The organism is Thermoactinospora rubra (genome assembly GCF_002093975.1).
GTDB lineage: Bacteria > Actinomycetota > Actinomycetes > Streptosporangiales > Streptosporangiaceae > Nonomuraea > Nonomuraea rubra_A.
In genome coordinates this window covers 1-45,613 of sequence record NZ_MSZZ01000067.1, presented here as the reverse complement: position 1 = coordinate 45,613, position 45,613 = coordinate 1, and the positions used below count along the sequence as shown (strand labels likewise).

At 70.7% G+C, this 45,613-nt stretch carries 52 protein-coding genes and 5 pseudogenes; 36 read left to right on the top strand and 21 right to left on the bottom strand.

Annotated elements, in window-relative coordinates; genetic code table 11:
• Together BSB02_RS35725 and BSB02_RS42740 are read left to right on the top strand one after the other, a co-directional pair.
• Nucleotides 1–408: CHAP domain-containing protein (locus tag BSB02_RS35725; RefSeq protein WP_143591607.1), on the top strand; the 408-nt coding region annotated here is incomplete at its 5' end.
• 165 nt (nt 409–573) lie between these two features.
• Nucleotides 574–753, top strand: a complete 180-nt coding sequence (locus BSB02_RS42740) for a hypothetical protein (RefSeq protein ID WP_240506953.1) — start codon at nt 574–576, stop codon at nt 751–753.
• A 23-nt stretch (nt 754–776) separates the two neighbouring features.
• Here BSB02_RS42740 and BSB02_RS43770 read toward each other — a convergent pair.
• The 8 genes and pseudogenes from BSB02_RS43770 to BSB02_RS35685 all read right to left on the bottom strand — a co-directional run.
• A pseudogene (locus BSB02_RS43770) lies at nt 777–1,049 on the bottom strand (class I SAM-dependent methyltransferase); the annotation flags it as partial.
• 59 nt (nt 1,050–1,108) lie between these two features.
• Complete coding sequence (locus BSB02_RS35715; protein ID WP_143591606.1) at nt 1,109–2,062, bottom strand: M56 family metallopeptidase; 954 nt, start codon at nt 2,060–2,062, stop codon at nt 1,109–1,111.
• Nucleotides 2,059–2,466, bottom strand: coding sequence for a BlaI/MecI/CopY family transcriptional regulator (locus BSB02_RS35710; RefSeq protein ID WP_240506952.1), 408 nt, complete (start codon nt 2,464–2,466; stop codon nt 2,059–2,061). Before BSB02_RS35710 ends, BSB02_RS35715 begins: the two co-directional genes overlap by 4 nt.
• A gap of 64 nt (nt 2,467–2,530) precedes the next feature.
• Nucleotides 2,531–3,142 carry a TetR/AcrR family transcriptional regulator gene (locus BSB02_RS35705; protein WP_084965423.1) on the bottom strand — a complete coding sequence of 204 codons (612 nt, stop codon included), beginning with the start codon at nt 3,140–3,142 and terminating at the stop codon, nt 2,531–2,533.
• Between the two features lie 25 nt (nt 3,143–3,167).
• Nucleotides 3,168–4,637 (bottom strand): MFS transporter, encoded by a 1,470-nt coding sequence (locus BSB02_RS35700; protein WP_084965422.1) that lies wholly within the window; start codon nt 4,635–4,637, stop codon nt 3,168–3,170.
• Between the two features lie 267 nt (nt 4,638–4,904).
• Complete coding sequence (locus BSB02_RS35695; protein WP_084965421.1) at nt 4,905–5,144, bottom strand: hypothetical protein; 240 nt, start codon at nt 5,142–5,144, stop codon at nt 4,905–4,907.
• Between the two features lie 304 nt (nt 5,145–5,448).
• The gene (locus BSB02_RS35690) at nt 5,449–8,151 is read right to left on the bottom strand and encodes a heavy metal translocating P-type ATPase (RefSeq protein WP_084965420.1); all 2,703 of its coding nucleotides are present in this window, start codon (nt 8,149–8,151) and stop codon (nt 5,449–5,451) included.
• Nucleotides 8,148–8,381, bottom strand: coding sequence for a DUF2933 domain-containing protein (locus BSB02_RS35685; RefSeq protein ID WP_084965419.1), 234 nt, complete (start codon nt 8,379–8,381; stop codon nt 8,148–8,150). Before BSB02_RS35685 ends, BSB02_RS35690 begins: the two co-directional genes overlap by 4 nt.
• Nucleotides 8,382–8,614: 233 nt before the next feature.
• On the opposite strand from BSB02_RS35685, the gene BSB02_RS35680 reads away from it, so the two are divergent.
• From BSB02_RS35680 to BSB02_RS35660, 6 genes and pseudogenes are all read left to right on the top strand, one after another.
• Nucleotides 8,615–8,908: a hypothetical protein gene (locus BSB02_RS35680; protein WP_206185070.1), complete on the top strand. Its 294-nt coding sequence runs from the start codon at nt 8,615–8,617 to the stop codon at nt 8,906–8,908.
• Nucleotides 8,905–9,369 (top strand): hypothetical protein, encoded by a 465-nt coding sequence (locus BSB02_RS40260; protein WP_143591604.1) that lies wholly within the window; start codon nt 8,905–8,907, stop codon nt 9,367–9,369. The genes BSB02_RS35680 and BSB02_RS40260 overlap by 4 nt, the downstream gene beginning before the upstream one ends.
• Nucleotides 9,354–9,788, top strand: coding sequence for a hypothetical protein (locus BSB02_RS35670; RefSeq protein WP_084965417.1), 435 nt, complete (start codon nt 9,354–9,356; stop codon nt 9,786–9,788). Before BSB02_RS40260 ends, BSB02_RS35670 begins: the two co-directional genes overlap by 16 nt.
• A 25-nt stretch (nt 9,789–9,813) precedes the next feature.
• Nucleotides 9,814–9,990: a hypothetical protein gene (locus tag BSB02_RS40900; RefSeq protein WP_158088838.1), complete on the top strand. Its 177-nt coding sequence runs from the start codon at nt 9,814–9,816 to the stop codon at nt 9,988–9,990.
• A 156-nt stretch (nt 9,991–10,146) separates the two neighbouring features.
• Nucleotides 10,147–10,375: pseudogene (locus BSB02_RS43765) on the top strand (multicopper oxidase domain-containing protein).
• 410 nt (nt 10,376–10,785) lie between these two features.
• Nucleotides 10,786–11,562, top strand: a complete 777-nt coding sequence (locus BSB02_RS35660; protein WP_084965416.1) for a (2Fe-2S)-binding protein — start codon at nt 10,786–10,788, stop codon at nt 11,560–11,562.
• On the opposite strand, the gene BSB02_RS35655 is transcribed toward BSB02_RS35660, so the two are convergent.
• Nucleotides 11,556–12,146: a TetR/AcrR family transcriptional regulator gene (locus tag BSB02_RS35655; protein ID WP_084965415.1), complete on the bottom strand. Its 591-nt coding sequence runs from the start codon at nt 12,144–12,146 to the stop codon at nt 11,556–11,558. The genes BSB02_RS35660 and BSB02_RS35655 overlap by 7 nt on opposite strands.
• Before the next feature lie 102 nt (nt 12,147–12,248).
• On the opposite strand from BSB02_RS35655, the gene BSB02_RS41185 reads away from it, so the two are divergent.
• The 8 genes from BSB02_RS41185 to BSB02_RS35620 all read left to right on the top strand — a co-directional run bounded on the left by BSB02_RS41185 (nt 12,249) and on the right by BSB02_RS35620 (nt 17,291).
• A complete protein-coding gene (locus BSB02_RS41185; RefSeq protein WP_169729471.1) occupies nt 12,249–12,392 on the top strand; it encodes a hypothetical protein in 144 nt (47 codons plus the stop codon).
• Nucleotides 12,389–12,910, top strand: coding sequence for a DUF2269 domain-containing protein (locus BSB02_RS35650; protein WP_084965414.1), 522 nt, complete (start codon nt 12,389–12,391; stop codon nt 12,908–12,910). Before BSB02_RS41185 ends, BSB02_RS35650 begins: the two co-directional genes overlap by 4 nt.
• Nucleotides 12,911–12,933: 23 nt before the next feature.
• Nucleotides 12,934–13,461, top strand: coding sequence for a carboxymuconolactone decarboxylase family protein (locus tag BSB02_RS35645; protein WP_084965413.1), 528 nt, complete (start codon nt 12,934–12,936; stop codon nt 13,459–13,461).
• Nucleotides 13,462–13,522: 61 nt separating this feature from the next.
• A complete protein-coding gene (locus BSB02_RS35640) occupies nt 13,523–14,497 on the top strand; it encodes a nucleotidyltransferase domain-containing protein (protein WP_158088837.1) in 975 nt (324 codons plus the stop codon).
• Between the two features lie 178 nt (nt 14,498–14,675).
• Nucleotides 14,676–15,287 carry a MarC family protein gene (locus BSB02_RS35635; protein ID WP_084965411.1) on the top strand — a complete coding sequence of 204 codons (612 nt, stop codon included), beginning with the start codon at nt 14,676–14,678 and terminating at the stop codon, nt 15,285–15,287.
• Between the two features lie 92 nt (nt 15,288–15,379).
• On the top strand, nt 15,380–15,781 hold the full coding sequence (locus tag BSB02_RS35630; protein ID WP_084965427.1) for a four-helix bundle copper-binding protein: 402 nt from the start codon (nt 15,380–15,382) through the stop codon (nt 15,779–15,781).
• A gap of 386 nt (nt 15,782–16,167) precedes the next feature.
• Complete coding sequence (locus tag BSB02_RS35625) at nt 16,168–16,587, top strand: hypothetical protein (RefSeq protein WP_084965410.1); 420 nt, start codon at nt 16,168–16,170, stop codon at nt 16,585–16,587.
• An 83-nt stretch (nt 16,588–16,670) separates the two neighbouring features.
• The gene (locus BSB02_RS35620; protein ID WP_084965409.1) at nt 16,671–17,291 is read left to right on the top strand and encodes a DUF305 domain-containing protein; all 621 of its coding nucleotides are present in this window, start codon (nt 16,671–16,673) and stop codon (nt 17,289–17,291) included.
• 164 nt (nt 17,292–17,455) lie between these two features.
• Here the strand turns inward: BSB02_RS35620 and BSB02_RS35615 are convergent, their stop codons facing one another.
• The 3 genes from BSB02_RS35615 to BSB02_RS35605 form a co-directional block, all read right to left on the bottom strand.
• The gene (locus BSB02_RS35615; RefSeq protein WP_084965408.1) at nt 17,456–17,818 is read right to left on the bottom strand and encodes a WD40/YVTN/BNR-like repeat-containing protein; all 363 of its coding nucleotides are present in this window, start codon (nt 17,816–17,818) and stop codon (nt 17,456–17,458) included.
• Nucleotides 17,819–17,824: 6 nt separating this feature from the next.
• A complete protein-coding gene (locus BSB02_RS35610) occupies nt 17,825–18,310 on the bottom strand; it encodes a beta propeller repeat protein (RefSeq protein WP_143591602.1) in 486 nt (161 codons plus the stop codon).
• 352 nt (nt 18,311–18,662) lie between these two features.
• Nucleotides 18,663–18,872, bottom strand: coding sequence for a heavy-metal-associated domain-containing protein (locus BSB02_RS35605; RefSeq protein WP_084965406.1), 210 nt, complete (start codon nt 18,870–18,872; stop codon nt 18,663–18,665).
• 143 nt (nt 18,873–19,015) lie between these two features.
• Between BSB02_RS35605 and BSB02_RS43230 the strand changes: the two genes are divergently transcribed.
• The 8 genes and pseudogenes from BSB02_RS43230 to BSB02_RS43760 all read left to right on the top strand — a co-directional run.
• The gene (locus tag BSB02_RS43230) at nt 19,016–19,261 is read left to right on the top strand and encodes an FAD-dependent oxidoreductase (protein WP_206185067.1); all 246 of its coding nucleotides are present in this window, start codon (nt 19,016–19,018) and stop codon (nt 19,259–19,261) included.
• An 8-nt stretch (nt 19,262–19,269) separates the two neighbouring features.
• Nucleotides 19,270–20,196 carry an NAD(P)/FAD-dependent oxidoreductase gene (locus BSB02_RS43225; RefSeq protein ID WP_206185066.1) on the top strand — a complete coding sequence of 309 codons (927 nt, stop codon included), beginning with the start codon at nt 19,270–19,272 and terminating at the stop codon, nt 20,194–20,196.
• Between the two features lie 78 nt (nt 20,197–20,274).
• Nucleotides 20,275–21,669, top strand: a complete 1,395-nt coding sequence (locus tag BSB02_RS35595) for an MFS transporter (protein ID WP_143591600.1) — start codon at nt 20,275–20,277, stop codon at nt 21,667–21,669.
• A 94-nt stretch (nt 21,670–21,763) separates the two neighbouring features.
• A complete protein-coding gene (locus BSB02_RS35590) occupies nt 21,764–22,045 on the top strand; it encodes a metal-sensitive transcriptional regulator (protein WP_084965405.1) in 282 nt (93 codons plus the stop codon).
• A 33-nt stretch (nt 22,046–22,078) separates the two neighbouring features.
• On the top strand, nt 22,079–22,291 hold the full coding sequence (locus BSB02_RS35585) for a heavy-metal-associated domain-containing protein (RefSeq protein WP_084965404.1): 213 nt from the start codon (nt 22,079–22,081) through the stop codon (nt 22,289–22,291).
• A gap of 245 nt (nt 22,292–22,536) precedes the next feature.
• Nucleotides 22,537–23,319 (top strand): hypothetical protein, encoded by a 783-nt coding sequence (locus BSB02_RS35580; protein WP_338064373.1) that lies wholly within the window; start codon nt 22,537–22,539, stop codon nt 23,317–23,319.
• Between the two features lie 28 nt (nt 23,320–23,347).
• Nucleotides 23,348–25,594 (top strand): heavy metal translocating P-type ATPase, encoded by a 2,247-nt coding sequence (locus BSB02_RS35575; protein WP_084965402.1) that lies wholly within the window; start codon nt 23,348–23,350, stop codon nt 25,592–25,594.
• A gap of 295 nt (nt 25,595–25,889) precedes the next feature.
• Nucleotides 25,890–26,165 (top strand): annotated as a pseudogene (locus tag BSB02_RS43760) (recombinase zinc ribbon domain-containing protein); the annotation flags it as partial.
• A gap of 349 nt (nt 26,166–26,514) precedes the next feature.
• Here the strand turns inward: BSB02_RS43760 and BSB02_RS35565 are convergent.
• Complete coding sequence (locus BSB02_RS35565; RefSeq protein WP_276206387.1) at nt 26,515–27,381, bottom strand: ABC transporter ATP-binding protein; 867 nt, start codon at nt 27,379–27,381, stop codon at nt 26,515–26,517.
• A 110-nt stretch (nt 27,382–27,491) separates the two neighbouring features.
• Here BSB02_RS35565 and BSB02_RS35560 point away from each other — a divergent pair, with 110 nt between their 5' ends.
• A complete protein-coding gene (locus BSB02_RS35560) occupies nt 27,492–28,238 on the top strand; it encodes an HAD family hydrolase (protein WP_084965400.1) in 747 nt (248 codons plus the stop codon).
• Nucleotides 28,235–30,445: a glycoside hydrolase family 65 protein gene (locus BSB02_RS35555; RefSeq protein WP_084965399.1), complete on the top strand. Its 2,211-nt coding sequence runs from the start codon at nt 28,235–28,237 to the stop codon at nt 30,443–30,445. The genes BSB02_RS35560 and BSB02_RS35555 overlap by 4 nt, the downstream gene beginning before the upstream one ends.
• 5 nt (nt 30,446–30,450) lie before the next feature.
• On the opposite strand, the gene BSB02_RS35550 is transcribed toward BSB02_RS35555, so the two are convergent.
• Nucleotides 30,451–31,161: a L,D-transpeptidase family protein gene (locus tag BSB02_RS35550; protein ID WP_084965398.1), complete on the bottom strand. Its 711-nt coding sequence runs from the start codon at nt 31,159–31,161 to the stop codon at nt 30,451–30,453.
• Between the two features lie 242 nt (nt 31,162–31,403).
• Here BSB02_RS35550 and BSB02_RS35545 point away from each other — a divergent pair, with 242 nt between their 5' ends.
• Nucleotides 31,404–31,697, top strand: a complete 294-nt coding sequence (locus tag BSB02_RS35545) for a hypothetical protein (RefSeq protein WP_143591598.1) — start codon at nt 31,404–31,406, stop codon at nt 31,695–31,697.
• Nucleotides 31,698–31,963: 266 nt separating this feature from the next.
• Here BSB02_RS35545 and BSB02_RS35540 read toward each other — a convergent pair whose 3' ends face one another.
• From BSB02_RS35540 to BSB02_RS40890, 5 genes are all read right to left on the bottom strand, one after another.
• Nucleotides 31,964–32,797: a universal stress protein gene (locus BSB02_RS35540; protein WP_084965396.1), complete on the bottom strand. Its 834-nt coding sequence runs from the start codon at nt 32,795–32,797 to the stop codon at nt 31,964–31,966.
• Nucleotides 32,794–34,155: a DUF4389 domain-containing protein gene (locus BSB02_RS43345; RefSeq protein ID WP_084965395.1), complete on the bottom strand. Its 1,362-nt coding sequence runs from the start codon at nt 34,153–34,155 to the stop codon at nt 32,794–32,796. Before BSB02_RS43345 ends, BSB02_RS35540 begins: the two co-directional genes overlap by 4 nt.
• Nucleotides 34,156–34,247: 92 nt before the next feature.
• Entirely contained in the window at nt 34,248–34,523 is a 276-nt protein-coding gene (locus BSB02_RS35530) for an SHOCT domain-containing protein (protein ID WP_084965394.1), read from the bottom strand.
• Between the two features lie 105 nt (nt 34,524–34,628).
• Nucleotides 34,629–35,018 carry a sigma factor-like helix-turn-helix DNA-binding protein gene (locus BSB02_RS40895; protein WP_158088836.1) on the bottom strand — a complete coding sequence of 130 codons (390 nt, stop codon included), beginning with the start codon at nt 35,016–35,018 and terminating at the stop codon, nt 34,629–34,631.
• 36 nt (nt 35,019–35,054) lie between these two features.
• Nucleotides 35,055–35,381 (bottom strand): sigma factor, encoded by a 327-nt coding sequence (locus tag BSB02_RS40890; RefSeq protein ID WP_158088835.1) that lies wholly within the window; start codon nt 35,379–35,381, stop codon nt 35,055–35,057.
• Between the two features lie 65 nt (nt 35,382–35,446).
• Here BSB02_RS40890 and BSB02_RS43220 point away from each other — a divergent pair.
• From BSB02_RS43220 to BSB02_RS35495, 6 genes and pseudogenes are all read left to right on the top strand, one after another.
• A pseudogene (locus BSB02_RS43220) lies at nt 35,447–36,166 on the top strand (amino acid permease); the annotation flags it as partial.
• A gap of 38 nt (nt 36,167–36,204) precedes the next feature.
• A complete protein-coding gene (locus BSB02_RS43215) occupies nt 36,205–36,744 on the top strand; it encodes an amino acid permease (protein ID WP_158088834.1) in 540 nt (179 codons plus the stop codon).
• Nucleotides 36,741–37,907 carry an arginine deiminase gene (locus BSB02_RS35510; RefSeq protein WP_084965391.1) on the top strand — a complete coding sequence of 389 codons (1,167 nt, stop codon included), beginning with the start codon at nt 36,741–36,743 and terminating at the stop codon, nt 37,905–37,907. The genes BSB02_RS43215 and BSB02_RS35510 overlap by 4 nt, the downstream gene beginning before the upstream one ends.
• Entirely contained in the window at nt 37,904–38,791 is an 888-nt protein-coding gene (gene argF / locus BSB02_RS35505; RefSeq protein ID WP_143591596.1) for an ornithine carbamoyltransferase, read from the top strand. The genes BSB02_RS35510 and argF overlap by 4 nt, the downstream gene beginning before the upstream one ends.
• Before the next feature lie 7 nt (nt 38,792–38,798).
• Entirely contained in the window at nt 38,799–39,683 is an 885-nt protein-coding gene (locus tag BSB02_RS35500; RefSeq protein ID WP_084965390.1) for a carbamate kinase, read from the top strand.
• Between the two features lie 75 nt (nt 39,684–39,758).
• Nucleotides 39,759–41,087, top strand: a complete 1,329-nt coding sequence (locus BSB02_RS35495) for a wax ester/triacylglycerol synthase domain-containing protein (protein WP_084965389.1) — start codon at nt 39,759–39,761, stop codon at nt 41,085–41,087.
• An 84-nt stretch (nt 41,088–41,171) separates the two neighbouring features.
• On the opposite strand, the gene BSB02_RS41180 is transcribed toward BSB02_RS35495, so the two are convergent.
• Together BSB02_RS41180 and BSB02_RS41725 are read right to left on the bottom strand one after the other, a co-directional pair.
• Nucleotides 41,172–41,714, bottom strand: a complete 543-nt coding sequence (locus BSB02_RS41180; protein ID WP_206185064.1) for a MarC family protein — start codon at nt 41,712–41,714, stop codon at nt 41,172–41,174.
• Between the two features lie 17 nt (nt 41,715–41,731).
• Nucleotides 41,732–41,899, bottom strand: coding sequence for a hypothetical protein (locus BSB02_RS41725; protein WP_206185063.1), 168 nt, complete (start codon nt 41,897–41,899; stop codon nt 41,732–41,734).
• Between the two features lie 719 nt (nt 41,900–42,618).
• On the opposite strand from BSB02_RS41725, the gene ltrA reads away from it, so the two are divergent.
• From ltrA to BSB02_RS40235, 3 genes and pseudogenes are all read left to right on the top strand, one after another.
• Nucleotides 42,619–43,851: a group II intron reverse transcriptase/maturase gene (ltrA, locus tag BSB02_RS35485; RefSeq protein ID WP_206185062.1), complete on the top strand. Its 1,233-nt coding sequence runs from the start codon at nt 42,619–42,621 to the stop codon at nt 43,849–43,851.
• Nucleotides 43,852–44,142: 291 nt separating this feature from the next.
• A pseudogene (locus BSB02_RS35480) lies at nt 44,143–44,912 on the top strand (transposase family protein).
• Between the two features lie 115 nt (nt 44,913–45,027).
• Nucleotides 45,028–45,612: a hypothetical protein gene (locus BSB02_RS40235; RefSeq protein ID WP_143591594.1), complete on the top strand. Its 585-nt coding sequence runs from the start codon at nt 45,028–45,030 to the stop codon at nt 45,610–45,612.
• Nucleotide 45,613: the final 1 nt, after the last annotated feature.

Below are 45,613 nucleotides of genomic sequence, written 5' to 3'. Positions count from 1 at the left end.
AACTTGACACAAACGTCCAGAACTTCACGACCAAAGATCGCTAGGGCGTATGCCAACGCCCCGTGGTGCGCCATGTTCGTCTCCTGGGTCGGGGAGCAGGCCGGCATCCGGCCTACCGTCGGCTGGGACGCCTACACCGTCGCCTGGGCCCGGTGGTTCAAGGCCAACAAGCGCTGGGGGCAGAAGCCCAAGCCGGGCGCGGTCGTGTACTACGACTGGAAGGGCGGCAAGAGCATCGGCGGCATCGACCACATGGGCATCGTGAAGAAGGTCAACCGCGACGGCACGATCACGACCATCGAGGGCAACACCGGGAACGGCAGGGTCGAGCGGAGGGTGCGGCCCACATCGCAGGTCGTCGGCTACGGCTACCCCGTATACGCCGACGAGCTGCCGAACACGGCCTGACGCGAGAATCCCATGACCTCGTGAGCGGGGACGGCACGACGTCCCCGCTCACGGTGGCTCGTCAGCCCGCATGGCTTCGTCGATCGCCTCTCACCGCCGATGCCTCGCAATACCCGGCGATCAAGCTTTGTCGCCTGCACGCTCGCATATGGTGACGGCGAAGGCGTGTCCGTCATGCTCGGCTACATGCTCGTCCACCTGGCGGAAAGCGGGGATCATCGTGAAGGGCCGGTGGAGCGTCCGCGCGTCCGGCCAGGGGTGCACGAGCACGACAAGCCCGCCGGGTTCCAGGATGCCTGCCAGCTGCTCACCTCTTGCCGCAAACGGCTTTCCCGTCCCCAGTAGTAGAGAACCTCGGAGCAGAAGACGAGGTCGAAGAGACCGGCAGGCGCCTGGGTCAGCATGTCCAGCAGGAGGAACCGTGGGGCCGGCCTGAGGTGTCCGCTGCGGACCCGGGCTCTGTGCAGGGCCCGCTCGGAGGTGTCCACCCCGATGACCTCGGCATCGGGATACGCCCGAGCTGCGAGATACGTGAACGTCCCTTTGCTGCATCCGACGTCCAAGATCCTGCGGAACCGACGGGCCGGCAGACGGTTCAGCGTCGCCGCGTACTTGTGTTGCTCGTAGGGATCGACAGTCATGCACAGGGTTCCGGGCGAACGTGGGGCGCCGGCTGGGCGTCGCAGGGCCAACGGCGCAGCTAGAAGACGAACAAGTCGTGGCAGTGGTGGGCGATGAGGGCGGTCAGCCCGGGAAACAGCATCACCACTGCGGGACCCGCCAGCAGTACGCCGACCGCGGTGACACCCGCCAGCTTCTCGCGCTGACCCAGCGGTACGGCGGGGCGGAGCATGCGACGCACCCGGGTAAGAGCGTTCTCTCCTCCGGCACCGAGCGCGAAGGCCGGTGCTCGACCGGTGGCAAGGCTCACCAGCGCCGCCGCGATGTGGACGCGCGGATGGCGGTGGGCCGCGACGTCGTCCGCACGCAGCTCCACCAGACGGACGACCTCCTCCTTGGCCCTGGAGAACAGCGGCACTCCCGGGAATGCGCGGTCGAGGCCATCGGCCAACGCCAGCACGAGGTGGTGCCGTCCCCGAAGGTGCGCACGCTCGTGGGCGAGGACCGCGGCGAGGTGTTCGGGAGTCAACGCCTGCAACGCGGCGGTGGTGACCACGGTCTTGGCCTGGCGGCCAGGCAGACAGTAAGCCAGCGGCTCGCCGTACTCCAGAACGATCGCATCGAGCTCGTGGTCACGACGACCGAGGATGCGCAACATCTCGGCATGCCGCCGGCGCTCCCGCCAGGCGGTGAACATGACCGCTCCCACGCCGTATGCGGCACGCGCCACGACAAGGCCTCCACTGAGGAGAACCAGCCAAGATCCCGCGGACATCGTCCCGAGATCAACCCCGTCGTCGAGCATGGCGAAGCAGGCCTCGATGAGGCTGGCCAGGCTGTGGCCGATCGCGTCGGGTGGTATGGCCGCCGCCACCGCCGACAGGGCCGCGGAGGCGATGGCAGAGGTGCAGGCCGCCAGCCACAGAGTGATCGCGAGCCGGGGAGCGCGGTCCGCCCAACGTGCCCTGATCAGCAGTCGCGGCAGCAGCGTCGTCGCGAGGACGGCGTACACCGCCAGCACCCCGGCGATCACGAGCCGAGACCCCGCGGCGGGTAGACCCTGAGCGCGGCCTCCAAAGCCGCCGACTCCTCGGGAGTGAGCCGCTCCAGGAAATGCACCAACGTGGCGGCCTGGTTACCGCTATTGGCCAGCGTCTCGCGCATCTGCTGGGCGGTGAACGCCTCTTTCGTGAGCACGGGTTCATAGATGTAGGCCTTGCCCAGTGCCTGCCTTCTGAGGAGGCCTTTCTTGTGGAGCTTGTCCATGACGGTCATCACGGTCGTGTAGGCGATCTCCCGATCGCGGCGCAGGTCCTCAAGAACGTCCCGGACCGACGCGGGCCGACGGTAGGACCACATGCGATCCATAATCGTGGATTCCAGGTCTCCCAAAACGCGCACCGCGCGGCCCCTCCTCTCACCGGGCATCGAGTTCATGCTACCCGTCATCGTAGAAGCGACTCGAATACGCGAGCGGCTCGATGCCGTGCCGCAAAAGCGCTCAAGGAGTGCGCGCGTCCGGTCCGGCGCCGGTGAGCACCGACAGCAGGGTCGCGGTGAGCACGGGCGCCGCGTCCTGTCGCCGCAGGCGCCCGGCCTCGATCTCCTGCGCGGCGCTGTGCAGGATGCTGTAGAACGTCGTCACCAGCCAGGACACCGGCAGGTCGGTGCGGAAGTCGCCGCTGTCCCGCCCGCGCACGATCAGCTCCTCCACGCGCTGCAGCGTGCGGTCGTGGTGGGCGCGGATGCGCTCGCCGGGCAGCACCCGGTCCGCGGCGGTGAACAGGCGGCGATGCCGGTCGAGGATCTCCCAGGAGGACTCGATGAGCCGCGTCATCGCCTCGGGCGCGGGCAGGCCGGCGAGCCGCTCGTCGTCCAGGATCGCGTCGGCCAGCTCGATCGCGTGGCCGAGCACGGCCTCCACCAGGGCCTCGCGGGAGGGGAAGTGGCCGTAGAGGGTGACCCGGCCCACCCCGGCAGCCTGGGCGATGTCGGCCACGCTGACGTTGGGATCGGCGCTGAGCAGGCGCAGCCCCGCCGACACGATCGCGGCGATGTTGCGCTCGGCGTCCGCGCGGCGGGGCGAACGTCGCGTCGACGTCCTGCTGGTCATAAGAGCGAGCTTACGGCCCTTCCCCTCAGTGGACGTGGGGGCCCTCGAGCTCGGGGAGCCTGCCGGGCGGCACCAGCACCAGGGCGAGGAGCGCCGCGATGCCGGCGATGCCGGTGACCGCCCAGAAGGCGCTGGTGAAGCCGGTGATGACGCCGTTTTGGGCGAGGCCGGCGGCCGCGATCGTGGAGATCGCCGCGACGCCGACGGCGCCGCCCAGCTCGTGGAAGGTGTTCACCAGGCCCGAGGCGAGCCCCGCCTCGCCGTGGGGCACCAGGGCCAGCGCCGTCGTGGTGGCGGAGACGAACACCGCGCCCAGCCCGGCCGAGGCGAGCACCAGGCCGGGCAGCAGGGCCGTGTAGACGTCGGCGTCGGGCGTCAGCCCGGTCAGCAGCCAGCCGCCCCCGGCGGCCAGGAGCAGGCCGAGCACCGCGGGCGGCCGGCCACCCAGGCGGGTGACGAGGCGGCCGGCCACGTGGGCGCCGACGCCGGTGCCGATCGCGACCGGCAGGAACAGCAGTCCCGTGGTCAGCGCGCTGTGGCCGCGCAGGTGCTGCAGGTAGAACGAGCCGACGAAGAACAGCCCGATGAGCAGGCCGGTGGCCACCAGCATGAGGAACGCGCCGGCGAGCACGGGGCGGCGGGTGAGCGTCCGCGGGTGCATCAGCGGCGCGCTCACCGCGCGCTCCACCAGGGCGAAGGCGCCGTACAGCACGGCCGCCGCCGCGAGCGGGACCAGCGTGGCCGCACCGGTCCAGCCGGTCTCGCCCGCGCTGACCAGGCCGTAGACGAGCGATCCGGTGGCCGCGGTGACCAGCAGCGCGCCCGGCAGGTCGATCCGCCGTGCCGTCGTGTGCTGGGCCGTCGTGTGCTGGGCCGTCGTGTGCTGGGCGGTACGGCCCGCGGTACCGCCGCGCAGCACGGCGGGGAGGGCGGCCAGGACGGCGATGCCGACGGGGACGTTGACGAAGAACACCCAGCGCCATCCGGGCCCGGCGGTCAGGGCGCCGCCGAGCAGCACGCCCACGGCCGAGCCGGCGCCGCCCAGCGCGGCCCACACGCCCAGGGCCCTGTTGCGCTCCGGGCCGTGGAAGATCGTGGTGACGGTGGCCAGCGCGGCGGGGGACAGCAGCGCGGCGCCGACGCCCTGGGCGGCGCGGCCCCCGATGAGCAGGGCGGCGTTGGAGGCCAGCCCCGTGGCGAGCGAGGCGAGCGTGAACAGGGCGAGCCCGGCGAGCATCAGGCGCCGGGCGCCGAAGGTGTCGGCCAGCTTGCCGCCGAGCAGCATCAGGCCCCCGAACAGCAGCGTGTAGGCGGTGACCGCCCAGGTGAGGGTGGTACGGCCGAGGCCGAGGTCGGTGCCGATGTCGGGCAGGGCGACGTTGATGACGGTGACGTCGAGGATCAGCATGAACTGGGCGACGCTGATCAGCGCCAGCGCCTGCCAGCGGCGCGGGTCCGGCGGGGCGTGATGGGCGGAGAGGGCGGGGTGGGTCATGACATCCTCGCTAAGTTGAACACTGGTGTACGAGATAATGCCATAGCCCCGTAGGGTATTCCTCCGTCGCGTCACGGTGAGGCTCCCCGAACCGCCTGCTTCCGCGTGACGTCAGGGGAACCCGGGACGCAAGTCGCCAGTGCTCGTCCCGCCGTCGCCACTCGGCGACCTCTCGGGGGTGAGGAGCCGCTCTCGCACGGCTGGCGATTGTTTCCGACGGGCTCTTGGACGCGGCCAGCTCGGCCTGGTCGATCACCAACAGGTCCTTTATCGGAGCGCGGCGGCCGTGGCGTCCGGCCGGTCCGTGCCGGCCAGGACGAATGCCGTGGTGCCGGGTGCCGGCAGAAGGGCGTCGGCGGTGGCGCGGACGGTTGTCACCGTCGATTTGGGCAGGGTCGCATCCGAGACCAGGGTCCGGGTGCCGGGCGAGACGACGAGCAGCCGGCCGCCGGAGGAGTCCTCGCAACGGGTGATTTGCCCGAGCAGGCCGCTCCACAGCCCGCTCACCAGGGCGATCAGCGTGATGGAGACCGCGACCGCGCCGGCTGCGCCCAGGAAACGTCCCGGGTGCGCTTGGATCGTCCGCCGGGCCAGGGTACCTGGCGCATGTCCTCCTCTTCCGGGGCGACCGTGTCCCGACACGGTCAGCCGCTCGCCGGTCTCGCAGTGGTGGTCCGGGCGGTAACGCGTCCGTGGCGTCCGCCGCCGATCATTGAGAAGAACGCCGCCCAGCCGATCGATGCGATCATCTCGAACATCCCCTTCGCGGGTGGTCCATCACGTCCAGGCATACGGCCGGGGGTATGGTGGGTCAGGGGCTTTGAGCTCTGGTTTCGCCGCCATGGGTCCCAGCCCGGGTATGGGCGGTCCCGGCGGCAAAGGCGTCGCGGCACCCGGTGGAGCAGAACCAGTAGGTGACGCCGTCCCGCTCGGCCGAGGCGGCGGTCTGCGGATCGACCCGCATCCCGCATACCGGATCGATGGCCGGCGTCGGCTCGGCGGGGGTTTCGACGGTGACCGGCAGGTCCGCCGGGATCCGGGGTGCGGGTGGGAGGGGCGGCGGGGTGAAGCGGCGCAGCCGGTTGGCGTTGCCCACCACCGACAGGGAGGACAGGGCCATGGCCGCGGCGGCGATGATGGGGCTCAGCCGTATTCCGAGGAAGGGGTACAGGACCCCGGCCGCGACGGGGATGCCGACCACGTTGTAGACGAAGGCCAGGAACAGGTTCTGGCGGATGTTGCGCATGGTCGCCCGCGACAGCCGTACCGCCGTCACCACCCCGCCCAGCGCGCCGGAGATGAGCGTGATGTCGGAGGCCTCGATGGCCACGTCCGTGCCGGTGCCGATGGCGAACCCGACGTCGGCCTGGGCCAGCGCCGGGGCGTCGTTGATCCCGTCACCGACCATGCCGGTCCGCAGACCCTGGTCCTGGAGGCGGGCGACCTCGGCGGCCTTGCGGTCGGGGAGCACCTCGGCCAGTGCCTGCGTGATGCCGACCTGGCGGGCGATGGCCTCGGCGGTGCGCCGATTGTCCCCGGTGATCATGATGACCCGCAGGCCCAACGACTGGAGGGCGGCGACCGCGGCGGCCGAGTCCTCCTTGACGGTATCCGCGACGCCCAGCACCCCGGCAGGCTCCCCGTCGACGGCGACCATGATCGGAGTACGGCCCGCGCGGGCCAGCCGATCGACGGATTCCGCGAGATCCCGGGTGTCGATCCCGTGCGCGTTGAGCAGGCGCGTGCCGCCGACCAGCACGCGACGGCCCTCCACGGCCGCGATGATCCCTTGTCCGGTGACTGAGTCGAAGTCCTCCGGATCGGCCAGTGCCAGCTTCCGCTCTCCGGCCCCCTCCACCACCGCCTGGCCGAGCGGGTGCTCGGAGACGCGCTCGGCTCCCGCCGCCAGACGGAGAACCTCGTCGGCTGTCCAGAGGCCGTGCGGTTCGACGTCGGTGAGCGTGGGCTGCCCGCGGGTGATCGTGCCGGTCTTGTCCAGGACGATCGCCTCCAGCTTGTGGGCGGTCTCCAGCGCCTGCGCGTCGCGGATCAGGATGCCGGCCTGGGCGCCCTTGCCGGTGCCGACCATGATGGACAACGGGGTGGCCAGGCCCAGCGCGCACGGGCAGGCGATGATCAGTACGGCTACCGCCGCCACCAGCGCGAGCGTCAGCGCGGGCGCGGGGCCGGCCACGAACCACACGGCGAAGGTGACGACCGCGATGGCGATGACCGCCGGGACGAAGTAGCCGGAGACCAGGTCGGCCAGCCGCTGGATCGGCGCGCGGGAGGCCTGCGCGGCCTGCACCAGGCGGATGATCTGGGCGAGCACCGTCTCCGCGCCGACCTTCTCTGCGCGGAAGGTGAACGACCCGGTCTGGTTCACGGTCGCGCCGACCACCGGGTCGCCCGGACCCTTGTCCACCGGGATCGACTCCCCGGTCACCATGGACTCGTCCAGCGTCGAGCGCCCCTGCAGGATCGTGCCGTCGACCGGGACCTTCTCGCCGGGCCGCACGACGACCACGTCGCCGGGCCGTACCTGGTCGACCGGGATCTCGGCCTCGTCGCCGTCGCGGACGACGCGTGCGGTTCTGGCCTGCAGGCCGATCAGCTTGCGTATCGCCTCGCCGGTGCCCGCCTTGGCGCGCGCCTCCAGCAACCGGCCGAGCAGGATCAAGGTCAGGATGACCCCGACCGCCTCGTAGTAGACGTCACGCGCCTGCTCGGGCACCATGCCGGGGGCGAGGGTGACCAGCAGGCTGTAGCCGTAGGCGGCGGTCGTGCCCAGCGTGATCAGGCTGTTCATCTCCGCCGAGCGGTGCCGCAGGGCCAGCCAGCCGACTCTGTGGATCGGCCGGCCGGTGTAGACCATCACCGGTGTGATCAGGGCCAGCTGCAGCCACCGGTTCAGCAGTGCCTCCGGCAGCCAGGTGGCGCCGAACAGTTCATGGGCCATGACCGCGAAGGCCACCGGCAGGGTCAGCACCGCCCCCACGAGCACCCGCCACGACAAGTCCCTGATCTCGGTACGCCGCTCGGCTGCCTCGCTGTCCCGCAGCAGCTCGGTGTCCTGCGGCGGCTCGGCGAGCCGGGGTGCCGACGGCGCGGGCGTGGGGCTGCCGGCTCCGTCGTGCTCGGCCGGCTCGACGACCAGCCGGCCGTGGATCATGTTCATCCCGCAGGCGAAGCCGTACTCTCCGGCGCGCTGGGGGTCCAGCTCGACGACGCTTTTGGCGAAGGCGGGCAGCGGCCGGCTGATGCCGAAGTCGGGGAAGACGACCCGGGAGGTGCACTCCCCGCTCTCGCGCCGGTCGAAGATCAGCCGCACCGGAACGCCCTGCCGTACCCGGATCACGTCCGGCGCGTAACCTCCGCGAACGACGATCTCGGCCTCCTGCGTGCCCTGGCGCACCTCGGCCGGGCGGCTACGGCGCGGCCCGAAGAAGTACCAGGCCAGGGCCGCCAGCATGCTCGCGGAAAGCGCGATGACGACCCAGTCGCCGGTGCTCATGACTCATCGGTCCGCTTGGTGATGCGCTGGGCCGCCTCGTCGGCCTCGTCTGACTCGTCTGACGGGCCGGTACCGTGACCGCCCATGCCGCGCATCATCATCAGCATCATCAGCGGGCAGCCGAGCAGGAGGACCACCAGCAGAACGGTGCCGAAAGGAGCTCCGGCCGCGACCGCCACCCCTGCGATCACGACGGCCACGGCTGCCAGGGCCATATGTTGCTTCACCATCTCGGCCTCCTTGCCGCTGTCCTGTGGACGATTCCGGCGCGCGCCAACCTACGATGACACGTAGGTTCTATGACCTAGCGTGCTCCGATTCCCCCTGGGGGTTTACGGCACAACGGCCTCCATAGACGGTACGAAAGTCCCAAAGACCATGTCCTATGGACCATAGGAGAAAGTGTGGTGGCCTGTGCAGTATCAAGGGAGGTGACGGAGCTTCGCCGAGAGGGTGACGGGCAATGGCTGACGCGGCACACGGCCTGTGGCCGCTGGTGATCCTCAACACCGCGCTGTTCGCCCTCGGCGCCACGATTCCCGGCACTCACGAGGGCGGGCACCTGTGGAACGACCTCATCGGATGGAGCGGCGACCCCCGTCTCGGCCCATTCCACCTGGCCGGCTACATGCTGATCGGTGCGGGTTTCCGGCTGATCGCAGCCCGCTGCGACGAGCAGTGGCGTGCCCGCATCCTCGCCTTCATCCCCAGGCGCCGCGCCCACCACGAGCTCACCCGATCGGGGGAGAAACCATGAACCGCCTGAGCCGTACCAGCGTGCGCGCCGGGGCTGTCGCCGCCGGGCTGCTTGCCGCCTTCTACGCCGTGGTCGTGGGCATCGCCGGCGGCCTGGAGCATCTAGCGGACCAGACCGCGACCGACTGGCCCTGGCTTACGCTGATCATCGGCGGCTTCGGCACCCAGGTCGCCCTGTTGGCCGAGCTGCGCCGCCGCCACAGGCTGCTGGCCGCCGCGGGCGGCGTGGCCGGGACCGGCGCCGGCGCCTCCGCCGCCGGCATGGTGGCCTGCTGCGCCCATCACCTCGCGGATCTGGCGCCCATCGCCGCCGCTTCCGGCGCCGCGGTCTTCCTCACCGAGTTCCGCCTGCCGATCATGATCATCGGCATCCTCGTCAACGCTCTGGGCGTCGCGGTGGCCTTCCGCCGCCTGCGGCGTACCCCGATTCCCGCGGACGGTCTCGCATGCGTACATTCCTGACCCACCGTTATGGCCTGCCGGCGCTCGCGCTGGTCATCATCGTGGCCGCGGGCTGGTGGTGGCTGGCGAGCCGCGACAGCGCCGATCCGGCGCCCAGAGCCCTGGCCACCCGCACCGTGCAAGCGGGCGAGGTCGAGGTGAGGATGACCCCGCTGTCCCTGGACAGCACCGGCGCCCGGTTCCAGATCACGCTCGACACCCACACCGTCGAGCTGAACTCCGACCCGGCCGCCGCCCGGCTCCTCGTCAACGGAGCCCCTGCCGGCGGCGCGACCTGGACCGGATCGGCCCCCGGCGGCCATCACCGGACGGGCACCCTGGCCTACGCCACCCCGATCCCCTCCGGCGCCACGGTCGAGCTGCGTATCGGCGGGCTGCCGCGCGAGGCGGTCGGCACGTGGATCGCGCCGTCGCCGTGACTGAAGTGACTGAGGTAAGGACGACGTGAAGACCGGATGGCTCCTGATGGGAGTGCTCGCCGCGGGGGCGGGCCTGCTCAGCAAGGCCTCGGCCGGCCCCGGCGACCACTTCATGCTCATCCTCAGCACGATCCTCCTCGTGATCGGCGCCCCACTGATCGTTTACGGACTCGTCGGCGAGGACATGGCGAGACACCGGTGAACGGGGCGGACCAGCCGCGCAGCGCCACCTCGATTCGGCCGGTCCGGACCCGCCGGCCGTGTCCCGTCGTCACCCGTCCATGGCATTCGTCAGCTCAACCGGCAGGAAGTACGACCGGAGGCCATCTCTGCGGTGCGGGAAGGGGAACGGGTCGGCATGTCCCTCGTCAATCGCACCATGATGTGGCATCCTATGCACCCGCGCGGCCACACCTTCGCCCTAACCCGAAACCGGCATCTGCAAGGACACCGCGATCGTGCTGCCGCATACCACGCTGGAGACGGAGTTCCACGCCGACAACCCGGGGCTGCGGAGGATCCACTGCCACAACGTCTACCACGCGGAGTCCGGCATGATGACCCTGCTCGGGTACGGGAAGACGTGAGATGCGCCGCTGACACTGACCGTGTCCCGCCACCAGGCGAGGTGATCACGTGGCGAGGTCGCCGGCAGACGCCTGCTGAATGCACAACTGTTCACGACAGGCACTCAAGATCGGCTCAGCGAGACCACGCTCGCCCGACCTGGCAGGGAGTCCGATCATGTGGCCGATAAGGCTACCGACGATGGTGGCCCGCCAGGGGCCACACAGGCCCCGCGCTAAGTCGAGGCGTCGTGTAGTTCGTCTGTTACGTTCCGCTTGAGGCCTCCCGAACTCGCGCAAGGGACACGTCCGTCAGCCTCACGCCGTCAGAGCGCCGTGGCCGGGAAAGCCGCTCTCGGGTGTGAGTTACTCTGCAGGGGTATGCTCCTGCGGCGGTCCCCGAGCCGTTTCCCATCCCCGGAGGAGCCAGCGTGCCGGACGTCTGCCTTGACGCCGAGAGCCTGTTGCGACGTCTGGAGTCCTATGGTGAGCGGTTCCGCCTGGAGCGGGAGCTGGATCCCCGGCTGGACTGGATCGCGTGCGAGCGTCTGCTCGACCCCGCGTCTGAGGACCTGGGCCGGGTGCTGGAGGCCGAGCGTGTCGCCAGCGGTCACGTGTCCGCCCATGCGACCGCCCTGACCGTCATGGCGGTCTACGCGGGTACGGTCACCGCCTCGGCCGTGCTGGCGTGGGCGCTGGAGGGGGTCGTCCTCGACATGCGGCCTGCCAACGTGGCCATCCGGCTGTCACCCCGCCACGGTTTCGAGGCCGTGGGCCTGCGCCAGCCGGCCGTCGTGCGTGAACCGGTGGACACCCTGGTGGCCTGGATCCTGGAGGAGCACCTGTTCCCGCTGGCGCGGGCCATGCGGGTGCGGACCCGCGCCGGGATGCGGCAGCTGGGCGGCGGCATCGCGCAGGGCTGCGCGGCCGCCTTCAGCATCGCCAGCCGGCGCGGCGGCGACGTGGACCGGCTCGAGCACGCCTACCAGGAGTTCCTGGCCGCCTCCACCGGCGGGCTGGATCGGCTCGGCGACATGGTGCGGTTGCGCGAAGGCGATCGGGAAGGCCTGTTCTACCTCCGCAAGACCTGCTGCCTGTACTACACCTCCGCTGAGGCGATCACGTGCGCCAGCTGCTGCCTCGACAGCGTGGAGGACCGCATCGCCGCCTACCGCCGCACGTTGGCCGGCGGCGCCGCTTCTCACTGACCGGACTGAGCGGGTGGAAGCAGCCCTGCCCACGTGACCCTGACCAGCCGCTGGACGGCGTCCTGCGATGCCAGGCCGCCGGCGGCTGCGAGGGCGTTGAGGCAGTACGCGGTCAGCTCCTCCGGCGGCACGTCGTCCCGCAGCTCGCCGGCCTCGGCACCCGCGGCGATCAGGTCCCGGACCAGGTCGTGTAGCCGGTGCCGGGCGCGGGCGACCTGCTCGTCGTGGTGGAGGAAGGCGACCAGATCCGTGTCGTGGTGGCCGCGCGTCTCGCGGGCGATGAGGGCATAGGCGTGCAGCACCGCCTTGAGTCGCTCGCCTGCCCCGCCCGGCTGGTCCTTCAACCGCGTCAGATGCTCCAGATGACCGGCGATCTGCCGCTCGTGCCAGGCCAGCAGGATGGACTCGACGTCGGAGAAGTACCTGTAGAGCGTCGCGCGGCCGATGCCGGTGCGTTCGGCGATGCGCGACATCGTCACCGACCGCAGCCCGCCCTCGGCCACGAGCGCCGCCGCACTGTCGATGATCGCATCACGCACCTCACGGCGGTGAGCCTCGATCGACGCGGTCCACAGCTTCGGCACCCTCCCGAGGCTACACCGTGTCGATAGAGAGACACACTGCCCATTGACGTAGACATGATGTATTGAAAAAGTGGCCTCATGAACGATCGAGTCACTGATGGCATGCCTCGATGGGTGAAGGTCGCGATCGTCGTCGCGCTACTGGTCGTGGCGGCGGCCGTGGCCGTCATGCTTCTCAGTGGTGGCGAGCACGGGCCCGGCCGCCACATGTCCCTCGGCGTTCCTACGACGGTCCTGTCCAGATGACCGTCGGGCCCAGCGTCCGCAAGCTGCTGCTCACCGCGCACATCACGGTGACGGTCGGCTGGATGGGCGCGATCGGCTGCGTCCTCGGCCTCGCCGTCCTGGGGCTCGCGGCCGAGGACGCGGGCACGGTCCGCGGGGCATACCTGGCGATGGAGCCGTTGGCCTGGTGGGTTCTGATGCCGCTGGCGCTCGCCTCGCTGCTGACCGGGATCCTCCAATCACTGCTGACGACCTGGGGGCTGTTGCGGCACTACTGGGTGGTGCTCAAGCTGCTGATCACCCTCTTCGCCACCGTCGTCCTGCTCATGTACACCAGAACCTTCGCCGCCATGGCAGAGGTGGCCGCCGACCCGGCCTCCGATCTGGGTGCCGTGCGCAACCCCTCTCCCGGACTGCATGCGGTCCTCGCCCTCCTGCTCCTGCTCGCCGCAACGGTGCTGGCCGTCTACAAGCCGAAAGGCCTGACCGGGTACGGCAGGCTCCGGCGAGGGAATATACGGAAGGGGGGTATGGTATAAAAGGCATGGATGAAGGAGGACACATGCGACGCCTGGCCGCCCTAGACCCCGCCGACGCACCCGAGAAGTCCCGCGCGCTGCTGGAGGACATCATCGAGCGGAGGGGCAGCGTCGGCGACATGGTCGCCACCATGGCCCACTCCCCGGCGCTGCTCCAGGGCTACCTGGACTTCTCGCGGGCGATGAAGCGGATCAAGCTCCCCCGCGCCGTCAGCGAGAAGGTCTCACTGGCCGTTCAGGAGTGGATCGGCTGCGGGTACTGCCTGCAGGCGCACGCCAGGGCCGCCCGCGCGGCCGGGCTGAGCGAGAGCGACATCGCCCTGGCCCGTCAGGGGACGTCCACCGACGCGCGCGAAGCGGCTCTCATCGGGGTGGCCGTGCGGGTCCTCGCCGAACCGTCCTCGATCACCGATGAAGACGTCGCGGAACTGCGGGCCCACGGGTGGAGCGACCGGGTCATCGCCGAGATCGTCGGGCTGGTCGCGCTCAACCTGCTGACCGGTGCCTTCAACCTCCTCGTGGGCCTGGAACCGGCCGAGAAGGCCGCATAGCGGCATGGGCCTCCCAGAATCGCGTGACTGGGAGGCCCGTGGCATGGCATCGTCTTCAGCCATGGCGGTTCCGGGCACGGTGCAGGGTATCGTCGACAGCTATCTGCACCTGGTCGACGCCGAGGCATCCGGGCTGGTCGAGGGGCTGTACCTGGAAGGCTCCGTGGCTCTGGGCGACTTCCGGCCACGCACCAGCGACATCGACTTCGTCGCCGTCGCCGGTGGACCGCTCGACGAGGCGGCGACGGCTGCGTTGGAGCGTGCGCATACGCGCTTGTCGCGGCAGTGGCCGAAGCCCTTCTTCGACGGCGTCTACGTCACCTGGGACGATCTTCACAGAGATCCCGCCGCCGCTGGTTCTCGACCCGGCTGCCATGAGCACCGCTTCACCGCGGAAGGGAGCGGCCCGCCGAACCCCGTGACCTGGCACACGCTCGCGTGGCATGGAGTGGCGTGCCGAGGGCCCCAGCCAACGGACCTGGACATCTGGATCGACGTGGAAGCCCTGAAGAGCTGGTGTGATCGGAATCTCGACCAGTACTGGCGTCGGCTCCTCGACCGGGCGTCGCAGTCTCGCAGCATGTGGGGCCTGGCGACCATGACGCCCTACGGGGCGCTCTGGATCGTTTCGGGGGTCTGCCGCATCCACTACACCCTGGCAACCGGAGGCATCACCTCCAAGGAAGGGGCCTGCCGCCATGCGCTTGGTGCCTTTCCTGAGCCGTGGCACCGCATCATCAACGAGTGCCTGCGCGTCCGGCAACAAGACCGTGCCTGCCCGACGCTGTCGGGCGCAACGGCCGGGCTGATGGGAGCACCTCAGCAGGCAGTCGTTGTACCGGACACCGCAGGCTCGGCGGCGCGATGTCCTGGAGTTCGCCGAAGCCGTGATCGCGAAAGCCCGTCGCCTGTGCTCCGGGCGATGAGAGGCGAGCGAGGGCCCGGCACCTCAGGGGCGGATGCCGGCCCTCTCGCCGAGTCGAGGCGACTCTGGCCGCGTTCGCCTAACCAACTACGCTCCATAGTAGCTTGTTGAGTTCGGGAATAGTGAGGACAGCGGAGGAGTTGGCGCGGGCATGAACGAGCAGGGGCGTGGCTTCACGGTGTGGCTGCGCTGGACCGTGCCTTGCGGGACCGCGGCGTCCCGGTCCAGCCCGTCCGCCTAGCTGCGTGCCGGCGGGCGGGATCCTCCATCCGCCCGTGAGGTTCGAGTCATGTCCATCGCCCTGTTCACGCAGGCCTTCGTCACGCTTCTCGTCATCTTCGATCCCCTCGCCGCGATTCCCGTCTTCCTCACGCTCACCCGCCACCAGAGCCCGGCCGCGCGCCGCCGTACCGCCCGGGTGTCGGTGCTGGTCGCGGCGGGCATCGTGGCGGTGTTCGCGGTGCTCGGCAACCAGCTGCTCGATGCCCTGGGCATCTCGCTCCAGGCCCTCCAGGTCGCCGGAGGGGCGCTGCTCGCGCTGATCGCGCTGGACCTGCTCAAGGCCGACTGCGCGCGGAACCGCGCGGACGCCGAGAGCGGCGCGGTGGCGTTCGTTCCGCTCGGCACGCCGATGCTCGCGGGGCCCGGCGCGATCGCGGCGACCATGCTGTACATGGAGAAGGCCGACGACGGCGCGGAGATCGCCGCCGTCGCGCTCGCCATGGCCGCCGCGCTGCTGGTCACCTGGCTGACGCTGCGCTTCTCGGCGGGGATCGGCCGGCTGCTCAAGGACAACGGCCTCAACCTGGTCACTCGCGTGATGGGGTTGCTCGGCGCCGCCATCGCCGTGCAACTCGTCGCGGGAGCGCTCCAGCACTGGCTGCGATGGGGTGTCGCCTGACTCTTACTACGGACATTCGTTACTGCCCACCCCGGCGGGGTAGGGCGGTCGAGGTCCGCTGACACCCGCGGAAGCGAGGAGGCGACATGACGCTGCAAGTCGCGGAGATGCTCTCCGCGTACCCGAAGGATCTCGGCCGCGTCGACCAGGCCAAGCTCACCAAGTGCATCGAGGAATGCCTGCGATGTGCCCAGGCGTGTACGGCCTGCGCCGACGCCTGCCTGAGCGAGGACATGGTCGCCGACCTGGTCAAGTGCATCCGCACCGACCTCGACTGCGCCGACATCTGCCAGACCACCGCCCGCCTGCTGTCGCGGCACACCGGCTACGACGCCAACCTCACCCGCGCGATGCTGGAGGCGTGCGCCCAGGCCTGCAAGTCGTGCGCGGAGGAGTGCGAGCGGCACACCAAGCACCACCACTGCGCGATCTGCGCCCAGGCCTGCCGCGACTGCGAGCGCGCCTGCCGCGACCTGATCAGCGCGTTGGGCTGATGTGGCAGAGCGGAGGCCGGGACCAGGTCCCGGCCTCCGCTCGTACGCCTCGACTCGACGGATCATGACTCGTCGAGGAACGGCATGAGCAGGTCGTAGGCTTCTTGCGCCCGGTCGTCGCGGAGGGAATGGCCGGCGTTCAGCGTGGTGTGTTCTCGCGGTGGGCAGTGCGGCGGTAGTGGATGTAGCTCAGCCGGCCGTACGGCGAAGCCGCCCCAGGAGTGCCCGATGTGAGTCCCTGTCCGGTGGGTCGAGCGTGCAGGCCGATTACCTGGGACCGCGTAGCGGGCGTCCAGAAACGATGAATCTTCGTAGGGCATACCGGCGCCAGCAACGCACAGAGAGGCAGATCCGCAACGTGTGAGTGGGGCAGCCGGTCAGGCGCGGTGACGACCTACTACATTGGGCAGGAGGAGTGGTGGTCGAGGGAGGTGACCGGAGGGGTGCACGCGAAGGTGTCGCGCTGGTTCGTCGTGGTCGTACTCGCCTTCGGCATCGCGTGCATGCACTCTCTCGGGCACGTCCGCGGCGATCACAGCATCGGCGGACATGGCATGCCGCAGCACGCCCAGACCTCCCACACCGTTCCGCCCGGTAGTGACACGCCCATGCTCGACCCTACGGATGTCTGCGTGGCGATCATGGCATCATTCCTGGTGTTGTGGCTCATCGCCGTCGCAGGGCGCATCCGGCGCCATCTGCTGCTCGCGCCATTCTCCGGCTTCCCCCGGTCAGACCGGACGGCCAGACCGCCGCCGAAGAAGGTGGCGGCACGGCTGGCTGAGCTCTCGGTTCTGCGCATATAGGCCGATTCCCTCCGCGGGCAGCCGTCGAAGCGTTGTCCGCGGCACAGCCCTAGCCGGAAATCGAGAGAAAGCAAGCAATCGACATGGTTGACAAGGGATTCGGCATCCGCAGGCTCGCGCTGACCGTGGCTGCGGGGGCAGGAGCCGTCGTGCTCCTGGCCGCCTGCGGTGGTGGGGACTCCACGGCCGGGAGTGACATGAGCGCGACCGGCGCCCCGGCTGCCACGGCGACCACCGAGCAGCCCGGCGCGGCGTTCAACGACGCCGACGTGACGTTCGCGCAGATGATGATCCCGCATCACGAGCAGGCGGTCGAGATGGCCGAGCTGGCCGAGACCCGTGCCGCCGACGCGGAGATCAAGGACCTCGCCGCCAGGATCAAGGCCGCGCAGGACCCCGAGATCGCGACGCTGCGCGGCTGGCTCAAGGCCTGGGGCAAGCCGGAGATGGCCGACCACATGGGTCACGACATGCCCGGGATGATGGGCGAGGGCGACATGCACAACCTGGGGGCGGCCAAGGGGACGGAGTTCGACCGGCTGTTCGCCCGGCTGATGATCGCCCACCACAACGGGGCGATCGAGATGGCCAGGACCGAACAGGCGCAGGGGGCCAACCCGGAGGCCAAGGCGCTGGCCAAGACCATCGAGACGACGCAGCAGGCCGAGGTCGAGCAGCTGCAGAAGATCCTCGACCGGCTCTGATCCGGAGGAGTGGTGGTGCCGGACATCCTGGCGCCACCACTCGTTCCTGAGGGTGTGGTCACGGGCGGGATGCTCCCGTCTCCGGCACGGCCAATCGCCGGGTGCCCCGCACGACGAGCTCGGGACCGATCGGAAGCCAGGCTCATCACGTCCTGGCTTCGGTTTCACCCGGTGGCGGGACGGTAGGCGACGGAGAAGTCGGTGCCGCCGTTCTTCGACTCCATGACGGTGCCGTCCTCGAGCGCCACCAGCAGCGTCGCGCTGTCGACGGCCGTGAAGGCTGCGGCCGGTCCCGGCAGCTTTGCCACGGCCAGCCACGACTTCCCGGCGTCCCTGCTGACATGGACCTGGCCCTCGGCGCCGACTCCGATCAGCATGTCCTTCACCGGCGAGTCCACGTGGGACATCAGCGGTGCTCCGGGAACCGTCTTGAAGCTCACGCCACCGTCGTCGCTGACCTGCAGGCCATCGGGCGTGGTGGCGTAGACGCGATCAGGTTGGCCGGCGTTGCCTGCCAGGTCGATCACTCGGGCCTAGGCGCCCTGGATCCAGGTACGTCCCTCGTCGGTGCTGCGCCGTACGCGAGAGGTCTGGCTGTCGTAGGCGTACAGGACGGTTCCGGCGGGTTGGAGAGCGTGGAAGTCGGCGGTCCCCGACTCCGACACGGTGGTCCAGGTGACGCCGGCATCGGTGGTGCGGATCAGCCCCAGGTGGGGAGCGCCGCCGGCGGCCATGTCGTGCGCTCCGGGATGGCCGCTGGCCAGAAAGGTGTTGGGACCGATCACGGTGAAGCCCATGTGGTCCTGGATCCGGTCGGCGACCCTGGTGGCCGTCGAAGTCGAACGGACCTGGAACAAGCCGTAGTGCCCGGCGATGTACAGCGTTCCGTCGGCGGGATCGATGCCGAGCCCATGGATGTGCCCTATGCCCGGGTCGTCCGGACTGGGGGTGGCATTCTGCGGCTGCCCTGAGCAGGCCGTGGCGAGGAACGCCACAGCCGCCGCCACGACAGCTCTCACGCAAGACCGCTGGAGCCCTCTCACGGCTGTCAGCCTACTAAGGGTAGTCGTAGGAGTGGTGCTCGGCTGATCACCGTCGGGCGGAGGCCGGTGTCGCCCGGCCGGTGGGCAGGACATGGCGGAGCCGTACCACCGCGAATGCAGTGGCAATGGCGGCGGTGCCACCACACGCCGAAGGCCGGCCGACCAGGATGGCCGACCAGCGGCGCCATGGGCGCCTCGCTCTTGGACAACTCTTTGACGCCGTAGACGGCTGCATCGTATGGGTAAGGATCCCTACCCCCGTATCGCATCCGGATAGGCCGCTCCCTGTCTTGCATGAGGGAGCGGCCTATCGGAGCGCCCATCAAGATCAGCTGCGCGTGAGCTCGTAGCCCGCGTTCTCGACGGCGTTCTGGATCAGGGTGTCGTCGACGGGCCCAGTGCCTGTGACGGTCACTTTGCCGGTAGCGAGGTCCACGTCTACAGCGGTGACGCCGGCAACCTTGCCGATCTCGGACTTCACGGTGCCAACGCAGTGGCCACACGTCATGCCCGACACCGTGTAGCTGCTCGTGCTCATGATTCCTCCTCATACCCCTACGGGGTTCTCCTGGGAGGAGACTCTAGGTTCCTCATCAGCCCCCATCAAGATATACCTCATGGGGGTATATGTGAGATAAATCACGTAGACGAATATACCCCCTATGGGTATCTTCCTGGGCCATGAGAGAGCTGAACCGGATCGCCGTCGTCGGCGCCTCCCTCGCCGGCCTGCGAGCCGTCCAGGCCCTGCGGGGCGAAGGATTCGCCGGCGACGTCACGCTGATCGGGGCCGAGGCGCGCCTGCCGTACAGCCGTCCACCCCTGTCCAAGAGCGTGCTGGACGGTGACGACGACGTGTCGCTGCCCGGATCGGAGGACCTCGGCGAGGGATGGCTGCGTGGCAGGCGAGCCGCGGCCCTGCGCTAGCCGATCAGGTGATCGTCCTGGACGACGGCGCGGAGATCGCCTTCGACGGGCTCGTCATCGCGACGGGTGCCCGGCCACGGAGGCTCGACCGGCAGCCCGCAGGAGTCCACACCCTCCGCACCCTCGACGACGCGCTCGCTCTACGCGCCGACCTCCGCGCGGGGCACGAGCGGCTGGTGGTGGTCGGCGGCGGATTCATCGGCGGCGAGGTGGCCTCCACCGCTCGCCGGCTGGGACTGGCGGTGACCTTGGTGGACGCCGGGCCGTACCCGATGCTCGGCACGCTGGGCCGGCACGCGGCGCGCTGGCTCGCGGCCCACCACGCCAAGCACGGCGTCGAGCTGCTCTCCGGGGTGCGTGTTGCCGCCTTCGAGGGCGGAGATCGCGTCACCGCGGTACGGCTGGCCGACGGACGGTCGCTACCGGCGGACCTCGTCGTGGCCGCCATGGGCGTCGTGCCGAACACCGAATGGCTGCAGGACAGCGGCCTCAAGCTCGATGACGGCGTGGTGTGCACCGGCACGCTGTTCGCCGAGGGGATGGCTGCCGTGGTCGCCGCGGGCGACGTCGCTCGCTGGTCACACGGCCTGTACGGCGGGGCGCTGGTGCGTATCGAGCACTGGTCCAACGCCAACGACCAGGGCGGTGTCGCCGCGCGCAATCTCCTCGCCGGCCCTGACGACGCCCGGCCCTACGCCGAGGTGCCGTCGTTCTCCACCCACGTGCACGGCGCGCGCATCCAGACCGCCGGCCTGCCGTACCTCGCGGATGAGGAGCGGGTCGTGGCCGGCTCGCCCGGCGAGGACCGCTTCGCCGTGGCCTTCCTCAAGGGCGGTGTGCTGGTGGGAGCCGTCGCGGTCAACGCTCCCAAGGAGTTGATCCGCCTCAAGCGCGGCATCGCCGCGCGCGACGCCCTCGAGGCGGTCACCACCTGAGTTCGCCATCTGGGTTCCTCATTCACCCCGACATCGCATCCTCGCCGCAGTGGCGGATGCGAGGACAAGGAGGACGGCATGAACGCCGCAAACCCGCGCCGCTGGTGGGCACTCATCGTGCTCGCCGCCGCGCAGTTCATGGTCATCATGGACACGTCCATCATCGGCGTCGCGTTGCCCGACATGCAGCGCGACCTCGGCTTCACGCCCGGCGGCCTGCAGTGGGTCTTCAACGCCTACGTCGTCGCCTTCGGAGGCCTGCTCCTGCTGGGCGGCCGGTTGTCCGACCTGCTCGGCGCCCGCAAGGTCTTCGCCGCCGGCTGGGGCATCCTCGTCGCCGGCTCGGTCGTCGCCGCCGTGGCGAGCGCCGCGTGGGTGGAGATCCTGGGCCGGGGCATCCAGGGCGTGGGCGGCGCGCTCATCGCCCCCGCGGCGATGACGTTGCTGATGATGCTCTTCGGCCATGACCAGCGGGAGCTGGGCAAGGCGATGTCCCTGTACGGCGCGGCCGCTCCGGCGGGCGGCACCGCCGGGGTCTTCCTCGGTGGCGTCATCACCGAGTACCTGAGCTGGCCGTGGGTGTTCATCGTCTACATCCCGATCGGCGTGCTTACCCTGCTGGCCGTACCGGCTCTGCTACCGGCCACGCAAGCCAGGCGTGGCTCGGTGGATGTGCTGGGCGCCATCGCGGTCACCGCGGGCGTGGCCCTGATCGTCTACGCCATCGTCGACCTGAACTGGATCGCCGCCCTCGCCGGCGCGGCCCTGCTGGGGCTGTTCCTCATCGTCCAGCGCACGGTCCGCCAGCCGCTGATGCCGCTGTCGATCTGGCGTGCTCCCGGCCTGGCGGCGTCGAACCTGGCGATGGCGCTGCTGGGCGCGGCGTGGATCCCGATGTGGTACTTCCTCAACCTCTACCTGCAGCAGGTCCTCGGCTACGGCGCCTTCGCCAGCGGCGCGGCGCTGCTCCCGATGACTGTGGCGATCATGATCTTCATGGTCGGCATCACCGCTCGGCTGCTCGGCCGCTTCGGCGCCAAGCCGCTCATCGTGCTCGGCCTGCTGGTCCTCGCGGCCGGTGTCGCGGGGCTGTCGTTCGCCCGGCCCGACGGCTCGTTCGCCGTGGACGTGCTGCCCGCCAGCCTGATCGCCGCGGTGGGCATGTCGCTGGCCTACATCCCGGCCATGATGTCGGCCATGTCCGGCGCCCGGCCGGAGGAGGCCGGGCTGGCCTCCGGCATCGTCAACACCACCTACAACGTGGGATCGGCGCTGGGGCTGGCGGTCATGACCGCCGTGGCCATGTCCCAGGGAGCCGCCGAGCTGGGCAACCCGACCGAGCTCACCGACGGCTTCGGCGCGGCGTTCGTGGGTGCTGCCCTCGTGGCCGTCGCCGGTGCCGCGCTGGCGCTGCTGTTCATGCGCAAGCCGAGGGCGGTCGCACAGGAAGAGCCGGAGCCCGCCCGGGCGTAGAGACATTCCCGGGACAGGGCCGATCCCTGTCCTGGGAATACTATAGGGGGGTATGGTGTTATAGTGGGCACCAGCACCGAGGGGAACCGGGGACATGGCCGGATACAGCAACAGCACACAAGACCACCTCCGGCGGCTGCGCCGGATCGAAGGGCAGGTTCGCGGCCTGCAGCGGATGGTCGAGGACGACAAGTACTGCATCGACATCCTGACCCAGGTGTCGGCGGCCACCAGTGCCCTGCGGTCCTTCGCGCTCTCGCTGCTGGAGGAGCACCTGGCCCACTGCGTCGCCGAGGCCACCCTCAAGGGCGGCCCGGAGGCCGAGGCCAAGGTCAAGGAGGCCTCCGACGCCATCGCGCGACTCGTCCGTTCCTGAACAATGCCGAGATTTTCCGAAGGAGAGATTGATATGGCCACCGCGACCTACACCGTGAAGGGCATGACCTGCGGCCACTGCGTCAGCTCGGTGAAGGAGGAGGTCGGCGAGGTGCCCGGCGTCACCGGCGTCGAGGTCGACCTGGCCAGCGGGCTGCTGACCGTCGACAGCGAGAGCCCGGTCGACCCGGCGAAGATCGCCGCCGCGGTCGAGGAGGCCGGGTATGAGGTGGTGAGCTCGGCGTGAACACGGCGGCCAAGCTCGGCGCCTACGCCCTCGGACTCGCCGTGATCTTCGGCGGTGCCTTCGGCATCGGCACCGCTGCGGGCGAAGTCGGCCCGGCCCCCGCCAAACCGGGCCATGCCGCCCAGTCCAGCAGCGGCCATGCCGCTCAGGCAACCGGCGGCCACGCCGCTCAGGCAACCGACGGCCATGTCCAGCACACGGAGCCGGCACAACAAGGCTCCGGCGATACCCCCGGAGGGCTTCAGGTGTCCCAGAACGGCTACACCCTCACCCCGCTCACCGGCGCACTCAAGCCCGGCGAGCCGACCGACTTCCGGTTCACCGTGACCGGGCCCGACGGCGAGCCGGTCACCGACTACCAGGTCCAGCACGACAAGAAGCTCCACTTCATCGTGGTCTCCCGGGACCTGGCCGGCTTCTGGCACCTGCACCCGGACGAGGCCGGTGGCGGGGTGTGGAGCGTCAGGCTCACCCTGCCGAAGCCGGGCGCCTACCGGGCCTTCGCCGACTTCGCCCCCACCGGCGGCAGCCCGCTGACGCTGGGCGCCGACCTGCTCGTGGCGGGCGACTACAAGCCGAAGGCGCTGCCCGCGGCCGGCCGTACCGCCAAGGTGGACGGTTATGAGGTCAAGCTCGACGGCGAGCTGACGCCGGGCCGCTCCAGCACGCTCACCCTCACCGTGACCAAGGACGGCAAGCCGGTCACCGACCTCGAGCCCTACCTCGGGGCCTACGGCCACCTGGTGGCCCTGCGCGCCGGCGACCTGGCCTACCTGCACGTCCACCCCGAGGAGAGCGCGACCGCCGGGCCACAGATCGTCTTCCACACCGAGGTGCCCAGCCGGGGCGCCTACCGGCTGTTCCTGGACTTCCAGCACGAGGGCGAGGTGCGCACCGCCGACTTCACCGTGACGGCCGGCGGCGTGACCCTCCCCGAGCAGCCGGGCCCGGACAAGCCCGGCGAGACGCCGGACGGCGACGGCCACGGCGACGGGCACGGCGACGGGCACGGCGACCACACCCACTGACCGCGGGACGCGAGCGAAAGGAGAGGTGATGTCCCCCATCACCGACGAGCGGCCACAGGGCAGCCCCCGGGGCAGCGTCGAGCTGTCGATCGGCGGCATGACCTGCGCGTCCTGCGCCAACCGCATCGAGCGCCAGCTCAACAAGCTCGCCGGGGTGCCCGCGACGGTCAACTACGCCACCGAGAAGGCAAAGGTCCCCTTCCCCGCCGATCTGGACCCGGGGCGGCTGATCGCCACCGTGGAGGCGGCCGGCTACACCGCCGCGCTGCCCGAGCCGCCCAAGCCCGAGACCGGGCCGGAGACCGGGCAGACCGGGCCGGACGACGAGCTTCGCCCGCTCCGCCACCGGCTCATCACGTCACTGGTGCTGAGCATTCCAGTCGTCGCGATGGCGATGATCCCGGCGCTGCAGTTCACCAACTGGCAGTGGCTGTCGCTGACGCTGGCCGCGCCGGTCGTGGTGTACGCGGGCTGGCCCTTCCACAAGGCCGCGTGGACCAATCTGCGCCACGGCGCCGCCACCATGGACACGCTGGTCTCGCTCGGCACCCTCGCCGCGCTGGGCTGGTCGCTGTGGGCGCTGTTCTTCGGCACGGCCGGCACGCCCGGGATGACCCATCCGTTCGAGCTGACGATCGAGCCGACCGACGGCTCGGGCAACATCTACCTGGAGGCGGCGGCCGGGGTGACGGCCTTCATCCTGGCCGGGCGCTACTTCGAGGCCCGCTCCAAGCGCCGCGCGGGCGCGGCGTTGCGGGCGCTGCTGGAGCTCGGCGCCAAGGACGTGGAGCTGGCCGACGGCAGGCGCGTGCCGGTCGAGCAGCTGAAAGCAGGCGACCGTTTCCTGGTGCGGCCCGGCGAGAAGATCGCCACCGACGGCGTGGTGGAGGAGGGCACCTCGGCCATCGACGCCTCGATGCTGACCGGCGAGTCGGTCCCGGTGGAGGTACGGCCCGGCGACGCGGTCACCGGCGCCACCGTCAACGCGGGCGGCCGGCTGGTCGTGCGCGCCACCCGCGTCGGCGCCGACACCCAGCTGGCCCAGATGGCCAGACTGGTGGAGCAGGCCCAGACCGGCAAGGCCGAGGTGCAGCGCCTGGCCGACCGCATCTCGGGCGTCTTCGTGCCCATCGTGATCGCCCTGTCGGCCGGCACGCTGGGCTTCTGGCTCGGCACCGGCGCGGGCGCGGCGGCGGCCTTCACCGCGGCGGTGGCCGTGCTGATCATCGCCTGCCCGTGCGCGCTGGGCCTGGCCACCCCCACCGCGCTGCTGGTCGGTACCGGGCGCGGGGCCCAGCTCGGCATCCTCATCAAGGGCCCGGAGGTGCTGGAGTCGACCCGCAGGATCGACACGATCGTGCTGGACAAGACCGGCACGGTCACCGAGGGCCGCATGAGCCTGGTCGAGGTCCACGTGGCCGAGGGCGAGGCCGAGCAGGAGGTGCTGCGCCTGGCCGGAGCGCTGGAGCACGCCTCCGAGCACCCGATCGCGCGGGCCGTCGCGCGGGCCGCGCAGTCCACCGCCGCCGTGGAGGACTTCGCCAACGTCGAGGGGCTGGGCGTCCAAGGCATCGTCGAGGGGCACGCGGTGCTGGTCGGCCGGCCCAAGCTGCTGGCCGAGTGGTCGCAGCACCTGCCCGCGGACCTGGAGCGCGTCGTGGAGGAGGCGCAGGCGGCCGGCCGTACGGCGGTCGCGGTCGGCTGGGACGGCAAGGCCCGCGGCGTGCTGGTCGTGGCCGACGTGATCAAGCCGACCTCCGCCGAGGCGATCGCCCAGCTGCGTGCCCTGGGGCTGACCCCGGTGCTGCTCACCGGCGACCACCAGGCCGTGGCCCACTCGGTGGCGGAGCAGGTCGGCATCGCCCCCGAGAACGTGATCGCCGAGGTGCTGCCGGCCGACAAGGTGGCCGTGGTCAAGAGGCTGCAGGCCGAGGGGAAGAGTGTGGCCATGGTCGGCGACGGCGTCAACGACGCCGCGGCGCTGGCCCAGGCCGACCTGGGGCTGGCCATGGGCACCGGCACCGACGTGGCGATCGAGGCCTCCGACCTGACGCTGGTGCGCGGCGACCTGCGGGTGGCGGCCGACGCGATCCGGCTGGCGCGGCGCACGCTGCGCACCATCAAGGGCAACCTGTTCTGGGCGTTCGCCTACAACGTGGCGGCCCTGCCGCTGGCGGCCATGGGGCTGCTCAACCCGATGATCGCCGGGGCGGCGATGGCGTTCTCCAGCGTGTTCGTGGTGAGCAACAGCCTCAGGTTGCGGCGGTTCAGGTAGGAGAGCTCAGGTGGCCGGAGGAGGTGCGCCCCCTCCGGCCACCTGTTCCAAGCACGAGCGCCCGAGGCAGTCAGCCCTCGCATGCTGCCGTAAGTCCTATGTCGCGCCAAATCTACGGGCACAGACAGCTGCTCCCGGGAGCCTGATGCTGCTTCGATGCGCGACCGCCTCAAGCGGCCGGTTGGCGGCGATGTGATCCGCCGAACGTGTCGCCAACAGTTGCCGCCAGCATCAGATACGCGTCCCGTGTCTCCTTCGCGAGCCGGTCGAGATCGAGCTCCGAGTCTTCTTCAAGATGTGGATCGTAGGGAATGCTCACGACTGCACGGCATCGGTCCCTGAAATAGCCGCTGAGCTCGTCGAGATCCACGGTGGACTTGCTTCGAGGCCGTACGCTGGACAGAACGACGGTCGCGCCCAGGACAGACGCGCCCAGGAAAGTCGCAAGCCCCGCCGGACGCCTCGGCCGTACATCTTCCGCGGCCTGCTGTTCTGCGGTGTCTGCGAGCGGCGCATGCAGGGCAGCTGGAACAACGGCAAGCCGCACTACCGGTGCGTCTTCCCCAGCCAGTACGCGCAGGCCAACAAGCTCGACCACCCGCGCTCGGTCTACGTCCGGGAAGAGCTGATCGTCGAGCCGCTGGATGCGTGGCTGGCCACGGTGTTCGATCCCGCGCATCTCCCGGACACGATCCGCGCCATGACGGAGGCACAGCTGGCCGATGACCATCGCCTGGTGGCGGTCGAGGCTGCTCGCCAGGCGGTGGCCGCGTGCGAACGCAAGCTCGCCGCCTATCGAGCCCTCGTGGATGCGGGGAGCGATCCGGCGGTGGTCGCCGGGTGGATCGCCGAGACGGAAGCCAAGCGGAAGGTCGAGCAGATGCGCCTGGATCAGCTGATCAGTGCCATCCCCAAACGGCTCACGGAGGAGGAGATCGCCGCCATGACGGCCATGCTCGGAGACGTACGCAGAGCCCTGCACAGCGCCGATCCGATGGACAAGGCCGAGGTCTACGGCCAGCTCGGGCTGCAGCTGACGTACGAACCCGTCCGGAAAGAAGTAATCGCCCGAGCTCAGCTCGGGCGATCATGTAGCAAAGCGTGTCCGAGGTCCGTACGGCTACCGCCGCCCCATGCGCCTCGATCTCGCCGGTCAGCGCGGGCAGGTCGGCCAGGACGGCGCCGTCGGGCAGGCGGAAGGACAGCACGCTGCCGCGCTGCGCCCCGCCCAGCGTGTCGGGCGTGCCGATGGCGGCCAGCCGTCCGTCACGCAGCACCGCCACGCGGTCGGCCAGGTGCTGCGCCTCGTCCATGTAGTGGGTGGTCAGCAGGATCGTGGTGCCGAGGGCGCGCAGGCCGTCGATGAGCTCCCAGGCGTGGTGCCGCGCGGAGGGGTCGAAGCCGGTGGTGGGCTCGTCGAGGAACAGCAGCTCGGGCCGTCCGACCAGGCCGAGCGCCAGGTCCAGGCGCCGCCGCTGCCCGCCGGACAGCGTGCGGACCCGGGCGGTCCGCTTGCCGGACAGGCCGACCTGGTCGATCACCTCGTCGGGGTCGCGGTGGCGGGGGTAGAAGCCGGCGTACAGCCGCACCAGCTCCGCGACGGAGAACTCCTCCTCGAACCCCGCCTCCTGCAGGACGATCCCGATGCGCTCCCGGTAGGCCCGCCCGCCGGTGGCCGGGTCGAAACCCAGCACCGACACGCTGCCGCCGTCGCGGTCACGATGTCCTTCCATGATCACCGCGGACATGGCTGCTCCTCTACCTGTGGGGCCTTCACCGTCCCTCAGCGGGGCGACGCGCGGCAGAGCCGTTCGGGGCAGGCCCGCCGGGACCTTCGTCCTTCCTCCCGGGACGAACGGCCGTGGCCCGCCAGTGCCGCCGGTTCTAGCGTCGAGGCATGCCCTCCCTCGACCTGACGCGGATCCACGGAGTCGTCTTCGACACCGACGGCGTGGTCACCGACACCGCACGGGTACACGCGGCGGCGTGGAAGCAGACGTTCGACGCCTTCCTGCGCGCCCGTGACCTGCCGCCCTTCGACATCCGCGCCGACTACCTCCGCTACGTCGACGGCCGCTCCCGCTTGGACGGCGTGCGCACGTTCCTGGCCTCGCGCGGCATCACCCTGCCCGAGGGCGGCCCGGACGACGCGCCCGGCACGCCGACCGTGCACGGGCTGGGCCGGGCCAAGGACGCCCTGTTCATGGAACAGGTCAGCCGGTACGGCGTGGCCGCCTTCCCCTCCACCGTGGCGCTGCTGCGCGAGCTGCGGCGGCGCGGCAGCCGTACCGCGGTCGTCTCGGCCAGCCGCCACTGCGGCGCGATCATCGCCTCGGCGGGGCTGGCGCACCTGTTCGACGCTCTCGTGGACGGCAACGACAGCGCCAGGCTCGCCCTGCCCGGCAAGCCGGACCCCGCCCTGTTCCTGGAGGCGGCACGCCGGCTCGGCCTGCCACCGGGCCGGGTCGCGGTCGTGGAGGACGCGCTCGCCGGCGTCCAGGCGGGACGCCGCGGCGGCTTCGGGCTCGTGGTGGGCGTCGACCGCGGCGGCACGGGCCTGCTGGCATCGGCCGCCGCGGACATCGTCGTGCGTGACCTGGACGAGCTCACGGTGACCGGCCGCGTGCCGGTGATGGCGCGATGAACCCCTGGACGCTGCTGTACGAGGGCTACGACCCCGCCTCCGAGGGGCTGCGCGAGGCGCTGTGCACGCTGGGCAACGGGGTGTTCGCCACGCGCGGCGCCACCCCCGAGGGTGCCCTGCGCACGCCCGGCACCTACGCCGCGGGCTGCTACGACCGGCTGGACTCGGTGGTCGCCGGCCGTACGGTGACCAACGAGGACATGGTCAACCTGCCCGACTGGCTGCCCTTCACCTGCGCCACACCGGGGTCGGACTGGTTCGCCCCCGAGCGGGAGGAGCTGCTGGACTACCGGCAGGAGCTCGACATGCGCGAGGGCGTGCTGCACCGGCTGGTCCGCTGGCGCGACCGCGAGGGCAGGATCACCTCCTTGCGGCAGCGCCGCCTGGTGTCCATGGCCGACCCGCGCCTGGCCGCGCTGGCGACCACCGTCACCGCGGAGAACTGGTCGGGGCCGCTTCGCGTGCGCTCGGCCCTGGACGGCACGGTGACCAACAGCGGCGTCGCCCGCTACCGCGAGCTGCGCGGCGACCACCTGACCGGCCAGGAGTCCGGCGAGGAGGACGACCTCGTCTGGCTCACCGCCCGCACCCGCGCTTCGGGGATCACGGTGGCGCTGGCGGCGCGGCTCGACGGCGGCCCGCGCGGACGCCGGGTGTCACAGGAACCGGCGTGGATCGCCGACGAGCGCACCATCGATATCGCCCAGGGCGTGCCGGTGACGACGGCCAAGGTGGCGGCCCTGATCACCTCTCGCCACCACGCCGTCCACGACCCCCTCACCGCCGCCTGGCGAGCCGTACGGCTGGCACCCGGCTTCGGAACGCTGCTGGAGGCACATCGAGCGGCATGGAAGCGGCTGTGGGAGCGGACCGGCATCGAGCTGGACGACCCGGAGCTCGCCCAGATCGTCCACCTGCACATCTTCCACCTGCTGCAGACGCTGTCCCCGCACACCGCCGACCTCGACGTCGGCGTGCCGGCGCGGGGCCTGCACGGCGAGGCCTACCGTGGGCACGTCTTCTGGGACGAGGTCTTCGTCCTGCCGTGGCTCGACCTGCGCCTCCCCGAGGTGGCTCTCGGCCTGCTGCGCTATCGCTGGCGAAGGCTGCCCGAAGCCAGGGCCGCGGCCCGCGCCGCCGGGCTGGAGGGCGCGCTGTTCCCCTGGCAGAGCGCCAGCGACGGGCGGGAACAGACCCAGACCTTCCACCTCAACCCCGCTTCGGGGCGCTGGCTGCCCGACCACTCCCACCTGCAACGCCACGTCGGCCTGGCCATCGCCTACAACGTCTGGCACCACTACCTGGCGACCGGCGAGCTGCCCGGCTTCGCCGCCGAGCTGCTGATCGAGATCGCCCGCTGCTTCGCCTCCCTGGCCCGGCTGGAGCCGGACTCGGGCCGCTACGAGATCCACGGCGTGATGGGCCCCGACGAGTACCACACGGGCGCTCCCGGCCTGGACAACAACGCCTACACCAACGTCATGACCGTGTGGCTGCTCATGCGCGCCCGCGAGGTCGCCGAGATGACGCCCGATCTCGGGGTGTCCGCCGAGGAGCTGACCCGCTGGGAGGACATCACCCGCCGCATGCGCGTCGACTTCCACGACGGCGTCATCAGCCAGTTCACCGGCTACGCCGAGCTGCCCGAACTGGACTGGGAGCGGTACCGGGGCGTGCGCCGCCTGGACCGGGCGATGGAGGCCGACGGCGACGACGTCAACCACTACCGCGCGTCCAAGCAGGCCGACGTGCTCATGCTGTTCTACCTGCTGACCGCCGAGGAACTGCTGGCCATCCTGCGCCGGCTCGGTTACCCGGCCGAACCCGGCCTGATCCCGCGCACCGTCCACTACTACCTGGAGCGCACCAGCCACGGGTCCACGCTGAGCGCGGTCGTCCACTCCTGGGTGCTGTCCCGATCGGACCGGGCCGCATCCTGGCGCTTCTTCGTCGAGGCGCTCGCCGGCGACATCAAGGACGTCCAGGACGGCACCACGGCCGAGGGCATCCACCTGGGCGCCATGGGCGGCACGCTGGACCTGCTGCAGCGCTGCTATGCCGGGATCGAGCCGGAGCGGGACGGCATCCGCCTCAACCCCCTGGTGCCGGACCGGCTGGGCCGGATCCGGCTGCCGATCCTGCACCGCGGGACCTGGCTGGCCGTCACGGCGAAGGACGGGCACGCCACGTGCCGCCCCCTGGCCTGAACGCGTCAGTGCACCACGACGACGTGGCCCACCTTGAGCCACGAACTCGCCCAGATCCAGTCCATCGCGGCGATGCTCACCCGCACGCAGCCGTGGGAGGCCGGATAGGGCGGCACGGAGCCGTAGCCGTGGACGGCGATGCCGCCGTTGAAGTACCGGGGCCGGTACAGCGAGCCGAGCGGCCCTTTGTCCCAGCCGTCGACCTGCCGGTAGACCTTGTAGGTCCCGCGTGGGGTGACCGCTCGCTTGACCACCCCGCCGACGCTGTAGGTGGCCCCGTTGCCGGTGGAGGTGTTGAACACCGTCCGCACTTTCCCGTCCTCGGCCAGGATCAGGAGCTGCCTGCGGAGGTCCACCTCCAGCCGCTTGCCCGCGGTGGTGTACGCCGGGGGCCGGACGCCGCGGTCGATGGCGCTCCACGTCCTGGGGCCGGCGATCCCGTCGTGGGCCAGCCCGGCGGCCTTCTGCACCGCGTACACCGCCTGCTTGGTGAGCGGCCCGAAGCGCCCGTCCGCCGGGCCCGTCCAGTAGCCCAGCGTGGCCAGCCGCCGCTGGAGCGCCAGCACATCCGCGCCGCTGTCGCCCTGCCGTAAGGTCGCCCGAGCCTGGCCGGCGTCCACGGTGGCCGGTGCGGCGAGCGGGCTCTCCGCGACCGGCGTCGCCGGGATGCAGGGTGACAGGCCGATGATCCATGCGCTCGCCAGTGCCAGGTTCATGGTTCTCGCCTCCGGCTCCACGGTCTCGCCTGGCGATCCCGGGCGGCAGGGCCGTCCCTCCTCCAGTCGCGGGTCGTTGGTCCTCGCGCCGTCAGCGCGGTTCGGCGTCTCAGAGGACCTGGTTCGCAGGCGAGGTGGAGGTCATCGAGACCGGGGACCTTCTGCTCCCGCCGGCGGTCCTTCGGCCCTGCCCGGGAGGAGCCCGGCGAGAGACGCTCGAAGGGAGAAAGGAGGTGGAGACGATGAGACTGACATGGAAGGACGCCGTGGCGGCGGCGGTCACGGGCACCATCGTCGCGCTCTACGTCGCATTCCTCCAGGGCGCCCAGCTGCCGCTGCTCGGAAGCGTGCGCGGCACGGCCGGCGCCGTCCTGCTCCTTGGGATCGTCGGCGGATGTGCCATGAGCAGGGGCGACGCTTTGACCGAGCCCCGCTCGACGGAGAGGCACGTCTACGTGGTCCTGACCGGCACGCTGGGGGTCGTCGCGCTGGGGGCTGCGGTGTCGCGCTGGTCACAGGGCTTGAGATCGCCCTGACCGTGCTGGTCGTGACCGTGATCCTCCTCTGGCTGGCCGCGACGGTACGGCATGCGGTCACCCCGGTCGAGGAGCGGGCCGGCAGGCGGCCCGAGCGCGACCTGCACGAGGTGATCAGGTGAGGCGACCGGGTGTGGCGAGGTTCAGGAGGTCCCTCCCCGGAGGGGCCTCCGTCAGATGCGCCAAGAGCCGAGAGGCAAGGGGTGCCGGCGACACCGTTGTGCGTCCATGCGAGTTGCGTCTCCAGGCGACAGGTCAGTGACAGGTCAGTACGGCACGGCGACCACCGGCGCGACGGCGTGGTGCGTCACGGCATGGGTGACGGTCCCGGGGCCGAGCAGTCCCCGGCGCGTGCCGGCCACGACCAGGTCGGCCTGGGCCGAGGCGCGGATGAGCGCCCGGCCCGGATGCTCATGCACGACGTCCTCGACGAGGCCGACATCCGGGTACTTCTCCCGCCGGCCCGCCAGCCGTTCGGCGAGCAGGCGGGTCTCCTCCTGGCCGATGCCCTCGACGTCGTAGACCAGGGGCTGCATGTCGCCGGGCGCCCGGGTCGCCGGATGCGTCCAGGCATGCACGGCACGCAACGTCGAGCCCCTCAGCTGGGCCTCCTCGAAGGCGAAGGTCAGCACGGCGTCCTCGTCCGCCGACCCGGTCACGCCGACGGCGACCTCACCCGTGGGCGCGTGCTGGTTGCGGACGATCGCCACGGGGCAGGAGGCCCGATCGACGAGCCGGCGTCCCACCGAGCCGAGCAGGAGCTCCGCGAAGCCGCCCCGGCCCCTGCTGCCGACCGCGACCATCGCGGCGTCCCTGGAGGCGGCCAGCAGGACGTCGGCCGCCCCGCCGTCGGCGATCTCGGCTGCCACGTCGGAACAGAACTCGCGCGCGCGGGATGCCGCGTGGTCCAGCATCCGCTGGGCGGCGACCGCCAGCTCCGCGTCCCACCGGGGCGGTTGCGGCACCAGCGGAAGGTGGTGCTCCCAGCGGAGCGCGGCGTGCAGGATCTTCAGGGGCTGCCCGCGCAGCGCCGCCTCCCGGGCCGCCCACTCGACGGCCCGCATCGACGCGGCGGAGCCGTCGACACCGACGATGATCATCGTGACACCTCCACGGGGACGTCATGACGGGTGCCGAGCCGTACGCCCAGCACGATCAGAGCCGCGCCCGCCAGCAGCAGCACGCCGGCCAGGACGAAGGACGCCGCCGCCAGGCGGGACAGCCAGGGCAGCGTGCCGGCGACGCGGAGCTCGGCCGACACGCCGGGGGAGCCGTCGGCGTTCATGACGACGAGTGCCCAGTCGCCCGGCTGGACATCCCACACGAGACTCTGCGATCCCGGGCCGGAGACCTGGGCCACCCAGAACGGTTCGGCGGTCGGCGGCTGCGCTGGGGCCCCGCCGGGCTGCCGGTCGGTCCGGTCGGCGCCCTCCGGGCGCAGCGCCTCGTGGCTCGTCCGGGCCAGGTAGGCGGCGGCGTCCTCCTGCGGGGCGATGCCGACGAACAGCGGGTCGTCGATCGCCTCGGCGTCGATGCGGACCTGGCCGACCAGGCGGCGCAGGAACCAGGCCCCCTCGGCGACGTCGACGTCCTCGGCGGCCAGCGCGTGCGTCGGCGTGCTGACCAGGAAGCCGTCGGTGCCGACGAACCCCTTGGCGTCGCGTGCCCGGTCGGCCGCCACGGCCGCGACGCCGGTGGCCACCCCGCCGATCGCGGCGAAGGCCAGCACCGTTCCCGTCACGATCGCCACGATCGACCCGGCGCCATACCGTACGGCGGGCCGCGGCGGAGGGGCCGCCGGCGTGGGCGGCGTCTCGCGCAGGTCGAGGCGGAAGGGCGGGTAGGCGTCGGTCATGAGCGTGGCGTAGGCGGCCACGCGCAGCGCCCACCGGTTCAGCCCGACGACGAGGTCGAACAGGCCCCGCGGGTAGCGGCCGGTGAACAGCAGGGCGACGGCGGCGATCAGCACCAGCAGGCCGATCAGCCCGCCCCAGTCGAGCGTGTACAGCACGCCGGCGCTGTCCCGCCACGACAGGGCGCCGCCGCTGGTGAAGACGGCGACGACCAGGTAGTGGGGGAGGGCCAGCAGCCACCACTTGACCAGCACCAGCCCGCGCGACAGCCGCTCGGGGTAGTCGACGTCGAGCGTGGCGGGGTAGTCGGGCGCGGATCCCAGGGTGAAGGGCGGGTAGCGATCGGTGCCCAGGGCGCCGTAGGTGTAGAAGGCCACCCGCCACGTCCATCGCAGCACGCCCACGTTGAAGTCGAACAGCGCCCTCGGATAGACGCCGGTGAACAGGATGGCGAAGAAGGCGACCACGGTCAGCACGCAGAAGGCGATCCAGAGGAACGTCAGCACGACGTAATGGGGGGTGGCCAGCAGCCACTTGACCAGCCACAGGCCACGGTTCAGCGGCTCGTCCAGGCGAGCCTCGACGCGTACGGGATAGGTGTCCATATGGTCCAGGGCACCATCGGCCGGGCGGCCGGGCAGGAGCCGAAAGTCCTCACGTGGCGCGCCGATCGGCCCCCGTACCGAGCCGGCCGGCGTCAGCCGGCGCGGCCGAGGTGGCTCAGTCTGTCCTCGTACTCCTCGGTCGAGATCTCCCCGCGGGCGTACCTTTCGGCGAGCATCGCCCGCGCCCGGTCGATCTCCCCCGTCCTGGACGGGCCGCCGATGCCCGCGCCGATGCCCGCGCCGATGCCCGCGCGGATGGCCGCCCAGATCACCAGGGCGATCACCGCCAGCACGATCACCATCGTCAGGCCGCCCCACAACCATCCGGCGCCGCCCATGTGGTTCCAGTCATCCCACGGTCCGTTCATGGCCGTCTCCTTCTCTCGGCACCAGCCTTCGCGCCCGCGTACGGGCGGTGAAGTGCCGAAAGTCCCGGAAGGGCGGGGCGATGGACCCCCGATCGGACCCCGATCTCAGCCGGCGAGCAGGCCGAGGTCGGGGTCCTCGCGCAGCCGCGCGAGCGAGTCGCGCTCCAGCGAGCGCACCCATTGCCGGGTCAGCCCCACACGGTCGGCGATCTGGCTGTGGGTGCGCTGCCCGCGGCCGTCCAGGCCGTACCGGAGCCGCATGATCAACGCCTGGCGGGGGGCGAGCCGGTCGAGGATCGGGGCTAGTGCCGCGCCCAGGGCGCGGCGCTCCACGATCTGCTCGACGGTGGGGGCCTCGGTGTCCTCCAGCAGCTCGCCCAGCGTGGTGGTCTGCGGGTGCTCGCCCACGGGCACATCAAGGCTGACGCAGCCCGCCTTGACGTTCTCCAGCCAGACCACGGGAGCCGGGTGGCGCGGCACCCGGATGGTCCCCACGCGTTCCAGCCCGGTCTGGATGGCCTTGCGTATCCATCAGGTGGCGCAGGTGGAGAACCGGTTGCCCCGCCAGTGGTCGAACCGCTCGACCGCCTCCACCAGTCCCACGTTGCCGTCCTGGATGACGTCGGCGAGCGGTGACCCGCGCCCGGCATACCGCCTTGCGATGGAGACCACCAGGCGGAGGTTCGCCATGACCATGTGGTCTTTGGCGGCCAGGCCGTCGGCGGCGACGGCCTGCAGATCGGGCTCCAGGTCGGGGTCAGTGGCGCCCTGGTCCAGCAGATGGCGGGCATACAGCCCGGCTTCGATGCGTTTGGCGAGCTCGACCTCCTGGGCGGCGGTCAGCAACGGTGTGTTCATGAGATCACCCTGGCACTCGCCGGTGCCCCGGGTGATCTGCCCAAGGGCCCGAAGACGCGAGGACCTTGGACCTCTGGACAGCGGTATGCGGCGCCGGGGCTGTGCGCCGACAGCTCACCTCCCTGGCCGCCTTCGGCTCCGCGAGCCTGCTGGCCTGGATCCTCACCGCCACCGGCGCGCTGCTGCTCGCGCTCGTGTTCGCCCGGCTCGGCCGCGCCTACCCCAAGACGGGCGGGCCGTACGCCTACGCCCGCCGCGCCTTCGGCGACTTCGTCGGCTTCCAGACCGCCTGGGGCTACTGGATCGCCGTGTGGGCGGGCAACGCCGCCATCGCGGTGGCGTTCGTCAGCTACCTCGGCTACTTCTGGCCCGCGCTGGGCGACACCGCGGTGCTCGCCGCCGCCGTGGCGCTGGCCGCCATCTGGGCGCTGACCGCCGTCAACATCCGAGGGGTACGGCAGGGCGGCCTCGTCCAGCTCGTCACCACCATCGCCAAGCTGCTGCCGCTGGTCGCGCTGGCCATCGCCGCGCCGTTCTTCATCGACGCGGGCGATTTCACCCCCTTCAACCCCAGCGACCAGAGCGCCTTCGGGGCGGTGACCGCCGCCGCTTCGCTGACGCTGTGGGCGTTCATCGGCATCGAGTCGGCCACCGTTCCCGCCGAGGACGTGCGCGACCCGGAACGCACCATCCCACGCGCCACGGTCATCGGCACGATCGTCACCGCCGCCGTCTACATCCTGGGCACCGTCGCGGTGTTCGCCGCCGTGCCGCGCGAGACGTTGGTGAACTCCACGGCGCCGTTCGCGGACGCCGCGCGGCCATGTTCGGCGGCTGGGCGGGCACCGCGGTCGCGATCGGGGCGATCGTCAGCGCCTTCGGCGCGCTCAACGGCTGGATCCTGCTCCAGGGACAGGTGCCGCTGGCCGCGGCCCGCGACGGCCTGTTCCCTCGGGTCTTCACCAAGGTCACCCGCTGGGGCACGCCGGCTGTGGGCCTGGTGGTCTCCAGCGTCCTGATCACCGGGCTGATGCTGCTGAACTACAACGCCGGCCTGGTCGAGCAGTTCAACTTCGTGATCCTGCTGGCCACGCTCACCACGCTCATCCCCTACGCCTACTCGGCAATGGCGCAGCTCATGCTCGCGCTGACCGACCGGGACCGGTTCGCCGGACGGCGCCTGGCCGTCGACGGCACGATCGCGGTGCTCGCCTTCGCCTACTCGCTGTGGACGATCGCCGGGTCCGGCTACGAGGTCGTCTACAAGGGGTCGCTGCTGCTGATCGCCGGCATCCCCGTCTACGTGTGGCTGAAGTACCGCGAGCGGCGCCAGCCCGCCGAGGCAGAGAGGACGGCGGCATGACCTCCCTCCACGTGGGCAGCGAGGTCGGCACGCTGCGGCAGGTCATCCTGCACCGGCCCGGGCTGGAACTGAAGCGGCTGACCCCGAGTAACTGCGACGAGCTGCTGTTCGACGACGTGCTGTGGGTACGGCGGGCTCGGCAGGAGCACGACGCCTTCGCCGACGCCCTCCGGGAGCGTGGCACGACGGTCCACCTGTTCGGAGATCTGCTGGCCGAGACGCTCAAGGACGACGAGGCCCGCGCATGGGTGCTGGACCGCACCGTCACCGAGGCCGCGTTCGGCCCGGCGCTGCTCTCTCCGCTCCGTGCGGTCCTGGACGGCATGTCCGCTGACGTCCTGGCCGAGCACCTGGTCGGCGGCCTCACCAAGCGCGAGCTGGCTCTGGCCGCCGACAGCCTGCGCCTGGCCGAGCTGGCCGCGAACGACTTCGTGCTGCCGCCGCTGCCCAACCACCTGTTCACCCGCGACGCCTCCGCCTGGATCGGCGAGGGCGTGTCGCTGCACCCGATGGCCAAGCCCGCGCGCCGCCGCGAGACCGTGCACGTCGAGGCCGTCTACACCTTCCACCCGCTGTTCCGCGGCCGGATGCCCGTCTGGTACCAGGACGAACGGGCCACCATCGAGGGCGGCGACATTCACGTCGTCGGTGAGGGCACCGTCCTGATCGGGATGAGCGAGCGCACCACGCCGCAGGCCATCGAGATCCTCGCCCGCGCGCTGTTCGAGGCGGGCGCCGCCGAGCGCGTGATCGCCGCCGCGCTGCCGCGCAAACGGGCCTTCATGCATCTGGACACGGTCATGACCATGGTCGACCGCGACGTCTTCGTGGTCTATCCCGAGCTGCCGCCGCTGCGGTCCTTCACGCTCACCCCGGGTCTGAGGGTCCGCGAGAACGACGAGCTGTTCTCCGCCATCGGCCCGGTCACGGTCATGCGCGCCGAGCAGGACGTGTGGTCCGCCGAGCGCGAGCAGTGGGACGACGGCACCAACGTGCTGGCCGTCGCTCCCGGCGTCGTCGTGGCCTACGAGCGCAACGTCACCACCAACACGATGCTGCGCAAGCACGGCATCGAGGTCATCACCATCAGCGGCGCCGAGCTCGGCCGGGGCCGGGGCGGTCCCCGGTGCATGAGCTGCCCCATCGAAAGGAGCCCCCTGTGAGACACCTGCTGCGCGTCGGCGACCTCCACCGGCAGGACCTGGACTACCTGCTGGACCGCGCCGAGCACTTCAAGCATCACCCCACCGCCGCGCGCAAGCTGCTCAAGGGCCGCACTGTGCTGCTGTACTTCGCCAAGCCCTCCACCCGCACGCGCATCTCCACCGAGACCGCCGTGGTACGGCTGGGCGGCGTCCCGCTGACGGTCGGCTCGGGCGAGCTGCAGCTCGGGCGGGGCGAGACGATCGGCGACACGGCCCGCGTGGTGTCCTCCTACGCCGCCGCGGTCGTCATCCGCACCTACCGCGACGCCGACGTGGAGGCGTTCGCCCGCTCTCCCGAGGTGCCGGTCGTCAACGCGCTCACCGACGGCCACCATCCGATGCAGGCGATCACCGACCTGATGACGATCCGGGAGCACTTCGGCGACCTGCGGGGCCGCAAGATCGCCTACGTCGGCGCGGCCAACAATGTGGCCACGAGCCTGACGCAGGCCGCCACGCTGGCCGGGATGACCGTGGCCGTGGCGACCCCGCCGGCCTGCGCGCCCGCCGGCATGGTCACGACGGCCGACCCGTTCGAGGCCGTCAAGGAGGCCGATGTCGTCTACACCGATGTCTGGATGTCCATGGGCGACCCGGAGGAGGAACGCGCCGCCCGCACCGCGGCCCTGGAGCCCTACCGCGTCACCCCCGAGCTGATGGCCGCCGCCGCGCCGCACGCGGTCTTCATGCACTGCCTGCCCGCCCACCGCGGCGAGGAGGTCACCGCCGAGGTGATGGACGGCCCCGCGTCGGTGGTGTTCCGTCAGGCGGCCAACCGGCTGCCCGTGGCGCAGGCCGTCCTGGAAGCCCTGCTGACCGGGAAGCTGGCCGGGTCGATATGAGGTCGATATGAGGATCGTCGTCGCGATCGGCGGCAACGCGCTGCTCCGCCGGGGAGAGCGCGCGGATGCCGCCACCCAGATCCGCAACGTCGCGGCCGTCACACGGGACCTGGCGGGTCTCGCCGTATGGTATGAGCTCCTCATCGTGCACGGCAACGGCCCGCAGGTGGGGCTGCTGGCCGAGGAGAGCGAGCGCGACCCCACCCTGGAGCGCGGCTACCCGCTGGACACGCTGGTGGCCGAGACCCAGGGCATGATCGGCTACTGGCTGGCCCAGGGACTCGGCCGCCACCTGCCCGGCACCCTGGTGGCCGCGCTGATCACCCAGGTCGTGGTCGACGGGGACGACCCCGCCTTCGCGCGGCCGACCAAGCCCGTCGGGCCGTACTACACCGACGAGGAGGCCAGGGCGCTCACCGGCTGGACGCTGCGGCAGGAGCGGTACGGCTGGCGCCGCGTGGTGCCCTCGCCGCGTCCGCTGGAGGTCGTCGAGCTGCCGGTGATCACGAGGCTGCTGGACGGCGGCTGCGTGGTGGTCGCCGGTGGAGGAGGCGGGGTCCCGGTGCTGGCGGACCGGTCGGGCGTGGAGGCGGTGGTCGACAAGGACCTCGTCGCCGCGCTGCTCGCCGAGGAGATCAAGGCCGACCTGCTCGTCATCCTCACCGACGTGCCGTACGTGATCGACGGCTACGGCACCGGCCACGAGCGTCCCATCCGCACCGCCACGCCTGCCGAACTGGACCCCGCCGACTTCGCCGCGGGCTCCATGCGGCCGAAGGTCGAGGGCGCGTGCCGCTTCGCCGAGCGGACCGGCAGACCCGCGGCGATCGGCGCGCTGAGCGAGCTGGAGGACGTGGTGGCCGGTACGGCGGGCACCCGGATACGCGCCTGAGTGCCGAAAGTCCCTTCCGTTCGGCCCTGCCGGGCTCATCACCGCGGCGGGAGTGTGGTCCCAAGAGGTGGCGACATGCGACAGACGATCGAGCGGGCGACGCCGGCCGACCTGGCGACGCGGGCGATCAGCGCCCGGGGACGGGTGCCGCAGCAGATGGGCGCCGTGCTCCTCCTCGACGGACGCGGTTTCGACCTGGAGGCCGCCGAGCGCCTGCTGGCTGAACGCGCCGGGCGCATCCCGCGCCTGCGCCAGCGCCTGACGCCGGTCCCGCCCGGCTGCGGCCGCCCGGTGTGGCTGGACGGCCCGGCCTTCGACGGCCGCCGTCACGTGTGGCATGCGATCTGTCCCGCGCCCGGCGACGAGCGGGCGCTGCTGGATCTGGCCGCCGCTATCGTGACCCGGCCCCTGCCGCAGGATCGGCCGCTGTGGTCGGCCGTCTTCGTGACCGGCCTGGCCAGGGGAGACGTGGCGCTGGTGCTCGTGGTCGACCACGTGCTGACCGACGGGCTGGGCGGCCTGGCCGTCCTGGCCGGGCTGTTGGACGACTGCCCGGAGGCGGCCGACGTGTCCCCCCGACGGCCTCCCACGGTGGGGGAGCTGGTCGCCGACGCCGTCCGCGACCGGGTGCGGAGCCTGTCACGACTGCCGGGCTGGCTGCGTGAGCTGCGCGCCGCGCTGCGCTCGGGTGAGGCGTCCCGGCTTGCCGCCGCCCGCCGCTGCTCCCTCACCCGGCCGACGGGCGCCAGGCGTGAGGTCCACCTCGCCAGGGTCGGCCTGGCGGAGCTGAAGGGGGCCGCGCACCGGCACGGCGGCACGCTCAACGACGCCGTCCTCACCGTGGTGACCGGCGCGCTGCACCGGCTGCTGGCGGCCCGTGGCGAATCGGTCGAGGAGTTCGCCGTCATGATGCCGGTCGCCCTGCGGCGCGCCACTGACACCTGGCACCTCGGTAACAAGATCAACCCGGTCCTGGTCACCATCCCGGCCACCGGGGACTGCGGGCTGCGGCTCGCACGGACCGCCGCCGTCGTCACGCGGGCCAAGGCCGCCGCGGCGCGCCCGTCGCTGATCGCCCTGTTCGGTCCCGTCTTCCGGTGGCTTGCCCGGCTCGGCTGGCACCGCTTTTGGATGGCGCGCCAGCGCTTCATGCACACGCTGGTGACCAACGTCCGTGGCCCGGAGCAGGTCATGGCACTCGGCGGGTCGGCGATCCGGGAGATCGTCGCGATGCCCGTCTCGGAGAACGGCAACATGCCCGTCACCTTCGCGGTGCTGTCCTACGCCGGAACGGTGATAATCAGCGTCATCGCCGATCCCGACGCTCTGACCGACTTGCCGGACCTCGTCGCCCTGCTGCGGGAAGAGCTGTCTGCTTTGTGCGGTACGGCGGCGCCCCGGTAGGGGGCCGGGAATCCGTTCGTTGGCCGAGGCGGGCGGCGACCAGATCGGTGAAGCCGTTGGTCAGCAGGATGACGGCGATCGCGGTCAGCAGGATTCCCGCGCGCGGTCCAGGACCATCGTGCCCTTGAGCGAGATGCGGCGCTGGACGTGACCGGACAGGTAGAGCATCAGCCCGGTGACCGCGGCGAAGCACAGGGCGGCCACGGACAACGCGAGCTTCTCGCCCACGGTGTTCGCCTCCGCCGAGGCGGCGACGCCGAAGGCGAAGGTGGTGCCGCCGACGGTCAACGGGAAGCTGAGCGGGGTGAACAGGATCGACTTGAGATCCGGCGGCGGATCCGCGGGCGGCGCGACGCCGTGCCTCTCCTGTTCCTGGAGCTTCTCCAGCTCCTCGACCGCGTCCGCCTTGCCGCGCATCAGCGGGATGGACGCATAAGCCAGGGCGATGCCTCCGGTGGTGGTCAGCGCGGCGGTGCTGATGCCCAGCAGTCTGAGCAGCGGCTCGCCGACCCACAGCGCACCAGGACGAAGACGGCGACGTTGACGGTCAGCCCGAGCGCGAGCCGGCTTCGCCGCCCCCGCGGCGGCGCCGGCCGCCGCTCCCATCGCCATGCCGAGCAGCGGCACGAGGAACAGCATACCGATCAGGCCCCCCACAGCGTGCCCGCCGTCGCCCCGCTCCGCCCAGGGCTGTGGAGCTGGTGCAGCTTGACCTTGCCGTCCGGCCTCTTCTCCGCCACTACGGCGTCGGCGAGCGTGATGAGTGAGCCCTTTTCGTGCGCCCAGCAGAACAGGAGGTGAAGCCGTGACATAGCGGCTCATCTTGTTGTTCGTAAGCTCGTCGTCGCTTGCCGGTGGAAGTCCGGTCCGGGTAGCTGCCAGGAGGCCCGGTAGCAGGCTGGCGGTCTCGTCTGGAAACGGGCGGGGTCGAAGCCCAGCGTCAAAGGCCCTGTTCATGGGGGAGCGACGGTGCGGTCCGTAGCATGAAGCGAAGCCTGCGGCGTCGTTACTCAGCCCGCCCTTTGGGCGGGACAAGGGAGTGCCGAGCCTCTCGAAACCGGGGCGAAGGCCATGGACGCGGTGAAGAGCCTGGAAGCGCAGCCGTCAAGGACTCCCCGGCGTATGGGGCGCGGAACGCATCGACAGTGGCGGCGGGAACTGGGGAGGCCCTCCCCGGCCCGGCAACCTGCGGACATATAGGTGTTGCCGGAGCATCGCGTCCTATAACCGGTCGAAGCCGGGAAGTGGGCGACGAGCCGGGTGGGCGTCGGAGGCGGCCGTAGTACCGATCGAGCCGACCGGACAACAGAACCGGCGGTGAGGGAAGGGCCGCTGCTTCGTCGATGCGCAGTGACTGACCAGGGAGGGGCCCGGTGAGTGCCGGTCAGGCTAGTCCCGCCGCGAAGGGATCGCGGGAACCACGGGTTCCGCGTGATCCGGTCCGTGCCCTGCAGCATGCGCTTTACCGGGCGGCCAAGGCTGATCCCGGACGGAGGTTCCACGCGCTGCGGGCAAGGTCTTCCGCAGAGACGTGCTGCAGCGCGCGTGGGTTGCGGTGCGCACCAACAACGGCGCACCGGGCATCGACAAGACCACGGTGGCCCAGGTCGAGGAGTACGGAGTCGACCGGCTCCTGGACGAGGTGGCCGCCGAACTGCGGGAGCGGCGGTATCGGCCGCTGCCGGCGCGGAGAGTCCTGATCCCGAAGCCGGGGCTGAAGGATCAGTATCGCCCGTTGTCGATTCCCGCTGTTCGCGATCGGATTGTGCAGGCGGCCATGAAGATCGTGCTCGAGCCGGTCTTCGAGGCCGACATGGCCGACTGCTCCTTCGGCTTCCGGCCGAAGCGGTCGGCGCACGACGCCCTGCAGGTGCTCGTGGAGGAGTGCGCGCGGGGCCGCCGGTGGGTGGTCGAGACGGACATCGCCGACTGCTTTTCGGCGATTCCGCACGAGAAGTTGATGCACGCGATCGAGGAACGCGTCTGTGACCAGTCGGTGCTCACGCTGCTGCGCGCGATCCTGCGCGCGGGGGCGATGCAGGACGGTCAGGTGCGGCGGCCGGTCACCGGAACCCCGCAGGGCGGTCCGGTCTCACCCTTGCTCTGCAACGTCTACCTGCACCGAGTGGATCGGGCGTGGGACGGCGCGGATGGGGTGATGGTGCGGTTCGCCGACGACGTGGTCGTGATGTGCTGGTCACGCAGCCAGGCCGAACGGGCGCTGGCCCGGCTGGCCGAGCTGCTGGCCGAACTCGGCCTGGAGCCGAAGGCGGCCAAGACCCGCATCATCCACCTGGAAGTTGGTGGTGACGGCTTTGATTTCCTGGGCTTTCATCACCGCCTGGTGCGCTCCCGGGGAGATCGGGGCAAGCCGAAGGTGACGTTCCTGGCTCGCTGGCCCGCGGACAAGGCCATGCAGCATGCCCGCGATCGGATCCGGGAGATCACCTCCCGGCGGTGGATGCTGTTGTGGCCGGAGGCGATCGTGGACAGGCTGAACGCCTTCCTTCGCGGTTGGGCCGCCTATTTCCGTTACGGACATTCGGCCCAGCGCCTCAGCACGATCAGACGGTATGCGCAGTGGCGGCTGGCGCAGTTCATGCGCCGACGTCACCGTCGCAGCATGGCGTTCGGCTGGCGGGTACTGCTCAACTCCCGGCCACCGGACCTCGGGCTGATCAGCTTGTATGGAATCACTGTTGCACCCAGGGCGGGCAAGCCCTGGCGGGAGAGGCCGAATGCCGTCGGTGAACGACGTCGGTGAGCCGGGTGCGGGAGAACCGCATGCCCGGTTCGATGCGGCGGGAGCTGGAAACGGAGCCACGAACCTGGCCATGGTCATCGGGGAGAGCACGGCCGACCGGGAAACCGGCGGAAGACAGGCCCCGAGCCCTACCGCCAGGAGACGCCACCGCGCCAGCTCCCGACCCTACATCCGTCGGAGGCTTGCAGGTCACAGCATGATCGCGGCGTGGCCGTTCGCCTGACCGCATGAAGAAACCCCCGGTAGACGGGTTGATCGCCACAATTTGCCCGCCAACACCAGGGGTCTTGGATGTTGTTCTATCGTGCCGCGGTCGATGTGTCGCGTTCAACGCTGAACTACGTGGCCGGGATCATCCGGCGGCACCGCAAGGCGATCGGCTCGCTGTGGCGGCAGCTCAACCCCGGCCAGCAGGCCCTGCTGGTGCTGGTCTACCTGCGCAAGGGCGAGACCTTCACGGAGTTAGGCGCCGGGTTCGGCGTCTCGCCGGCCACGGCCTGGCGGTATGTGGAGGAGACCATCGGCCTGCTGAAGGGCCGCTCGCCCCAGCTGGAGCGGGCCTTACGCCGGCCACCCGAGATGGAGCGCACTACCTGGTGCTGGACGGCATGCTCGTCCACACCGACCGGGTCACGGCCGACCGGCCTTTCTCCTCGGCCAAGCACCGCATCCACGGGATGAACATCCAGGTCATCGCCTCCCCCGACGGTACGATCATCTGGACCTCCGGCGCCCTGCCGGGCAAGACCCATGATCTGACCGCGGCCCGGCTGTGGGGCATCCTGCGCGCACTGGAGCGCGCCGGCATCCTCACCCTGGCCGACAAGGGCTATCAGGGAGCCGAGGGGCCGATCGTCACACCGTACAAGGGCACGAACAAGCCCGTTTCCCAGAAGCAGGCCAATCGTGCCCATGCCCGCCTACGCGGTCCCGGTGAACGCGCGAACGCGCAGCTCAAAAACTGGCGCATCCTCCGGAAGCTGCGCCGCTGTCCCCGCAAGGCCGGTCAGCTCTGCAAGGCCATCGCCGTCCTGCAAAACTACGAGCTGAGCCACGGATGAAAAGGGCTCATTGTTGGCGTTGTGTAGCCCCGTCGGCACAGCGGGCAGTACTCGTTGAGAAAACTTGCGGAAATTGCCCTCTCAGTAGTCAGGGTTCTGGGTACCTTCAGTGACCATGACCTCCGCAGACAACGGCGGTACGGACGTGGCCAGCTCGTCGACAACATCGACGGAAAGCAATAACCGGAGTGTGAAGCGGCCGTGGGACATCCCGCCGCCGGACCTGACCGGTGCTGACGAGGCTACCGTTAACCGCTTGATGGCCGAACACCACCGAGCACGGCGCCGGGCGCGGAATCTTGAATCAGTCGCACAGTATGTGCGTGACTGCATCGCCGTCGGCCAGGCCCTCAATCTCGACAGCTACTCGGCGCGAGTCCTAATCCAGCCGTTGACCGGCCAACCGCCGATCGAGAACTGGCAGATGCCGAAACAGGATCGTCGCTCGCACCAGCCTCGGACCCGAAATCTGTATCACGCGCCCGGTGAGGTGCCCACGGTCGAGCACGTCCTGAAAGTGATGCATGAGCGCTTTGCCCAAGGCGTACCGGTCAACCTCACACACGTCGCCGCGCGGGTTCTACTGGCTGCACTGTTTGGCGATCCGATGCCCGAGCCCAATCCCGCTCAACTGCTGTCGCGCCGTGCGGTACCTAGAACCTTTTTCATCCTCGTGCGGAAGCCGCTGGCCACATCATGAT

What these genes read in the sequence shown, in the direction of transcription:
- BSB02_RS35545 (WP_143591598.1), top strand. Translation starts at nt 31,404, where the DNA reads ATGAGACTGACATGGAAGGACGCCGTGGCGGCGGCGGTCACGGGCACC.
- BSB02_RS35495 (WP_084965389.1), top strand. Translation starts at nt 39,759, where the DNA reads ATGCGACAGACGATCGAGCGGGCGACGCCGGCCGACCTGGCGACGCGG.
- BSB02_RS43215 (WP_158088834.1), top strand. Translation starts at nt 36,205, where the DNA reads ATGTTCGGCGGCTGGGCGGGCACCGCGGTCGCGATCGGGGCGATCGTC.
- BSB02_RS40260 (WP_143591604.1), top strand. Translation starts at nt 8,905, where the DNA reads ATGAACCGCCTGAGCCGTACCAGCGTGCGCGCCGGGGCTGTCGCCGCC.
- BSB02_RS35500 (WP_084965390.1), top strand. Translation starts at nt 38,799, where the DNA reads ATGAGGATCGTCGTCGCGATCGGCGGCAACGCGCTGCTCCGCCGGGGA.
- BSB02_RS41725 (WP_206185063.1), bottom strand. Translation starts at nt 41,899, where the DNA reads ATGTCACGGCTTCACCTCCTGTTCTGCTGGGCGCACGAAAAGGGCTCA.
- BSB02_RS35540 (WP_084965396.1), bottom strand. Translation starts at nt 32,797, where the DNA reads ATGATCATCGTCGGTGTCGACGGCTCCGCCGCGTCGATGCGGGCCGTC.
- BSB02_RS35595 (WP_143591600.1), top strand. Translation starts at nt 20,275, where the DNA reads ATGAACGCCGCAAACCCGCGCCGCTGGTGGGCACTCATCGTGCTCGCC.
- BSB02_RS35530 (WP_084965394.1), bottom strand. Translation starts at nt 34,523, where the DNA reads ATGAACGGACCGTGGGATGACTGGAACCACATGGGCGGCGCCGGATGG.
- BSB02_RS40890 (WP_158088835.1), bottom strand. Translation starts at nt 35,381, where the DNA reads ATGAACACACCGTTGCTGACCGCCGCCCAGGAGGTCGAGCTCGCCAAA.
- BSB02_RS35650 (WP_084965414.1), top strand. Translation starts at nt 12,389, where the DNA reads ATGACCGTCGGGCCCAGCGTCCGCAAGCTGCTGCTCACCGCGCACATC.
- BSB02_RS35700 (WP_084965422.1), bottom strand. Translation starts at nt 4,637, where the DNA reads ATGACCCACCCCGCCCTCTCCGCCCATCACGCCCCGCCGGACCCGCGC.
- BSB02_RS35585 (WP_084965404.1), top strand. Translation starts at nt 22,079, where the DNA reads ATGGCCACCGCGACCTACACCGTGAAGGGCATGACCTGCGGCCACTGC.
- BSB02_RS35510 (WP_084965391.1), top strand. Translation starts at nt 36,741, where the DNA reads ATGACCTCCCTCCACGTGGGCAGCGAGGTCGGCACGCTGCGGCAGGTC.
- BSB02_RS35620 (WP_084965409.1), top strand. Translation starts at nt 16,671, where the DNA reads ATGGTTGACAAGGGATTCGGCATCCGCAGGCTCGCGCTGACCGTGGCT.
- BSB02_RS35710 (WP_240506952.1), bottom strand. Translation starts at nt 2,466, where the DNA reads ATGAACTCGATGCCCGGTGAGAGGAGGGGCCGCGCGGTGCGCGTTTTG.
- BSB02_RS35575 (WP_084965402.1), top strand. Translation starts at nt 23,348, where the DNA reads ATGTCCCCCATCACCGACGAGCGGCCACAGGGCAGCCCCCGGGGCAGC.
- BSB02_RS35555 (WP_084965399.1), top strand. Translation starts at nt 28,235, where the DNA reads ATGAACCCCTGGACGCTGCTGTACGAGGGCTACGACCCCGCCTCCGAG.
- BSB02_RS35640 (WP_158088837.1), top strand. Translation starts at nt 13,523, where the DNA reads ATGGCGGTTCCGGGCACGGTGCAGGGTATCGTCGACAGCTATCTGCAC.
- BSB02_RS35645 (WP_084965413.1), top strand. Translation starts at nt 12,934, where the DNA reads ATGCGACGCCTGGCCGCCCTAGACCCCGCCGACGCACCCGAGAAGTCC.
- BSB02_RS35560 (WP_084965400.1), top strand. Translation starts at nt 27,492, where the DNA reads ATGCCCTCCCTCGACCTGACGCGGATCCACGGAGTCGTCTTCGACACC.
- BSB02_RS41185 (WP_169729471.1), top strand. Translation starts at nt 12,249, where the DNA reads ATGCCTCGATGGGTGAAGGTCGCGATCGTCGTCGCGCTACTGGTCGTG.
- BSB02_RS35690 (WP_084965420.1), bottom strand. Translation starts at nt 8,151, where the DNA reads ATGAGCACCGGCGACTGGGTCGTCATCGCGCTTTCCGCGAGCATGCTG.
- BSB02_RS35680 (WP_206185070.1), top strand. Translation starts at nt 8,615, where the DNA reads ATGGCTGACGCGGCACACGGCCTGTGGCCGCTGGTGATCCTCAACACC.
- BSB02_RS35685 (WP_084965419.1), bottom strand. Translation starts at nt 8,381, where the DNA reads ATGGTGAAGCAACATATGGCCCTGGCAGCCGTGGCCGTCGTGATCGCA.
- BSB02_RS40235 (WP_143591594.1), top strand. Translation starts at nt 45,028, where the DNA reads ATGACCTCCGCAGACAACGGCGGTACGGACGTGGCCAGCTCGTCGACA.
- BSB02_RS35705 (WP_084965423.1), bottom strand. Translation starts at nt 3,142, where the DNA reads ATGACCAGCAGGACGTCGACGCGACGTTCGCCCCGCCGCGCGGACGCC.
- BSB02_RS35590 (WP_084965405.1), top strand. Translation starts at nt 21,764, where the DNA reads ATGGCCGGATACAGCAACAGCACACAAGACCACCTCCGGCGGCTGCGC.
- BSB02_RS43345 (WP_084965395.1), bottom strand. Translation starts at nt 34,155, where the DNA reads ATGGACACCTATCCCGTACGCGTCGAGGCTCGCCTGGACGAGCCGCTG.
- BSB02_RS35670 (WP_084965417.1), top strand. Translation starts at nt 9,354, where the DNA reads ATGCGTACATTCCTGACCCACCGTTATGGCCTGCCGGCGCTCGCGCTG.
- BSB02_RS35550 (WP_084965398.1), bottom strand. Translation starts at nt 31,161, where the DNA reads ATGAACCTGGCACTGGCGAGCGCATGGATCATCGGCCTGTCACCCTGC.
- BSB02_RS35605 (WP_084965406.1), bottom strand. Translation starts at nt 18,872, where the DNA reads ATGAGCACGAGCAGCTACACGGTGTCGGGCATGACGTGTGGCCACTGC.
- BSB02_RS35635 (WP_084965411.1), top strand. Translation starts at nt 14,676, where the DNA reads ATGTCCATCGCCCTGTTCACGCAGGCCTTCGTCACGCTTCTCGTCATC.
- BSB02_RS43230 (WP_206185067.1), top strand. Translation starts at nt 19,016, where the DNA reads ATGAGAGAGCTGAACCGGATCGCCGTCGTCGGCGCCTCCCTCGCCGGC.